Source organism: Thioalkalivibrio sp. ALE25, from assembly GCF_000377285.1.
Classification (GTDB): domain Bacteria; phylum Pseudomonadota; class Gammaproteobacteria; order Ectothiorhodospirales; family Ectothiorhodospiraceae; genus Thioalkalivibrio.
The window spans coordinates 1-57,040 of the sequence record NZ_KB897927.1 but is presented as its reverse complement, the minus strand read 5'-3'; the positions used below and the strand labels follow the sequence as shown (position 1 = coordinate 57,040).

At 68.3% G+C, this 57,040-nt stretch carries 51 protein-coding genes; 24 read left to right on the top strand and 27 right to left on the bottom strand.

What is annotated here, in order from left to right; genetic code table 11:
- Nucleotides 1-37: 37 nt before the first annotated feature.
- The 17 genes from C996_RS0103150 (at nt 38) to C996_RS0103070 (ending at nt 18,574) form a co-directional block, all read left to right on the top strand.
- Nucleotides 38-916 (top strand): decaprenyl-phosphate phosphoribosyltransferase, encoded by an 879-nt coding sequence (locus C996_RS0103150; protein ID WP_018866015.1) that lies wholly within the window; start codon nt 38-40, stop codon nt 914-916.
- Nucleotides 913-1,887, top strand: coding sequence for a lysylphosphatidylglycerol synthase transmembrane domain-containing protein (locus tag C996_RS0103145; protein WP_018866014.1), 975 nt, complete (start codon nt 913-915; stop codon nt 1,885-1,887). Before C996_RS0103150 ends, C996_RS0103145 begins: the two co-directional genes overlap by 4 nt.
- A gap of 375 nt (nt 1,888-2,262) precedes the next feature.
- A complete protein-coding gene (locus C996_RS0103140) occupies nt 2,263-3,564 on the top strand; it encodes an FAD-binding oxidoreductase (RefSeq protein WP_018866013.1) in 1,302 nt (433 codons plus the stop codon).
- Nucleotides 3,565-3,569: 5 nt separating this feature from the next.
- Nucleotides 3,570-4,322, top strand: coding sequence for an SDR family oxidoreductase (locus C996_RS0103135; RefSeq protein ID WP_369772439.1), 753 nt, complete (start codon nt 3,570-3,572; stop codon nt 4,320-4,322).
- Nucleotides 4,323-4,338: 16 nt separating this feature from the next.
- On the top strand, nt 4,339-5,007 hold the full coding sequence (locus C996_RS0103130) for an HAD-IB family hydrolase (RefSeq protein WP_018866011.1): 669 nt from the start codon (nt 4,339-4,341) through the stop codon (nt 5,005-5,007).
- Nucleotides 5,004-6,515, top strand: coding sequence for a glycosyltransferase family 39 protein (locus tag C996_RS0103125; RefSeq protein WP_018866010.1), 1,512 nt, complete (start codon nt 5,004-5,006; stop codon nt 6,513-6,515). Before C996_RS0103130 ends, C996_RS0103125 begins: the two co-directional genes overlap by 4 nt.
- 158 nt (nt 6,516-6,673) lie before the next feature.
- Nucleotides 6,674-7,633 (top strand): ABC transporter substrate-binding protein, encoded by a 960-nt coding sequence (locus tag C996_RS0103120; RefSeq protein ID WP_018866009.1) that lies wholly within the window; start codon nt 6,674-6,676, stop codon nt 7,631-7,633.
- The gene (locus C996_RS0103115) at nt 7,633-10,542 is read left to right on the top strand and encodes an EAL domain-containing protein (protein WP_018866008.1); all 2,910 of its coding nucleotides are present in this window, start codon (nt 7,633-7,635) and stop codon (nt 10,540-10,542) included. Before C996_RS0103120 ends, C996_RS0103115 begins: the two co-directional genes overlap by 1 nt.
- A 147-nt stretch (nt 10,543-10,689) precedes the next feature.
- Nucleotides 10,690-11,229 carry an invasion associated locus B family protein gene (locus C996_RS0103110; RefSeq protein ID WP_018866007.1) on the top strand — a complete coding sequence of 180 codons (540 nt, stop codon included), beginning with the start codon at nt 10,690-10,692 and terminating at the stop codon, nt 11,227-11,229.
- A gap of 39 nt (nt 11,230-11,268) precedes the next feature.
- A complete protein-coding gene (locus C996_RS0103105) occupies nt 11,269-11,832 on the top strand; it encodes a Na+/H+ antiporter subunit E (RefSeq protein ID WP_018866006.1) in 564 nt (187 codons plus the stop codon).
- Entirely contained in the window at nt 11,829-12,155 is a 327-nt protein-coding gene (locus tag C996_RS0103100) for a monovalent cation/H+ antiporter complex subunit F (protein WP_018866005.1), read from the top strand. Before C996_RS0103105 ends, C996_RS0103100 begins: the two co-directional genes overlap by 4 nt.
- On the top strand, nt 12,145-12,441 hold the full coding sequence (locus tag C996_RS0103095) for a monovalent cation/H(+) antiporter subunit G (RefSeq protein ID WP_018866004.1): 297 nt from the start codon (nt 12,145-12,147) through the stop codon (nt 12,439-12,441). Before C996_RS0103100 ends, C996_RS0103095 begins: the two co-directional genes overlap by 11 nt.
- Nucleotides 12,438-13,433: a hydrogenase subunit MbhD domain-containing protein gene (locus C996_RS0103090; protein ID WP_018866003.1), complete on the top strand. Its 996-nt coding sequence runs from the start codon at nt 12,438-12,440 to the stop codon at nt 13,431-13,433. Before C996_RS0103095 ends, C996_RS0103090 begins: the two co-directional genes overlap by 4 nt.
- The gene (locus C996_RS0103085; protein ID WP_018866002.1) at nt 13,430-13,858 is read left to right on the top strand and encodes an NADH-quinone oxidoreductase subunit K; all 429 of its coding nucleotides are present in this window, start codon (nt 13,430-13,432) and stop codon (nt 13,856-13,858) included. Before C996_RS0103090 ends, C996_RS0103085 begins: the two co-directional genes overlap by 4 nt.
- Entirely contained in the window at nt 13,855-15,339 is a 1,485-nt protein-coding gene (locus tag C996_RS0103080) for a complex I subunit 5 family protein (RefSeq protein WP_018866001.1), read from the top strand. The genes C996_RS0103085 and C996_RS0103080 overlap by 4 nt, the downstream gene beginning before the upstream one ends.
- On the top strand, nt 15,339-16,859 hold the full coding sequence (locus tag C996_RS0103075; RefSeq protein ID WP_018866000.1) for a complex I subunit 5 family protein: 1,521 nt from the start codon (nt 15,339-15,341) through the stop codon (nt 16,857-16,859). Before C996_RS0103080 ends, C996_RS0103075 begins: the two co-directional genes overlap by 1 nt.
- Nucleotides 16,856-18,574 (top strand): complex I subunit 5 family protein, encoded by a 1,719-nt coding sequence (locus tag C996_RS0103070; protein ID WP_018865999.1) that lies wholly within the window; start codon nt 16,856-16,858, stop codon nt 18,572-18,574. Before C996_RS0103075 ends, C996_RS0103070 begins: the two co-directional genes overlap by 4 nt.
- An 87-nt stretch (nt 18,575-18,661) precedes the next feature.
- Here the strand turns inward: C996_RS0103070 and C996_RS0103065 are convergent, their stop codons facing one another.
- Nucleotides 18,662-19,567, bottom strand: coding sequence for an alpha/beta hydrolase (locus C996_RS0103065; RefSeq protein WP_018865998.1), 906 nt, complete (start codon nt 19,565-19,567; stop codon nt 18,662-18,664).
- A gap of 152 nt (nt 19,568-19,719) precedes the next feature.
- Between C996_RS0103065 and C996_RS0103060 the strand changes: the two genes are divergently transcribed.
- Genes C996_RS0103060 through C996_RS0103050 form a run of 3 tightly spaced genes read left to right on the top strand, consistent with a single transcriptional unit; the run spans nt 19,720 to nt 24,803 of the window.
- Nucleotides 19,720-22,428: a cation-transporting P-type ATPase gene (locus C996_RS0103060; RefSeq protein ID WP_018865997.1), complete on the top strand. Its 2,709-nt coding sequence runs from the start codon at nt 19,720-19,722 to the stop codon at nt 22,426-22,428.
- Nucleotides 22,429-22,449: 21 nt separating this feature from the next.
- A complete protein-coding gene (locus C996_RS0103055; RefSeq protein WP_018865996.1) occupies nt 22,450-23,895 on the top strand; it encodes a sialidase family protein in 1,446 nt (481 codons plus the stop codon).
- On the top strand, nt 23,871-24,803 hold the full coding sequence (locus tag C996_RS0103050) for an isoaspartyl peptidase/L-asparaginase family protein (RefSeq protein ID WP_018865995.1): 933 nt from the start codon (nt 23,871-23,873) through the stop codon (nt 24,801-24,803). Before C996_RS0103055 ends, C996_RS0103050 begins: the two co-directional genes overlap by 25 nt.
- A gap of 77 nt (nt 24,804-24,880) precedes the next feature.
- Here C996_RS0103050 and C996_RS0103045 read toward each other — a convergent pair whose 3' ends face one another.
- Complete coding sequence (locus tag C996_RS0103045; RefSeq protein WP_018865994.1) at nt 24,881-25,297, bottom strand: CrcB family protein; 417 nt, start codon at nt 25,295-25,297, stop codon at nt 24,881-24,883.
- Nucleotides 25,294-25,692, bottom strand: coding sequence for a fluoride efflux transporter CrcB (gene crcB / locus C996_RS0103040; RefSeq protein WP_018865993.1), 399 nt, complete (start codon nt 25,690-25,692; stop codon nt 25,294-25,296). Before crcB ends, C996_RS0103045 begins: the two co-directional genes overlap by 4 nt.
- Before the next feature lie 179 nt (nt 25,693-25,871).
- On the opposite strand from crcB, the gene ettA reads away from it, so the two are divergent.
- Entirely contained in the window at nt 25,872-27,539 is a 1,668-nt protein-coding gene (gene ettA / locus C996_RS0103035) for an energy-dependent translational throttle protein EttA (protein WP_018865992.1), read from the top strand.
- Nucleotides 27,540-27,649: 110 nt separating this feature from the next.
- On the opposite strand, the gene C996_RS0103030 is transcribed toward ettA, so the two are convergent.
- Nucleotides 27,650-27,964 carry a hypothetical protein gene (locus C996_RS0103030; protein ID WP_018865991.1) on the bottom strand — a complete coding sequence of 105 codons (315 nt, stop codon included), beginning with the start codon at nt 27,962-27,964 and terminating at the stop codon, nt 27,650-27,652.
- A gap of 97 nt (nt 27,965-28,061) precedes the next feature.
- Entirely contained in the window at nt 28,062-28,538 is a 477-nt protein-coding gene (locus tag C996_RS0103025) for a hypothetical protein (RefSeq protein ID WP_018865990.1), read from the bottom strand.
- 226 nt (nt 28,539-28,764) lie between these two features.
- On the opposite strand from C996_RS0103025, the gene treY reads away from it, so the two are divergent.
- The 3 genes from treY to C996_RS0103010 are packed head-to-tail and all read left to right on the top strand — an operon-like array spanning nt 28,765 to nt 35,089.
- Entirely contained in the window at nt 28,765-31,488 is a 2,724-nt protein-coding gene (gene treY / locus C996_RS0103020; protein ID WP_018865989.1) for a malto-oligosyltrehalose synthase, read from the top strand.
- Nucleotides 31,485-33,263: a malto-oligosyltrehalose trehalohydrolase gene (gene treZ, locus C996_RS0103015; RefSeq protein ID WP_018865988.1), complete on the top strand. Its 1,779-nt coding sequence runs from the start codon at nt 31,485-31,487 to the stop codon at nt 33,261-33,263. The genes treY and treZ overlap by 4 nt, the downstream gene beginning before the upstream one ends.
- Entirely contained in the window at nt 33,260-35,089 is a 1,830-nt protein-coding gene (locus C996_RS0103010) for a glycoside hydrolase family 15 protein (RefSeq protein WP_018865987.1), read from the top strand. The genes treZ and C996_RS0103010 overlap by 4 nt, the downstream gene beginning before the upstream one ends.
- A 43-nt stretch (nt 35,090-35,132) precedes the next feature.
- Here C996_RS0103010 and C996_RS0103005 read toward each other — a convergent pair whose 3' ends face one another.
- The 22 genes from C996_RS0103005 to C996_RS0102900 all read right to left on the bottom strand — a co-directional run.
- Complete coding sequence (locus C996_RS0103005) at nt 35,133-35,699, bottom strand: SgcJ/EcaC family oxidoreductase (RefSeq protein WP_018865986.1); 567 nt, start codon at nt 35,697-35,699, stop codon at nt 35,133-35,135.
- A gap of 97 nt (nt 35,700-35,796) precedes the next feature.
- A complete protein-coding gene (locus C996_RS0103000) occupies nt 35,797-36,774 on the bottom strand; it encodes a LysR family transcriptional regulator (protein ID WP_018865985.1) in 978 nt (325 codons plus the stop codon).
- Nucleotides 36,775-36,849: 75 nt separating this feature from the next.
- Nucleotides 36,850-39,171 (bottom strand): nitric oxide reductase activation protein NorD, encoded by a 2,322-nt coding sequence (locus C996_RS0102995; protein ID WP_018865984.1) that lies wholly within the window; start codon nt 39,169-39,171, stop codon nt 36,850-36,852.
- Nucleotides 39,172-39,189: 18 nt separating this feature from the next.
- Nucleotides 39,190-39,993, bottom strand: coding sequence for a CbbQ/NirQ/NorQ/GpvN family protein (locus C996_RS0102990; protein ID WP_018865983.1), 804 nt, complete (start codon nt 39,991-39,993; stop codon nt 39,190-39,192).
- Nucleotides 39,994-40,051: 58 nt separating this feature from the next.
- Nucleotides 40,052-40,441, bottom strand: coding sequence for a hypothetical protein (locus tag C996_RS0102985; RefSeq protein WP_018865982.1), 390 nt, complete (start codon nt 40,439-40,441; stop codon nt 40,052-40,054).
- Nucleotides 40,438-41,073 (bottom strand): ParA family partition ATPase, encoded by a 636-nt coding sequence (gene parA / locus C996_RS0102980; protein ID WP_018865981.1) that lies wholly within the window; start codon nt 41,071-41,073, stop codon nt 40,438-40,440. The genes C996_RS0102985 and parA overlap by 4 nt, the downstream gene beginning before the upstream one ends.
- A 58-nt stretch (nt 41,074-41,131) precedes the next feature.
- Entirely contained in the window at nt 41,132-41,413 is a 282-nt protein-coding gene (locus tag C996_RS0102975) for a 4a-hydroxytetrahydrobiopterin dehydratase (protein ID WP_018865980.1), read from the bottom strand.
- A gap of 35 nt (nt 41,414-41,448) precedes the next feature.
- Entirely contained in the window at nt 41,449-41,871 is a 423-nt protein-coding gene (locus tag C996_RS0102970) for a bacterioferritin (RefSeq protein WP_018865979.1), read from the bottom strand.
- Between the two features lie 10 nt (nt 41,872-41,881).
- The gene (locus C996_RS0102965; protein ID WP_026181393.1) at nt 41,882-42,196 is read right to left on the bottom strand and encodes a BMC domain-containing protein; all 315 of its coding nucleotides are present in this window, start codon (nt 42,194-42,196) and stop codon (nt 41,882-41,884) included.
- Nucleotides 42,197-42,266: 70 nt separating this feature from the next.
- Nucleotides 42,267-42,560, bottom strand: a complete 294-nt coding sequence (locus tag C996_RS0102960) for a BMC domain-containing protein (RefSeq protein ID WP_012982276.1) — start codon at nt 42,558-42,560, stop codon at nt 42,267-42,269.
- Between the two features lie 31 nt (nt 42,561-42,591).
- Nucleotides 42,592-42,891: a BMC domain-containing protein gene (locus C996_RS0102955; RefSeq protein WP_012982275.1), complete on the bottom strand. Its 300-nt coding sequence runs from the start codon at nt 42,889-42,891 to the stop codon at nt 42,592-42,594.
- 41 nt (nt 42,892-42,932) lie between these two features.
- On the bottom strand, nt 42,933-43,265 hold the full coding sequence (locus C996_RS0102950) for a carboxysome peptide B (RefSeq protein WP_017940627.1): 333 nt from the start codon (nt 43,263-43,265) through the stop codon (nt 42,933-42,935).
- A gap of 4 nt (nt 43,266-43,269) precedes the next feature.
- The gene (locus tag C996_RS0102945) at nt 43,270-43,521 is read right to left on the bottom strand and encodes a carboxysome peptide A (protein ID WP_017940626.1); all 252 of its coding nucleotides are present in this window, start codon (nt 43,519-43,521) and stop codon (nt 43,270-43,272) included.
- A 17-nt stretch (nt 43,522-43,538) separates the two neighbouring features.
- A complete protein-coding gene (locus C996_RS0102940) occupies nt 43,539-45,095 on the bottom strand; it encodes a carboxysome shell carbonic anhydrase (RefSeq protein WP_051076891.1) in 1,557 nt (518 codons plus the stop codon).
- Nucleotides 45,096-45,119: 24 nt separating this feature from the next.
- Nucleotides 45,120-48,065 carry a CsoS2 family carboxysome shell protein gene (locus tag C996_RS0102935; RefSeq protein ID WP_018865977.1) on the bottom strand — a complete coding sequence of 982 codons (2,946 nt, stop codon included), beginning with the start codon at nt 48,063-48,065 and terminating at the stop codon, nt 45,120-45,122.
- Nucleotides 48,066-48,227: 162 nt separating this feature from the next.
- Complete coding sequence (locus C996_RS0102930) at nt 48,228-48,560, bottom strand: ribulose bisphosphate carboxylase small subunit (RefSeq protein ID WP_018865976.1); 333 nt, start codon at nt 48,558-48,560, stop codon at nt 48,228-48,230.
- 68 nt (nt 48,561-48,628) lie between these two features.
- The gene (locus C996_RS0102925; protein WP_018865975.1) at nt 48,629-50,050 is read right to left on the bottom strand and encodes a form I ribulose bisphosphate carboxylase large subunit; all 1,422 of its coding nucleotides are present in this window, start codon (nt 50,048-50,050) and stop codon (nt 48,629-48,631) included.
- 314 nt (nt 50,051-50,364) lie between these two features.
- Nucleotides 50,365-53,463 carry an efflux RND transporter permease subunit gene (locus tag C996_RS0102920; protein ID WP_018865974.1) on the bottom strand — a complete coding sequence of 1,033 codons (3,099 nt, stop codon included), beginning with the start codon at nt 53,461-53,463 and terminating at the stop codon, nt 50,365-50,367.
- 13 nt (nt 53,464-53,476) lie between these two features.
- A complete protein-coding gene (locus tag C996_RS0102915) occupies nt 53,477-54,586 on the bottom strand; it encodes an efflux RND transporter periplasmic adaptor subunit (RefSeq protein WP_018865973.1) in 1,110 nt (369 codons plus the stop codon).
- Between the two features lie 59 nt (nt 54,587-54,645).
- The gene (locus C996_RS0102910; RefSeq protein ID WP_018865972.1) at nt 54,646-55,419 is read right to left on the bottom strand and encodes a TetR/AcrR family transcriptional regulator; all 774 of its coding nucleotides are present in this window, start codon (nt 55,417-55,419) and stop codon (nt 54,646-54,648) included.
- A gap of 86 nt (nt 55,420-55,505) precedes the next feature.
- Nucleotides 55,506-56,180: a type 1 glutamine amidotransferase domain-containing protein gene (locus C996_RS0102905; RefSeq protein WP_026279176.1), complete on the bottom strand. Its 675-nt coding sequence runs from the start codon at nt 56,178-56,180 to the stop codon at nt 55,506-55,508.
- Nucleotides 56,181-56,335: 155 nt separating this feature from the next.
- The coding region (locus C996_RS0102900; protein ID WP_018865970.1) for an NAD-dependent epimerase/dehydratase family protein at nt 56,336-57,040 on the bottom strand (705 nt) is incomplete at its 5' end.

The window sequence follows — 57,040 nt, the reverse complement described above, 5'->3', positions numbered from 1 at the left end:
CAGTAGACTGCAACCACCTTCACGGACGACCGCCCGCATGCTGCATTCGCTGATCAAGCTGCTGCGCCCGCACCAGTACATCAAGAACGGTTTCGTGTTCCTCGGCGTGGTGTTCGCGCACGAGTGGGGCGAACCCGGGACGGTGCTCGCCGCCAGCGTCACGTTCCTCGCATTCTGCGCGATCGCCAGCGCGGTCTACGTGCTGAACGACATCGTCGACGTCGAGGCCGACCGCCGTCACCCGACCAAGCGCGAACGCCCGATCGCCAGCGGCGCGATCGCGATCTCCACCGCCTGGGCGATCTTCGCCACCGCGGTCATTGTCGCGCTGGTCCTCGCGGCACTGGTCAGCACCTGGGTGATCGCGCTGATCCTGACCTACCTGGTGCTGAACGTGGCCTATTCTTGGTCGCTCAAGCACATCGTGATCCTCGACGTGTTCAGCATCGCCGCCGGCTTCATGCTGCGCATCCTCGCCGGCACCCTTGGCCTGGGCATCGAACCCTCGCAATGGCTGCTGCTGTGCGGGCTGATGCTGACGCTGTTCCTGGGCTTCGCCAAGCGGCGCGCGGAGCTCGCCGATGGCGCCATCGAACACACCCCGGATCAGGACGGGACGCGGCGCGTGCTGCACGACTACAGCGTCAGTCTCCTGGATCAGTTCATCGCCATCAGCGCCGCCTGCACCGTGCTCGCCTACGGGCTCTACACGGTCAGCGCCGAGACCATCGCGCTGCATGGCACGGATGGGCTGATCTACACCCTGCCGTTCGTGATCTACGGCATCTTCCGCTACCTGTTCCTGCTGCACGCGCGCGGCGCCGGCAACGACACCTCGCGCGACCTGGTCACCGACCCGCACCTGCTGGCCACGGTCGCGGTATGGATGGGTGTGACCCTCGCCGTACTCGCATGAATGCGGTCCTGCTCTCCGGCTGGCGCCTGCGCGCGGTGATGCTCTCGATCATCGTTGCCGTCGCGCTGTACCTCGGGGTCATGCTGTGGGCGGGGGCAGACGAGGTCTGGCGTGCCCTGAAGCTGGTGGGCGTCGGCGGCGTCCTGCTGGCCCTGGGGCTGTCGCTGGTGAACTACAGCCTGCGCTTCACCCGCTGGCAGCTCTACCTGCGCACCCTGGGCCATGCCATCCCGACGCGCGCCAGCCTGCATATCTATGTGGCCGGCTTCGCCCTGACCACCACGCCCGGCAAGGCCGGCGAGGCCCTGCGCGGGGTGCTGCTGAAGCGCCGCCGGGTGCCCTACCCGGACAGCTTCGCCGCCTTCGTCTCCGAGCGCCTGTCCGACCTGATCGCGGTCGTGCTGCTGTCCCTGTTAGGCCTGACCCTGGTGGCCCAGGGCACCTGGCTGATCGCGGCCGGCGCAGCCTGCATCCTCGCGGCGCTGGTGATCCTGTCGTGGCGACGCCCGCTCGCCTGGATACAGACGATCAGCGACCGCCCGGGGCAGCGCGTCTGGCGCAGCCTGCACCATGTCGCCACGATCCTGCTGCAGGCACGGCGCTGCCACCGCCCGGCCCTGCTGGCCGCGGCCACTGCCCTCAGCGTCATCGCGTGGAGCGCCGAGGCCCTCGCCTTCTGGTGGATCCTCAACGCCATGGGCTTCGAGGCCGGCTTCGCCTTTGCCGCTTTCGTCTTCGCCCTGGCCATGCTGGCCGGCGCGCTGAGCTTCCTGCCTGGGGGACTGGGGGGTACCGAAGCGGTGATGGTCGCCCTGCTGCTGTGGGCCGACATGCCACCGGCCGACGCCATCGCGGCGACCATGCTGATCCGCTTCACCACCCTCTGGTTCGCGGTGATCCTGGGCCTGATCGCGCTGGCCACCAACCCCGAGGCGCGCGGCCACGAACACCCGGTGCAACCCCATGCGTAGGCGCCTCGCTCTCACCACGTCATGGCGAAGCCCTGTAGGAGGCCAGCCCCCTGGCCGATGGGGTACAACCAATGCCCCAATCGCCCGGAGGGCCGGGCTCCTACAGGTTCGAAGCCACAGAGCCGCAGGGTCCGCAAGATTCTCCTGGTGCCATCCCGACATCTTCGTGCGCAACCGACATTCCACGGCCCCGTCATTGCGAGGCCCCGCAGGGGCCGGGGCACAAAAGCGCGTAGCGCGTCGAACGGTCGCAGGCCGGCCCGAAGGGCGAGTGCAGCGAGTTATCCCCCGATGCCGGGAACAGCTTCGGAAGATTGCCACGGCCCCTGCGGGGCCTCGCAATGACGGGTACGGGATAGGCGCCGGAGGCCTTGCATGACCGTCAGCTGGAACCGCATCCCGCGGGTCGAACATGCCGCCGAAGTCGAGCTTGCTCACCGCGGCCGGCCGCTTCCCCCGGGCACGCCCCGCCCCCTGCTCGCCCACGGCCTCGGGCGCAGCTATGGCGACGTCTGCCTGAACCCCGGGGCCACCCTGCTGCATACGCCGGGGCTGGATCGCTTCGTGGCCTTCGACGCCGCCACGGGGCGGATCACCGCGGAGGCCGGACTGTCGCTGGATGCCCTGCTGCGCTTTGCGGTGCCGCGCGGCTGGTTCCCGCCGGTGGTGCCGGGTACCCGTTTTGTCACCCTCGGCGGCGCGGTGGCCAACGACGTGCACGGCAAGAACCATCACCAGGCTGGCAGCTTCGGCGACCACGTACTCGGGCTGACCCTGCGCCGTTCCAACGGCCAGGCCCTGGAGGTCACCCGCGAGGCCAGCCCCGACTGGTTCGCCGCAACCGTGGGGGGGCTGGGCCTGACCGGACTGATCGAGACCGTGACCCTGCAGTTGATGCCGGTGCGCTCCGGCTGGATGCGCGCCTGGTCGCAGCGCTTCGACTCGCTGGATGCGTTCTGGGACCTGAATGCGCAGGCCGAGCGCGAGTGGCCCTACACCGTCGCCTGGATCGACTGCCTGAACCCGGGCCCGGACGGGCGCGTCGGGCGCGGCATCTACGGCGCGGCGCGCCACGCGGCCACCGCGCCTGTGCGCGGGGATTACCGCGAACGCCGGCGCAGCATCCCGCTGGACCCGCCCGTCTCGCTGGTCAACCGCCTGACGCTGCGCGCCTTCAACCACATCTACTACCGCCAGCCGGTGCACGCGACACCCCGTGCCGTGCACCACCAGCCCTGGCTGTTCCCGCTGGATGCGATCCGCCACTGGAACCGCATCTACGGGCACCAGGGCTTCTACCAGTACCAGTGCGTCCTGCCCCCGCATGCCGCACGGGACGGCGTGCAGGCCCTGCTGGATGCGATCGCCGCCAGCGGCCAGGGCTCGTTTCTCGCGGTGCTCAAGACCTTCGGCGACCGGCCCGCGCCGGGCATGCTGTCCTTTCCCCGCCCGGGTGCCACCCTCGCGCTGGACTTCCCGGAAAAGGGTCGCGACACCGCGCGCCTGTTCGCGCGCCTGGACGCCATCGTGCAGGAGGCCGGCGGTGCCCTGTACCCTGCGAAGGACGCGCGCATGCCGGCCGAAGTCTTCCGCCAGGGGTTCCCCGGCTGGGAGGCCTTCGCCGAGTATGTGGACCCCGAATTCTCCTCCGGCTTCTGGCGCAGGGTGACCGCATGAACCCGATGAACAACGTTGTCCTCCTTGGTGCTACCTCGGCCATTGCCACCGCAGTGGCCCGGGAGCTGGTGGATACCGGCGCGCGGCTGTTCTGCGTGGCCCGCGACGGCGACGCCCTGGAGGCCCTGCTGGCCGACCTGCGGGTGCGCGCCGACGACCCGGAGGGCAACCGCATCCTCGGTGCCCGCGCCGATCTGGCCGATATCGACGGCCACGCGGCGCTGTGGCAGCAGGCGCAGGAGGCCCTGGGCGAGGTGGACAGCGTACTGCTGGCCTGGGGCACCCTGCCGGACCAGGCCGCGTGCAACGCCTCGGTGGACGCTACCCTGCAGGCGATCCACGTCAACGGCACCAGCGCCATCGCCCTGCTGGGCCGCATCGCCCCGGACTTCGAAGCCCGGGGCCGGGGCGTGATCGCCGCCATCGGCTCGGTCGCCGGGGATCGCGGGCGCCAGAGCAACTACGCCTACGGCACCGCCAAGGGCATGCTCGCGATCTACCTCCAGGGGCTGCGCAACCGCCTGTTCTTCAGCGGCGTGGACGTGGTCACGCTCAAGCCCGGCTTCGTGCGCACCCCGATGACCGAGGGCCTCAACCGCGCCGGCGCCCTGTGGGCCGAACCGGAAACGGTGGCCCGCGGCATCGTCCGTGCCATGCGCCGCGGCCGCGACGTCGCCTACCTGCCTGCCAAGTGGTGGGTGATCATGACCATCATCCGCCTGATCCCCGAATACCTGTTCAAGCGCCTGAAGCTATAACCCTGAAGCCATAACGATGAACCGGAATGACACGCGGCAGATCGTGCTGTTCGACTTCGACGGCACCCTGACCCGGCGCGACAGCCTGTTCCCCTTCCTGCGCCACGCGCTGGGGACACCGGCCTTCCTCCGCCGCCTGCCGGACTGCCTCCCGGCGCTGACCGGCCTGGCGCTGAAGCGCCTGTCCAATCAGGATGCCAAGGAGGCAGTGTTGACCCATATGCTCGCCGGCGAGACCCTCGCCCACCTGCAGGCCAGGGGCCGTGAATTCGCCGACCGCGGCCTGGACCGCCTGCTGCGCCCGACCGGGATGCGCGCCCTGCGGGCCCATCGCGACGCAGGCCATGACTGCGTACTGGTCTCCGCCTCGCTGGATGTGTGGCTGCAGCCGTGGGCCGAGCGCCACGGGCTGACCGGCGTGGTCAGCTCGCGCCTCGCGGTGGATGACGCCGGTCGCGTCACCGGGCGCCTGGACGGCACCAACTGCCGGGGCGCCGCCAAGCCGGCGGCGGTCGCCGCCTGGCTGGCCACCCTGCCCCCGGACGAGCCGGTCGATCTGGTCGCGGCCTACGGCGACAGCGCAGCTGACCAGCCGCTGCTGGAGATGGCCGGCAGCGGTTACCGCCTGCGCCGGGGCCGCTTCCGGCATGTCCACGGGGCGGCGGTAGAGGGGGCCCCCGAGTGAACCCGACAACCGCCTCCTGGCCCTGGCTCGCCCGTCACTACGGCGCGATCCTGCTGGCCGTGCTGCTGGTCAAGATCGGCATGGCCTGGGCCCTGCCAATCACCGGCGACGAGGCCTATTTCCTGATCTGGGGACAGAACCCGGATCTCGGCTACTACGACCACCCGCCGATGATCGGCTGGTGGCTGGGCGCCATCCTGCCCCTGTCGGAGCACCCGCTGGCGATTCGTGCCCTGGGTATTTTCGTCTCCATGGCACCGGCGCTCGCGATCTTCCTCTGGTGGAGGCAGACCGACCCGCTCCGCGCGCGCCTGGTCTCGCTGCTGGCGCTGTTCATGCCGCTGTTCTTCATCGCGGTGATCACCGCGACGGACACCCCGCTGATCCTGTTCAGCCTGCTGGCCACAGCCCTTGCCTGGCAGGCCCTGCGCACCGGCGCGGCGCACTGGTTCCTGCTCGCCGGCCTGGCCCTGGGGCTGGCGTTCCTGTCCAAGTACTTCGCGGTCCTGCTGGGGATTGCGCTGGGGCTGCATATCCTGCTGTTCGCGCGGCAGCACTGGCGCGGGCTTTTGCTGATCCTCCTCGGCGTGGTGCCGGCGGTGGCGCTCAATCTGTACTGGAACTGGGGCAACTGCTGGTACAACGTGATGTTCAACATCGTGAACCGGCACGGCGACGGCGGCTTCGACCCCGGCAACTGGCTGACCTACGCGATCCTGCTGGTCTACCTGTTCACGCCCTGGCTGCTGTGGTTCTACGCGCGTCAGTGGCGGGCCCTGGCCGCCGGCATCCGCGCGCACCGACTGGGCGTGTTCCTGTCCGCCGGACTGATCCCGCTGCTCCTGTTTGCCCTGCTCGCCCCGTTCAAGAGCATCGGCCTGCACTGGCTGGCCGCCTTCGCCCCCTTCCTGCTGCTGCCCGCGCTGTTCCTGGCGCGACGTTCGCTGACGCTCGGCGTATGGCTCTCCGGGGCCCTGGCAGCACTGCACGCGATCGCGATCCTGACGATCGCGCTGATGCCGGTGGAATGGCTGAAGGGCCAGGATCGCTACGCCGACGCGGTGTTCTACCTGGCGCCGGAATCGGTGGCCGCGGTGGTCAACGAATACGACGCCGACTGGCACGTCTTCACCCGCAGCTATTCGCGCTCGGCGGTGCTGGGTTACTACGCCGGGCGCGAGGTGGGCGTGTTCGGCCCCGGTTCCCACTATGGCCGCCAGGACGACCTGCTTACCGACTTCCGCGCCCTTGACGGCGCCAACCTGCTCTACGTGCCCACCCGGGGCGAGCTGGACCCGGCGCACGTGGAGCCCTTCTTCGACGAGCTGCGCCTGCGCAAGGTCACCATCCGCGGCGTCGAATGGACCCTCGCCGAAGGCCGCGGCTTCGACTACGCCGCCTACCACGACCAGATCCTGGAACCGGTGCTCGCTCGCTACTACGACTTCCCGCCTTGGCTGCCGGAGGGCCGCTGCGCCTTCACCGACCGCTACACGAACCGGGAATAAGACCCTGCGTTGACCAGGGAATCGTCCCCCCGGATACTGTTGTCCGTGAGCCATCGACTTCATCCAGGGAGGGGCGAGCGATGATCGCACCCGGAGCGGCGATCCCTGCCCGCCAACGTAGAGCGAGCGCACGCACCCGCTGGCGCTGTGGTCTCGCCGTGCTCGTTCTGCTGCTGCCGCTGTTGCTGCTCGGCTGTGGTGGCTCCCAGGAGACCCCGCTGCGGGTGGCCACCATCGAGTGGATCGGCTACCACCCTCTCCACCTGGCCGCCTCCGAGGGCAGGCTTCCCATCGACGAAATTCGCCTCGCCCGCTTCAGCTCGAACGTGGAGTCCCTGCGCGCCTTTCGCAACGGCAATGTCGACGCCGCCGCCCTGACCCTGGACGAGGCTTTTCTGCTGCGCGCCGACGGCCACGATATCCGCGTCATCCTGCTGCTGGACTATTCCCATGGCGGCGACACCATCCTGGCGCAGCCGGGCATCACCCGCATGGCCGATCTGGAGGGCCGCCGCATCGGGGTCGAGAATGATGCCGCCACCGCCTACCTGCTCGCTCGCGGCCTGGAACACGGCGGCCTCGACCGCGAGAGAGTCGATATCGTGCGCGTAGATGCGGGGCGCCACGAGGAGGCCTTCCACGGCGGGGAGGTCGACGCCCTGGCGACCTTCGAGCCGATCCGCACCCGGCTGCTGAATGCCGGTGCCGAGGAGCTGTTCGACAGCACCCGGATCCCGGGCGAGATTATCGATGTCCTGGTGGTCCAGCGCCAAGCGCTCGACGACCACCCGCGACATCTCCGGCAGCTGGTGGATGCCTGGTTTGGAACGCTCGAATATCTGGATACCGACCCGGAACCCGCAAAGGCCGCCATGGCCCGGTATAGCGACCTCAGCGCGGAGGAACTGGCGGGTGCACTGGCTGGGGTCCACTTTCCCTCGCGGGCGGAAAACTGCACAGCCCTGGCCTCCGGTGGCGAATCCCTGCGCGCCAGCAGCGAGCGCCTGGCCACCCTGATGCAGCAGCAGGGCCTGCTGGAGCGCGAGGTGAACCTCGATCGTCTGTTCGATGACCGCGTCCTGCAGGCGGCGGGCTGCCCGCCATCGGAAGACGGCTGATGTGGCAGGGCCTGTTCCGCTATCCGATCAACACCACGCTGCCGCTTTTCCTGCTGGTGGTAGCACTCATTCTCGGCACCCTCTACACCCTGACCCTGATCCACAACCAGCAGCGCAGCATCCTCGCGAACGCCGAACGCGAACTGGCGACCGAGATCAGCCGCATGCAGCGCATCGTCCAGAACCACCTGGCAAACAACGGCACGCAGGCCATTCAGGACGAGATCGCGGCGCTCAATGTCGATATCCGGGTCCGCCTGGCCGGGGTGGTCGATGAACGCCAGCACTACGTTGCCGCCCTGAACCGCGGCATGCGCGAACGCCCGCTCGCGGAGACCCTAGACGCCGAACCCATGGCCGCGCTGGCCGACCCGCTGCGCACGCTGCTGACCGACGCCCGCGACCGCCGCGCCGCCAAGGTGCGCCATGTCGCGGGCGAGAACACCCTGATCGCGGTGGCGCCGCTGCAGTTCACCGGGCCTCTGGTGGACCTGGGGCGCAGCCCCTCGGGCGCGGTCATCCTCGCATGGGATCTGTCGCTGCCTTTCCGGCAGGCGCGCACCGCGGCCCTGAACTCGGCGCTGCTGCTCGCGCCGATCCTTATCGCAGCACTCGCCGCGCTGTGGTGGCTGATCTACCAGGCACTGGGGCGGCGCCTGAGCCGCCTGACCCGGACCGCGGAGCAGATCGCCGGTGGCGAGCACCACCAGCGTGCCGGGGTCACCGGGCGCGACGAGATCGGCCGACTTGCACGCGCCTTCGACCGTATGGCCGATGGCCTGGTGCAGGAACAGGCGCGCCTGCGCGAAAGCGAGCAGCGGCTGTATCTGGCCCAGGCCTTCTCCGGCGTTGGCACCTGGGAATGGGAAATCGCCAGCGGCGACCTGGTCTGGACCCGTCCGACCTACCAGCTGTTCGACCTGCCGGAGGACACCACCGAGGTCACTTTCGAGCATTACCTGGAGCGGGTCCATCCCGACGACCGTGCGCGGGTCCAGGCCGCGGTGGAGCAGTCCCTCGAGCAGGGTACCGCCTACAGCATCGAGCACCGCGTACTCACGCGAGATGGCGACGAACGCTGGCTGCTCGGGAGCGGCGACGTGCTGCGCGACGCGGACGGCCAGCCCCGGCGCATGTACGGCATCGTGCAGGACATCACCGCGACCAAGCGCGCCGAGGCGGCCCTGTTCCGCGAAAAGGAATATGCCCAGGTCACGCTCGCCTCCATCGGCGACGGCGTCATCACCACCGATACCCGGGGCCGAGTCACGTTCCTGAACCCGATCGCGGAGTACCTGACCGGCTGGACCACCGATGCCGCCACCGGTGAACCGCTGACGCGAGTATTCAACATCCTCAACGAGATCACCCGCAAACCGGCGGTCAACCCGGTCGAGCGTTGCCTCAAGGAAGGTCGGATCGTCGGACTGGCCAACCACACCATGCTGCTGCGCCGGGACGGGCAGGAATTCGCGATCGAGGACTCGGCCGCGCCGATCCGCGACCGGGACGGCGAGATCGTGGGTGTGGTGCTGGTGTTCCATGACGTGACCCAGGCGCGCGAGCTGGCCAACCAGCTCAGCTGGCAGGCCACCCACGATGCCCTGACCGGGCTGCCCAACCGCCACGCCTTCGAGCAGCGCCTGGAACAGCTGGCGCGCTACCCGGAAAGCCAGAAGGGGCACGAAAACCATACCCTGCTGTACATCGACCTCGACCAGTTCAAGGTCGTGAACGATGTCGCCGGCCACGTCGCCGGGGATCAGATGATCCGCCAGGTCGGCGAACTGATGCTGGATCAGGTGCGCGAAACCGACCTGCTCGCCCGCCTTGGCGGCGACGAGTTCGGCATCATCCTCACGCACTGCGACATCGCCCACGCCGACCGCATCGCCAACGCCATCCATACGGTCCTGGACGAACTGCGCTTTGCCTGGGAAGACCGCGTGTTCCGCATCAGCGCCTCCATCGGCATCATCGAGTTCCAACCCGGCGAGCGCAGCATGAACCAGCTGCTCGCCGATGCCGACATCGCGGTCTACGCGGCCAAGAACGCCGGCCGACGGCGCTCGCATATCTTCCGCCCGGAGGACCAGGACCTGCAGCAGCACCGGCGCGAGATGGACTGGGCCACACAGATCTCCGACGCCGTCGAACAGGGGCGCCTGGTGCTGTTTGCCCAGATGATTCACCCACTGGCCGAGCCCGACTCCGGCGCACCGCCCGCGGGACTCTCCTTCGAGGTGCTCGTACGCCTGCGGAGCCAGGACGACGAGTTGATCCCCCCCGGGGTCTTCCTGCCGGCCGCCGAACGCTTTGACCTGATCTCCATCGTCGACCGCTGGATCATCACCCGGACCTTCTCCATGGTGGCTGACCACATCCGCCTGCACGGCCCGGCGAGCATCGAGCATTGCGCGGTCAACCTCTCCGGCGCGACCCTGAGTGACGAGACCCTGCTGCCATTCATCCGCAACCAGCTGAGCCTGCACCAGCTGCCTGGCGAGATTTTCTGCTTCGAGGTCACCGAAACCGCGGCGATCTCCAACCTGCAGGCGGCAATGCGCTTCATCCGCGAGTTGCGCGGCATGGGCTGTCGCTTCGCGCTGGACGACTTCGGCTCCGGGCTGTCGTCGTTCGCCTATCTGAAGACCCTGCCGGTGGACTACCTGAAGATCGACGGCAGCTTCGTGCGCAACATCGCCACCGACCCGGTCAATGACGCCCTGGTCGGCAACATCAACAACATCGGTCACCTGCTCGACAAGAAAACGATCGCCGAGTTTGCCGAAGACGAATCGACCATCGCCCGCCTGCGCGAGCTGAACGTGGACTTCGCCCAGGGCTACGGGCTGCACCGCCCGCAGCCCCTGGAGGAACTGTTTGCAATGCACAACCCACCGCGCTGACAGCGAGGCCTGCGAGACGCTCATCGGGCCCCTGTGCGGGGAACATGCATCAGTCAGGACGGTCTGTAGTTCTCCCGGCCACGGTTGCGACCGAGGGCCGCCATTGGCCATTCTGTACGGCTGAATACAAGTTCCGGAGCACACCGAATGACTATCCGCCCCCTGCGCGCGGGCCTGATCCCGGCCCTGTTTCTTCTCCTGCCCGGCCTGGCGCTGGCCCAGCAGGCCGACCCGCAGATGCAACAACAGATGCAGCAGCAGGAGCCGGAGACCACGATCCACCAGGACTGGGAGGTCGCCTGTATCGAGACGCCACAGGGCGAGCGTTGCCGGATGCAGCAGACGCTGGAGATCCAGGACGAGCAGGCGCAGGGGCTGTTCCTGCAGGCGACCGTACGCCGCGAGGGCGACCAGCACATCATCGAGATCCTGGTACCGCTGGGCGTCGACCTGCGCCCCGGCATCCGTATGCAGGTGGACGATGCGGGCGAAGAGATGGATGCGGGCTACGTGACCTGCGTGCAGCAGGGCTGCGTCGCCGGGCGCGAACTGAACAGCGAACAGATGAGCGCGCTGCGCGGCGGACAGGCCCTGACCGTCGCCTTCCGTGCCCTGCACCAGGAACAGCCGTTCGTGTTTGACGTATCCCTGATGGGCTTCACTGACGCCAGCAACCAGCTGCAATAACCGGCGGCGTCACCAGCGACCCCACCCAGCGATCACGCGATGGCGCGCGCCTCGGTCCCGTCCCATTCCGGCCGCAGATTTGCCGGTCGCGGCCGGTCGCGGGCACGGCGGGCACTGGCCACCGCCGCGGCCGCCGCACTGCTCTGGTGGGTCCTGGCCGGCAGCGCCGCCCTGCTGGAACCCCTGGCCCTGCTCGCAATCATCCTGGCCGCGGTCGCGAGCCTGCTGCTGCCGGCCGGGCGGCCGCTGCCGTTGCGACCCGGCGCGCTTCCGGGCCTGCTGGGGTTCTTCCTGCGCAGCTCGTTCCTCGGCGGGCTGGACGTCGCCCGCCGCGCCCTGCACCCGCGCCTGCCGATCCGCCCGGACTTCCTGAGCTACCGCACGGAGCTGGCCCACGGCCCGCCCCTGACCCTGTTCATGGCGGTCGTCAGTCTGCTGCCCGGCACGCTCAGCGTACGCCTGGAGGGGCGCCTGCTGACCCTGCATGTGCTGGACCGTGACGCCGATACACGGGCGGCACTGATCGCCCTGGAACAACGAATCCGCAAGGCATTCCACGACCCGCGTGACCGCCGCGCCAGTGACGACGGAGCCGCTCCATGAGCCTCTTCTATTTGGCCGCCGCCCTGTTCCTGCTCGGCACCATACTGCTCGGACTGGTCCGCGTGCTGCGCGGTCCGGGTTCCGGCGACCGCATGCTGGCTGCACAACTGTTCGGCACCACCGGGGTCACGATCCTGCTGCTCCTGTCGCTGGCACTGGAGGCATCCGCCCTGGTGGACGTGGCACTGGTCTTCGCCCTGCTGGCCGTCGTGGCCGCAGTGGCCTTCGTCCGCCAGCACGGCCTGCCGGAACCACCGGATACCCCGATCCACCGCCAGCCGCCGGACACCCCCGGCCCCGAGAGGCCCCACGATGATCGCTAATGCACTGACCGTGATCCTGATCCTCGCCGGACTGGTGTTCTTCGCGGCCGGCACCGCCGGGCTGCTGCGTTTTCCCGATGTCTATTCGCGCCTGCACGCCCTGACCAAGGCCGACAACGTCGGGCTCGGGCTGGTGATACTCGGACTGATGTTCCAGGCCGGCGGACCGGCGGACATCCTGAAGCTGCTGCTGATCTGGGTGCTGGTACTGGCGGCGGGGACCACGGCCGCGCACATGGTCGCGCAACGCACCTGGACCCACGGGGAGTTCGAGTCGGACCGATGAACGCCCTGCTGGTCCTCTTCGATCTGGTCCTGCTGGCCGGCATCGTCGGGGTGGCCTGGCGCTGCCTGGCGAGCACCGACCTGTTCCGGGCCGTCGTGCTGTTCATCACCTTCGGGCTGCTGCTCGCGCTGGCCTGGGTGCGGCTGGAGGCGCCGGACATCGCGCTGGCCGAGGCGGCCATCGGCGCAGGCATCACCGGCGCCCTGCTGCTGGTGACGCTGGAGCGCCTGCGCAGCATCATGGCCGAGCGCCGCAGCGGGCGGCCGCATACGCCACCGCCCGACCCCACCGGGCCCCATGCCCTGCTGCGCGCCCTGCATGACCCGCCGCCCGAACGTCGGACCTTCCTCCCCGCGCTGACCTTTGCCCTGGTGGTCGGCGGCCTGCTGGTGACCGCGCTGTGGCACCAGCCGCAGTCCGTCGGGCTGGAGCCGGTGGTGGATGCGCACATGGACGTCTCCGGGGTCGATCATCCGATCACCGCGGTGCTGCTGAACTTCCGCGCGTACGACACCTTCCTGGAACTGGCGATCGTGCTGATCGCGCTGCTGGGCGCGTGGTCCCTGGGGCGGCACGACCTGATCCCGGCCCGCCCGGCCCCGGGCCCGATCCTGCCCGGCACCCTGCGGCTGCTGGTACCGGTCGCGATCGTCACCGGGGTGTACGTGCTGTGGGCCGGGAGCCACGCCCCCGGCGGAGCCTTCCAGGCCGGGGCGATCCTCGGGGCAGCCGGCATACTGCTGGTGCTGGCCCGACCACGACAACTGCCGATGGCCCCCGGGGCGCCGCTGCGTCTGGGGATCACCGCGGGTGTCGCGCTGTTCCTGCTGGTGGGGACCTATGGGCTCGTCGCCGGGCACGGCTTTCTCGGCTACGCCGACGCGTGGGCCTATCCGCTCATCATCCTGATCGAGGTGGCGGCGACGCTGTCCATTGCCCTGACCCTGGTGGCCCTGTTCGTGGCCGGCCGCCCGGCCGGAGACGACACATGAACGGGCTGGCGGAGACCGTCGCGCACACCCTGGCCCCGGGCCTGCTGTATCCAACCGGGGGTGCGATCCTGTTCGCCCTGGGCCTGTACGGGCTGATCCGCCGCCACCACCTGGTACTGCGCATCCTGGCCCTGAACATCATGGGCTCGGGCGTATTCATGGTGCTGCTGGGTGTCGCCGCCCGCGGCGAGGGCCCGCCGGATCCGGTGGCGCAGGCCCTGACGCTAACGGGCATCGTGGTGGCGGTCAGCGCAACCGCCTTCGCCCTGGCCCTGGTGGTGCACCTGACGCGGCTGACCGGCCACGCAGTGATGCTGCCCGGGCCGCCCGATGACGACGCCCCGGTGGAGGACATCTCGCGCGAGGAGCACCACGCGGATGGGGGTCCGGCCGAATCGTCCGCCGGCGAGGACCGGTCGGCGTGATCCCGGCAAACCCCGAATGGCTCCCGGCGGGGAGCGCCGGACTGGTCGCGCTGTCACTGGGAGTGGCCGTGCTGGCAACGGCATGGCCGCGCCAGGCCCACCGGATCGGCCTGCTGGGCGCGCTCGCGGTGACGGCCTGGGTGCTGGGTCTGAGCGCGACCTTCCTGCACGCCGGGCCGGACCCGGAGACCGCCGCGACGCGGGTGGCCCTGGGCGGCTGGGAGGCCCCGCTGGGGCTCATGCTGCAGCTGGACGGATTGTCCATGACCCTGCTGGTGCTTACCGCCGTAGTGGCCCTGGCCACCAGCCTCTACAGCCTCGGCTACGTGCACGACCGCATCGAGCGTCGCCAGTTCTGGCCCCTGTGGCTGTGGCTATGGGCCGGGCTCAACATGCTGTTTCTCTCCGGCGATGCCTTCAACCTGTACATCACCCTGGAGGTGGTGTCGCTCTCGGCCGTCGCCCTGGTGGCCTTCACCGGCACGGCCGCCGCGGTCTCCGGCGCGGTGCGCTACCTGCTGGTCAACATCCTCGGCTCGCTCAGCTTCCTGATGGGCGTGGTCCTGCTGTTCGGGGAACACGGGGTACTCGATCTGGTGCTGCTGGAGGCCCGTACCGAAGCGGGCCCGACGGAACGCATGGCGGCGGTGCTGATGACCGCGGGCCTGATGCTCAAGGCCGCCCTGTTCCCGCTGCATGTCTGGCTGGCGCCGGCCCATGGGTCAGCCCCGGCACCGGTCAGCGCGGTCCTCTCCGGGCTGGTGGTCACGGGATCGTTCTACCTGATCCTGCGGCTGTGGATGGGGGTGTTTGCCCCGCTGGCGACCCCGGCCTTCGGCATCCTGGTCGGGCTGCTCGGGGTGGGGGCGCTGATCTGGGGCTCGCTGCAGGCGCTGCGCGCGGGGCGGCTCAAATCCATCGTGGCCTATTCCACGGTCGCCCAGTTCGGCTATCTGCTGGTCGCCTTCCCCTTGATGCTGGTGGACCCGGGCGCCTGGCGGGTGGTGGTGTTCTTCGCGGTGGTCCATGCCCTGGCCAAGGCCTCGGTGTTCCTGGCCGCGGGCACCCTGCAACACGCCGCCGGGCATGACCGCCTGGCCGAGCTGGGCGCGGTACTCCGGGCCCGGCCGCGCACGGTGTTCGCCCTGGGACTGGCCGGGGTCAGCCTGATGGGGCTGCCGTTCACCGGTGGCTTCATCGCCAAGTACCTGCTGCTGGAGGCCGGCCTGGGCACGGTCCTCGCCGGCAGCCTGATCGGCGTGCTGTGGGTGCTGGCGATCGCCGGCGGCGGGCTGCTGGCGGCGGCCTACGTGCTGCGCATGGTGGCCCCGGCATTTCATCGCGGCCGCCGCGACGCCGGCGAGGCAGTGTCACCGTGGATGGACTGGGTCCCGCTGGCTCTGGCCACGGTCGCGGCGCTGGCCGGGCTGGCCGGCGTGCTGACGCTGAACACCCTTGCCCTGACCCCGGGGGCCCCGTGATGGACGGTGGCTGGCTGCTGCTCGCGATCCTGTTCAGCTCGCTGGGACCCGGCATCGCGATCTTCTTCCTGCCGGAGCACCGACAGGGCCTGCGCACCGCGCTGAACCTGGGCGGCGCCGGCACCAAGCTGGCGCTGGTCGGGGTGCTGCTGGCGGGTGTACTGCGCGGTGACGAATACCACTTCAGTCTGCCGCTGATGCCCGGCATCGACCTGGTGCTCGCGGCCGATGCGCTGTCGCTCCTGTTCGCCAGCCTTTCGGCCGTGCTGTGGTTCGTAACCACGGTCTACGCCATCGGCTACCTCGAGGGCTCACCGCGACGCAGCCGCTTCTTCGGCTTCTTCTCCCTGTGCGTCAGCGCGACGGTGGGGATTGCCCTGTCCGGCAACCTGATCACCTTCCTGATCTTCTACGAGATCCTGACCCTCGCGACCTGGCCCCTGGTGGTTCACCGCGGCACGCCGGCGGCCCTGCGGGCCGGACGCCTCTATCTCGGCTACACCCTGACCAGCGGGCTGGTGCTGTTCACGGCCATCGTCTGGCTCACGCTGCTGGCCGGGGCCGAGGGCTTTACCCCGGGCGGCTACCTCGAAGGCCTCGCGGAGACTCACTCGGTGACGCTGCAGGTCCTGTTCGTGCTGCTGATGGTCGGCTTCGGGGTCAAGGCCGCGCTGGTGCCGCTGCACTCCTGGCTGCCCATCGCCATGGTCGCGCCGGCGCCGGTCAGCGCGCTGCTGCACGCGGTGGCGGTGGTCAAGGCCGGAGCCTTCGGCATCATCCGCGTGGTCAACGATGTCTACGGGGCGGAACTGGCGATCGAGCTGGGCCTGACGGCCGGGCTGCTGGTGATCGCGGCGGTCACGATCATCTATGGCTCCATTCAGGCCCTGCGCACCGACGACCTGAAGCAGCGCCTGGCATTCTCCACCGTGAGTCAGGTCTCCTACATCATCCTGGGCGTCGCGCTGGCCGGGCCCCTGGGGGTCATCGGCGGGCTGGTACACCTGGTGCACCAGGGCATTACCAAGATCACACTGTTCTTCTGCGCCGGCAATTTCGCCGAGACCCTGGGCATCCATCGCATCAGCGAGCTCGACGGCGTGGGCCGGCGCATGCCGCTGACCATGCTGGCGTTTACCGCGGGCGCGCTGGGCATGATCGGCCTGCCGCCCCTGGCCGGTTTCGTGACCAAGTGGCACCTGGGGCTGGGGGCGCTGGAGGCCGGCATGCCCTGGATCCTCGGAGTGCTGGTCCTGTCGAGCCTGCTGAACGCGGCCTATTTCCTGCCCCCGGTGATCCGGGGCTGGCTGGGCGAGCGCCGCGAGCCGTGGCATGAACCCCTGCAGGCCCATGCCGGCCCGACCCGCTTCGAGACCCACTGGATGCTGCTGTTCCCGGTGGTCTTTACCGCCGCGCTGGGGCTCCTGGTCGGGCTGTTTGCCGGGCTGGGGCTGAGCCCGCTCGGCTGGGTCAGCCTGATCGTCCAGCGTGACTATGCGCTGCCGGAGTTCGGGCTGTGAGCGGGGCCGCGCTGCTGACCGTCCCGCTCGTGCCGCTGCTGCTGGCGGTGTTCATTGGCCTGCGTCCGGGGCGGGCGCGGCTGAACCGCCTGGTGCCCTGGGCGGCGCTCCCCGGCCTGGCGCTGGCCGCCCTGGCCCCGCCCGGGCTGGAGGCGACCCTCTCCGGCCTGCTGATGGGCACCCACCTGGCGGTCGACCCGACCGGCCGGGCCTTCCTGGGCCTGACCGCGGGCCTGTGGCTGGCCGCCGGGCTGTTCGCGCTCTCCGATCGGCGCGACGATCCCCGGCGGCATCGCTTCTATGTGTTCTGGTTGCTGGCCCTGGCCGGCAACCTGGGCCTGATCCTGGCGCAGGACGCGATCGCCTTCTATTTGTTCTTTTCCCTGATGAGCCTGTCGGCCTACGGACTGGTGATCCATTCCGGCAAGCCGGAGGCCTGGCGGGCCGGACGGGTGTATCTGATCCTCGCGGTAATGGGCGAGGTGTTGCTGTTCGCGGGTCTGGTACTGGCTGTCCATGCGGCGGGGCAGTCCAGCCTGGCGGCCGTGGCCGCGGCGCGCCCCGAGGGCTGGGCATTGGTCCTACTGGTCCTGGGGCTCGGCATCAAGGCCGGCATGCTACCGCTGCATTTCTGGCTGCCGCTGGCCCACCCGGCCGCACCGGTACCCGCGAGCGCCGTGCTGTCCGGGGCGATGATCAAGGCCGGCCTGCTGGGCTGGATGCGCCTGCTGCCAATCGACGCCGCCGGCCACGCCGTGCTGGGCGAGGCGCTGGTCCTGCTGGGCCTGGCGGCGGCCTTCCTCGGCGTACTGGTCGGGGTGCTGCAGGTACGGCCGAAGACCCTGCTCGCCTACTCCAGCATCTCGCAGATGGGGCTGATGACCACGGGTATCGGCCTCGCCCTGCTGCTGCCGGAGGCGCGCGGCTGGCTGCTGGCAGCGGTCACGCTGTACGCCGTGCATCATGGCCTGGCCAAGGGGGCGTTGTTCCTGACCGCCGGCATGCAGCGGCAGTGGCCGGTCACCCGCCCGGCGCGGACCGCCTTTGCACTGTTCACGCTGTTGCCGGCGCTGGCCCTGGCGGGCCTGCCCTTCACCAGTGGCGCGCTGGCCAAGAACGCGTTGAAGGAGCCGCTGGCGGCGGAGGCCCTGTCGGGCTGGCTGGCCCATACCGAGTGGCTGCTGACCCTCGCGGCGGCCGGCACCACGGTGCTGCTACTGCGCTTCCTGTGGCGCTGGCGGGCGGATCTCGAGACCGCGGCCGACGGCCTCGACCGACCGCGCTGGTGGGCCTGGGGCGGCCTTTCGCTGATGGCACTCCTGCTCCCGCTCGCAACCTTGCTGGCCGGCCCCACGGCCCTGCCCCTGAGCGTCCATGACCTGTACGGCTCGTCCCTGCTGTGGCCGGTCATGCTGGGGCTGGGCCTAGCCCTTCTGGCCTGGCGCGGGGTTCGCGACCGCGAGACCCCGCGCGTGCCGGAGGGGGATCTGGCCGTGCTGGCCGAGGCCGCCTGGGACGGCGCCCGCCGCACTCGACGCCGCCTGGCATTGCCGGGGCCCTGGCCACCCCGGATACCGGCCCGCATGCGTGCGCTGCGCCTGGGCGCGCGCCGTCGCCTGGAGGCCGCCGAGCGCATGTTGACCCGCTGGGAGACCATCGGGCTGCTGTTTTCCGCAGCGATGCTCGGGCTCTACCTGACGCTGCTCGCCGGATAAGGCCGCCCTCGAGCGAGGCACGAAAAAGGCCGGCCCGGGACTGCCCCGGGCCGGCCTTCAGGCGCCGTTCCTATTGCGGGCTGGAGCTCAGTTCTGATCGATGAAGTCCGCGGTGAAGTCGGCCACGTCGTCCGCGAAGAAGTCACGGAAGAAGTGCCCCGCGCCGTCCACGGTCATCAGGGTGATGTCACCGCTGTCCTTCACCGCCTCGACCTTCTCCGGCAGGTCCGGCACCACGTCGTCCTCGGAACCCGTGATCACCAGCGTCGGGATCTGCATCCCGCGGATCACCGTCGGGGTGTCGTTCTGGCGGGTCGGCTCGTAGTAGCCGAGGAAAGCGCGCGGGGTCACGTCCAGCTCCTCGCAGTAGAGGAAACGCACGTCCTCCATCAGGGTCTCTTCCTGGCCCATGCGCTGGAGCTCGCGGGCCTGATCCAGGAGCACCTGAAGCGGCATACCGCTTTGTTCCTCGTACTCGCTCGCAGCCTCGTCCTCGTCGAAGGTGGACGCGGCCACCAGCACCAGGGCGCGGATGCCGTCCGGGTCATGCTCGGTCAGGTAGCGGGCCACCTGGTTGCCACCGCGCGAGTGGCCGAACAGGGTGACCGGACCATAGCCCTCGTCCTGCAGCCATTGATGCCACAGGCTCAACTCCTGCAGATGGTCATCGACGCCGTGACGCACCGGGGCATCGCATTCGAACATCCCCTCGCGCGCGTCGATGCCGTAGCTCAGATTGACGGACAGGGTATTCAGACCATGGTCCGCCAGCAGATCCTGCACCGCGGCCATCACCTCCATGCGCCCGTGCGCCAGGGTGCCGTGCAGCATCAAGACCACCCCGTCGGAGGGGCTCGCCCCCATGCCCTCCTTCATATGACCGATCAGGGTTCGGTCATCGTGTTCCAGCGTAACCTTCTCCGCCGCCATCACGTTCGAGGCCGCGACCAATCCGGCCACTGTCAGGGCAGCCGTGGCAATCCAGCGAGACATGGGAACCTCCTGTTATTGAGTCGTCCGGAAATAGACTCGTTCGCGCTGGGAAAATTCCACCCCGGCTGCGCGCCATGGCCTGACAGCGCGGGCCGCGCCGGCGCATGATAAGCAGGTCCGGATCCACTGGGTGATACATCTCCGGGAGACCCATGAGCGATCGCGACCCGTCACGCGACTGGCATGCCCTGAAGACCGACGAAGTGCTCCGGCGTCTGGAGACGGACGCGCACGGACTCGCCTCGTCCGCCGCGGAACGGCGGCTTCAGGATGTCGGCCCCAACCGCCTGCCGGAGGCCGCGCGCACCGGCCCCGTCCGGCGCTTCCTGCTGCAGTTCCACAATGTGCTGATCTACGTGCTGATCGCCGCGGCGGTGGGTACCGCGTTCCTTGGTCACTGGCTGGATACCGGCGTCATCCTGGGGGTGGTGCTGATCAACGCCATCATCGGCTTCATCCAGGAGGGCAAGGCGGAGAAGGCGCTGGACGCGATCCGCGGGATGCTCTCGCCCCGCGCCCAGGTCCTGCGTGACGGCCAGCGCCACAGTATTCCCGCAGAGACGCTGGTCCCCGGCGACATCGTGTATCTGCAGGCCGGGGACCGCGTCCCGGCGGACCTGCGCCTGACCGGGGCGCACAACATGCGCATCGACGAGGCCGCGCTGACCGGCGAATCGGTCGCCAGCGACAAGCAGAGCGAGCCGGTGGCGGCCGCATCCGACCTCGGCGATCGCCGCTCGATGGCCTATTCCGGCACGCTGGTGGCCTTTGGCCAGGGCCGCGGGGTGGTGGTCGGCACCGGGGCCGATACCGAGATCGGCCGCATCTCCACCCTGATCGGCGAGGTGGAGACCCTGACCACCCCGCTGCTGCGCCAGATCGCCCAGTTCGGCCGCTGGCTGTCGGTGGCCATCGGCGTCCTGGCGGCGGCGACCTTCGCCTTCGGCTACTGGGTGCGCGACTACGACCTGGTGGAGACCTTCCTCGCCGCGGTCAGCCTGGCGGTGGCGGCGATCCCCGAGGGCCTGCCGGCGATCATGACCATCACCCTGGCGATCGGGGTGCAGCGCATGGCCACGCGCAACGCGATCATCCGCCGCCTGCCGGCGGTCGAGACCCTGGGCTCCGTCACCACCATCTGCTCGGACAAGACCGGCACCCTCACCCGCAACGAAATGACGCTGAAGAGCATCATCACCACGCAGGCGGAGTACGAGCTGGGCGGGGTCGGCTACGAGCCGCACGGCGGCATTACCCGCGACGGCCAGGAGGCGGACCCGGAGGCCGATCCCCTGCTGGCCGAGGTCCTGCGCGGCCTCCTGCTGTGCAACGATGCCGAGGTCTATCTGAAGGACGACCGGTGGACCATGGAGGGCGACCCGACCGAGGGGGCCCTGATCGTCGCCGCGATGAAGGGCGGACTGGAGCCGAAGGCAATCAACGAGCGCTTCGTGCGGGACGACGTGATCCCGTTCGAGTCGTCCTACAAGTTCATGGCCACCCTGCACCATGACCATGAAGGCGGCGCCTTCGTCTTTCTCAAGGGGGCGCCGGAACGCGTGCTGGCCGTATGCAGCCAGCAGCGTACCGCCGATGGCGAGGCGCCCCTGGACGCCGAGCACTGGCAGCAATGGATGGACGGCGTCGCCGCGCGCGGCCAGCGCCTGCTCGCCCTGGCCACCCGGCGCATGGAGGATCACCGCCAGGAACTGGAGTTCTCCGACATCGAGGATGGCGGGCTCACCCTGGTGGCGGTCTGCGGGATCATCGACCCGCCACGCGAGGAGGCAATCGAGGCGGTGGCCCACTGCCAGGAGGCCGGCATCCGCGTGAAGATGATCACCGGCGATCACGGCGTGACCGCGCGCGCGATCGCCGACGAGCTGGGCATCAGCACCGAGGGCGGCGTGGTGGTCGGGCACGAGCTGGAAGGCGCCAGCGACGCGGAGCTCGCGGAGCAGGTCCGGCATGTGGACGTGTTCGCCCGCGCCACGCCGGAGCACAAGCTGCGCCTGGTGCGCGCGATCCAGAGCCACGGCGACGTGGTCGCGATGACCGGCGACGGCGTCAACGATGCCCCCGCGCTCAAGCGCGCCGACGTCGGCGTGGCCATGGGCGTAAAGGGCACCGAGGCCGCGCGCGAGGCCTCGGAGATGGTGCTGGCCGACGACAACTTCGCCTCCATCGCCAACGCGGTGGAGGAAGGCCGCACCGTCTACGACAACCTGAAGAAGGCCATCCTGTTCCTGCTGCCCACCAACGGCGGCCAGGCCTTCACCATCGTCGCCGCGATCCTGCTCGGCCTCACCCTGCCGCTGACGCCGGTACAGGTGCTGTGGGTCAACATGGTCACCGCGGTCACCCTGGCCCTGGCCCTGGCTTTCGAGCCCACCGAACCCGGCACCATGCAGCGCCCGCCGCGGCCACCCAACACGCCGCTACTGTCCGGCTTCCTGCTCTGGCGCATCGGCTTCGTCTCCGCGCTGCTGGTGGCCGGCACCTTCGGCCACTTCCTGTGGCTGGAGCAGCAGGGCGTGGCGGAGGAATTCGCACGCACCGTGGCCATCAACACTCTGGTCATGGGCCAGCTGTTCTTCCTGTTCAACAGCCGCTACATCCTGGAGCCGGCACTGAACCGGGCGGGCCTGTTCGGTAGCCGCCCCGTACTGATCGCGGTCGGCGTGCTGATCGTGCTGCAGGGCCTGTTCACCTACGCCCCGCCGCTGCAGCTGCTGTTCGGCACCACCGCCATCGGGCCGGAGGAATGGCTGCGCATCCTCGCCTTCGGCCTGATCCTGTTCACCCTGGTCGAACTCGAAAAGACGCTGCTGCGCCGGCGCGACTTCAACCCCCACCAGTAGGGTATTCCCGGGAGGCTGCCCATGGCCGCGACAGACACGCCCGTAACTCGATACCCCGCCCCCAACGCCAGCGTTCATACGCCCCCTGCGCTGCACCCGACCGGGGCCTCGCTGGCCCCCCTGTGCGCGCTCGCCCTTGCCCTGTGGGGGCCAGCGGCCCTGGCGGGAGACGCACCCGAATCCCGGGTCGCCTGGGAGGAGCCGGTCGAGGTCGCGCGCGGCGAGGCCTTCCGCGGCCCCTGGCGCATGAACGCCTCGGATTTTCGCTATGTCGACGATGCCTCGGTGGCGATCAATGACCATGGCGACGCGCTGGTCGTCTGGGCCGACCAGGCGCAGCAGGCCCTGTTCCTGCAGCGCTACGACCGCGACGGCCGGGCGGTCTTCGAGCGACCGACCCGGATCAGTGGTGAGCCGGGCACCTTTTCCTGGCTGCCGCGGATCGCGGTCGAACCGACGCCGGACGACGCCGACGTCTTCGACGTGCACCTGCTGTGGCAGGAGATCCTGTTTACCGGCGGCGACCACGGCGGCGAGATCCTGTACGCCCGCTCCCGCGACGGGGGGCGCTCGTTCGAGGAGCACCAGAACCTGTCCCGTTCGCGCGACGGCGCCGGCAAGGGCCGCATCACCGCACAGCGCTGGGACAACGGCAGCCTGGACCTGCTGCTGACGACCGCCGGCGAGGTGGTCGCGGCCTGGACCGAGTACCAGGGTCCGCTGCGTGTCACCTATTCCGCGGATCATGGCGCCTCCTTCGCCGAACCCGTGACCGTCAACCCGGACCCCGCGGTGCCGGCCCGCGCCCCGACCCTGGCACAGGCGCCATCCGGTCGCGTGCTGCTGGCCTGGTCGGAGGGTGACAGTCCGTACGCAGACATCCGGATCGCCCACTCGAACAACCTGGACGCCGGCTTTTCCGAACCGGCCACCGCGCTGGAGCACCCGGGCCATGCCGACGCCCCGACGCTGGTGGTGGACGCGGAGGGCGTTGTTCACCTGGCCTTCGGGGCGATCCCGGCCAACGACCTGGAGGATTACCGGCAGCCCCATTTCCGCCGCGTGCACGTCAGTCGCGCAGATGCCGACAGCCTGGACTTTGCAGCGCCTACCCGGCTCGACGCCGAGGACTGGCCGGGCGGCTTCCCGACCCTGGCCCGGGACGACCGGTGTCTGTATCTGGTCTGGCAGCGCTATCCCCACCCGACCGATCGGCCCTGGGGCCTGGCATTCACCCACGCGCCGCTGAAGTCCGCGCGGTTCGGGCCTGTCGAGGCGGTCCCGGGCACACTCGACACCCCCTACAGCGGGGGCCTGCAGGGGCAGTTGAAACGGCGCATGGCGGTCAACCGCCACGGGGCTATCGCGATTGCTCAGAGCCGCTTCATCCCGGCAAGCCACAGCGACATCCTGCTGATCCGCGGCCAGATCGAGGAGGGCGGATGCCATCCGAACCCTTCTCGCTGATGATTCACGGCGGCGCCGGGCAGATCCGCGAGGCCGGGGATCCACAGACCGCCGGCCGCTACCACGCCGCGCTGCACGCGTTACTGGAGGCCGGTCGCGAGCGGCTGGCGCGGGGCGATACCGCCCTGGATACCGTGGAGTACTGCGCGGCGCGGCTCGAGGACAACCCGCTGTTCAACGCCGGCACCGGGGCCGCCCTGACCCGGGACGGGAGCGTGGAACTGGATGCCGCGATCATGGATGGCGCGGCTCTCGCTGCGGGGGCCGTCGCCGCGGTTCGCGGCATTGCCAACCCGATCCGCCTGGCGCGGGCGATCCTCGACGACGGGGAACATGTGCTGCTGGTCGCGGACGGCGCCGCCAGCTTCGCCCGCGAGATCGGGATGCCGCAGGTGGACGAGGAGACCCTGATCACCCCGCAGCGGCGGGAACAGCTGGAGCGCGCCCTGTGCCAGGGCCGGGTCACACTGGATCATGACGAACCCGCGCCCGGGACTATCGGCGCGGTCGCGCGCGATCGCCACGGCCATCTGGCCGCGGCAACCTCCACCGGCGGGATGACCGGCCAGCGCCCCGGTCGTGTCGGGGACTCGCCGATCCCGGGTGCCGGCGTCTATGCGGACGATCACAGCGCCGCCATCTCCGCGACCGGGCATGGCGAGCATTTCCTGCGCAGTGTGTTTGCCCGGGAACTGGCCGACCGTGTCGAATATCTTGGACTGAGCGCCGCCGAGGCCCTGAACGCGAGCCTGCAGCGCCTGCGGGAGCGGCTCGCGGGCTACGGCGGGGCCATCGTGATCGACCGCAACGGGCGCTGCGCGGCCGGCACCACCACCCCGCGCATGCTCCACGGCTGGATCGAACACGCGGGCCCGAGCCGGACGCGCATCGAACCGCCGGCCCGTTGACCGGGCCACGCCAGCGACCGCGGAATCACCCGACGCGCGGGTCGTGAAACGGCACTTAGTCTCACGCCCCGCGGGGTTCAACCCTGCGCCGCAGTGGCGTTCCAGCGCCGCCCCATGCGGCTGCCCACCCACACGCCGGCGATCCACAGCACCAGTGACACGGCCACATAAAGCCCAGCGCGGCCTGCAGCACCCGACTGCATCAGCCACAGGCTTTCGAGACTGAACACCGAGAAGGTCGTGAAACCGCCGCAAACCCCCGCCAGCATGAAGTGACGAAACACCGGGTCGGCCGGGCGGCAACCGCCCGGCGCGCTGATCACCGCATACAGCCCGATCAGCCACGACCCGGCCACGTTCACGGCCAGCGTGTCCCAGGGAAAGCCGGTTCCGGCCAGGTGCAGCCCGGTCCAGGAGACGCCGTAGCGCGCCATGCTGCCGAGCGCGGCCCCCAGCGCGACGAACAGCGAGAGCCGCAGCGAAAACCCGGTCACGCCGCACCCCCTGCCAGGCGGCCCAGCGCGTGCCCGATGGCCACCAGCGCCAGCCCCCCGCCCAGGGTCAGCAGGACGTAGACCAGCGCCGGGCGCAGGCCGTCCTGCTCCGCGACCCCGACCACCTGCAGGCTGAACGAGGAGACCGTGGTGAAGCTGCCGAGCACACCCACCACCAGCAGCAGCCAGAGCCCGGAGGCCAGCGCCGGCCCCGATGCCCATCCCAGCGCCAGCCCGATCAGCAGCGCACCGGAGGCATTCACCGCCAATGTCCCCCACGGGAAGCGGCCGCCCCCGGTGCGGTTGTCGATCCACTGCGACAGCCAGAAGCGCGCCAGCCCCCCCAGCGCACCCCCGGCTCCCACCAGCAACAGGCCCTCCCACCACGCGATCATGGCGCCATTGTCAGCGGCACCGCCCAACCTGTCGAGCGCCCTGGCCGGCCAGCGCGCGGGCAGGCGTCGAAATCCGGCGGCATTCGGGCTTCACCCTCGTCAGAATGGTAAAGTGCGGGCGCAGTGCGGGCCGTCAGTGGCCCGCCCCTCATTCAAACCGCTTAGGTCGCAGGAGCATCATGGCGCAGTACATCTTTACGATGAACGGCGTGGGCAAGATCGTCCCGCCGAAGAAGTACATCCTCAAGGACATCAACCTGAACTTCTTCCCGGGCGCCAAGATCGGCGTGCTGGGCTACAACGGTGCGGGGAAATCCACCCTGCTGCGCATCATGGCGGGCGTGGACACCGAGATCGTCGGCGAGGCGCGGCCGCAGCCGGGCATCAACATCGGCTACCTGCCGCAGGAGCCGCAGCTCGACGAGAGCAAGGACGTGCGCGGCAACGTCGAGGAGGCCGTAGCCCCGATCAAGGAGGCGCTGGCCGAGCTGGATCAGGTGTATGCCGCCTACGCCGAGGCGGATGCGGACTTCGACGCCCTGGCCGCCAAGCAGGGCGAGCTGGAGGCGAAGATCGAGGCCGCCGATGGCCACAACCTCGAGCGCAAGCTGGAGGTGGCCGCGGACGCCCTGCGCCTGCCGCCGTGGGATGCCGACGTGAAGACCCTGTCCGGGGGGGAACGCCGCCGCGTGGCGCTGTGCCGCCTGCTGCTGTCCAGCCCGGACATGCTGATCCTCGACGAGCCGACCAACCACCTGGACGCCGAGTCCGTGGCCTGGCTGGAGCGCTTCCTGCAGGAGTTCCAGGGCACCGTGGTCGCCGTCACCCATGACCGCTACTTCCTCGACAACGTGGCCGGCTGGATCCTCGAGCTGGACCGCGGCCAGGGCATCCCGTTCCAGGGCAACTACTCGCAGTGGCTGGAACAGAAGGAAAAGCGCCTGAAGCAGGAAGAAAAGGCCGAGGCCGCCCGCGTGAAGGCGATGGAATCCGAGCTCGAGTGGGTGCGCTCCAACCCGAAGGGCCGGGGTGCCAAGAGCAAGGCGCGGCTGAAGCGCTTCGAGGAGATCGCCTCCACCGACTACCAGAAGCGCTCCGAGACCAAGGAGATCTACATCCCGCCGGGCCCGCGCCTGGGCGACAAGGTGCTGGAGGTGGAGAACCTGTCCAAGCACTTTGGCGACCGTGTGCTCTACCAGGGCCTGTCGTTCTCCGTGCCGCGCGGCGCGCTGATCGGTGTAATCGGCCCGAACGGCGTCGGCAAGACCACCCTGTTCCGCATGATTGCCGGGCAGGACCAGCCGGACGACGGCTCGATCGAGCTGGGCGAGACCGTGCAGCTGGCCTACGTGGACCAAAGCCGCGACGCGCTACAGGACGAGAAGACCGTCTGGGAGGAAATCTCCAACGGCCAGGACATCATCCAGGTCGGCAACTTCCAGATGCCGTCACGCGCCTACGTCGGCCGCTTCAACTTCAAGGGCACCGACCAGCAGAAGCGCATGAAGGAACTGTCCGGGGGGGAACGCAACCGCGTGCATCTCGCCAAGCTGCTGCAAAGCGGCGGCAACTTCCTGCTGCTCGACGAACCGACCAACGACCTGGACGTGGAGACCCTGCGCGCGCTGGAAGAGGCCCTGCTGGACTTCCCCGGCTCCGCGATCGTGATCTCGCATGACCGCTGGTTCCTGGACCGCATCGCCACCCACATCCTCGCGTTCGAGGAGGACGGCAACGTGGTGTTCTTCGACGGCAACTACCAGGAATACGAGGAAGACCGCCACAAGCGCCTGGGCGCCGAGGCCGACCAGCCGCACCGGGTCAAATACAAGCGACTCGCCTCCTGACCTACCCCCCGAAGGCCCGGCACCCGCCGGGCCTTCGTCTTTCCGCCCCCGGAACATTGGCCATATGGTCATCGCCAATGCCTGCTGCATCGGGCCGGCCTGCGCCGAGGCTACGGGCGAATCGGCCGGGTCTGCTCCAGAAATGCCTCCGTAAAGCCTTCCAGCTCTGCATCTTCGATCAGCCCTTCGCGCCGCATACACAGGAACTGATCCAGCGCCTTCGAGCGGGCATGGCCATCGAAGATGAATGCAAGCCGCTCGTTCGCTTCGTTCAGCTGCTGATAGAGATCCAGAAAGCGTTCGTGATTCGAGCGGTCTTCCTGTTCCATTGCCGCCCGGCAATCGGCCAGGGCGCGCTCGCAGTAGCGATCCAGCGCGGTCTTCTTCAACTGGCTGAACCGTTTCCAGTCCGATTCCTTGATCATCCCGGAGGCCTCCTGAAATTCGACACGTCAGGGGGTCAGGCGGATGCACGCCCAACAGCTGGGAAATGATGCAGCGGCCGCAGCCGCTCCGCCAACCTTATCGGCGATCGCAGCTCGCGGTCAGGCGCCCGTCCACTGGCTCGGTGGTCATCCCGGTATCGACGAACCGGCCTTCGGCATGCAGTTCACCGCCATCAATCCGGATCAGCGGCTCCGACGCACCGCCGGCGGCGCTGATCCACTGCCCGCCCATGCGCGTCCGATTGGCCTCCAGCACCTCGCCCCCCGCACGAAAATCGCCAAACTGGGCCGAAATCGAATGCGTCAGCATCCCGGCGACCTCGTTGCGCGAAGCAAACACCCGCAGCGGACCGCGGTCAGTATCGGCGCGCGCCACCAGCGTCTGGTAGCGATCATCCGCATCACCGGAGAAATCGCAGACCTCCATCTCCAGCACGTATTCCTCGCCATCCAGGATCAGGGTCGCGGCCTCGGCCGCTTGCGCATTCACGGAAACCAGAGAAACGGCCAACACCGACAGCAAACCGCCAGGCAATACCAGCGCACGACGCATGCGGGAACTCCTTTGCAGGGATGGGTACGGAATGGAAGCTTACCCCATTCCACTGCGCACCCCCCGAGGCCCGGCAGGGGGTCGCTCTCAACCGCTGGCGCTGCGCCGATGGCTGCTTGCGGTCGGGCATGCATTCCCTTCCCCCGGAATCTGGTCCATATTCACATGACGCAGTCGCTGAGCAGGGCCCCGTTCGCGGGCCGGTCGGGCGTCGGGGCGGAGGGCGATGCAGGAATCCTTCGGCAGCACAGCAAGCGCGGACGCCGCCGAGTGCCGCGAAGGGCAGCGCCTGCCGCCCGAACGCATCGCGACCTGCCGCCTGCAGCTGCACCCGGGCTTCACGCTGGACGACGCCGCCGAGGTCGTCCCCTATCTGGCGCGGCTGGGCATCTCGCACGTGTATCTCTCGCCGATCCTGCAGGCGGTGCGCGGCAGCACCCATGGCTACGATGTCGTCGACCCCTCCCGGGTCAACGACGAACTCGGCGGCGAGGCGGCGCGCCAGCGCCTGTGCGCGGCGCTGGAGGCCGCCGGGATGGGGCTGGTTCTGGACATCGTACCCAACCATATGGCGGTGGCCGGAGACCAGAACCCGTGGTGGTGGGATGTGCTGGAGAACGGCCCGTCCAGCCGGTTCGCGATGCATTTCGACGTGGACTGGGAGTCTTCCGAGGAGCGCTGGCCCAACAAGGTCCTGCTCCCGGTGCTGGGCGATCATTACGGCCGCGTCCTCGAGGCTGGCGAGATCCGGCTGCAATACGAGGGCGGACTGTTCGACCTGGCCTATTACGAGCACCGCTTCCCGCTGGATCCATCCTCGCTCAATGACCTGCTCGACCGCGCCGGTCGCGCCACGGGCATCGATTTTCTGGGCTTTCTCGCGGAATCCTGTGCCCGCCTCCCGCAGCCCTGGCTCACCGGGCCCGATTCCGCAGAACGCCGGCACCGCGACCAGGGCGTCATTCGCCAGTTGCTGGACGAAATCACCCGCGACGACCCGGCGGCCGGCGAGGCCATCGCGGCCGAGGTGGCCCGGATCAACGCCGACCCCGATGCCCTGGACGCGCTGATCGAGAAGCAGAACTACCGGCTGGCTTGGTGGCGCACCGCCGGGCGCGACCTCGGCTACCGCCGGTTCTTCGACATCAATGACCTGGCGGGGCTGCGCCAGGAGCGGGAGGACGTCTTCCAGGCCGTGCATGCACTGCCGGTGCGCTGGGTGGCGGAAGGTTCGGTGCACGGCCTGCGGGTCGACCATCCGGATGGCCTGCGCGACCCCGGGCAGTACTTCAGCCAGTTGCGCCGCGCCTGTCCAGGCACCTGGATCGTCGCCGAAAAGATCCTCGAGCCCGACGAGCCGTTGCCGCGCGACTGGCCAATCGCCGGCACCACGGGCTACGACTTCCTCAACCGCGTGCAAGGGCTGTTCGTGGACCCGACCGGCGAGGCCCCGCTGACGCGGCTGTTCGAGGAGATCACGGGCGAAGACGCCGACTACCCGGGGCTGATCTACGAATGCAAGCGCCAGGTGCTGAAGGACCTGCTCGGCAGCGAGCTGAACCGCCTGAGCTCGCTGTTCGTGGCGATCTGCGAGCAACACCGGCGCCACCGCGACTACACCCGCCACGAGCTGTACCTCGCCCTGCTGGAGGTGGCCGCCTGCTTCCCGGTCTACCGCACCTACCTCGCCCCGCGCGAAGGTGGCGTGATGGCAGCCGACATCGCCCATGTCGAGATGGCGATCGAGCAGGCCGCCACGCGCCGCCCGGAACTGGACAGCGAACTGCTGCAGTTCCTGCGCGACCTGCTCCTGCTGCGCATCCCCGGCGAGCGCGAGACCGAGCTCGCCCTGCGCTTCCAGCAGCTGACCGGCCCGGCGATGGCCAAGGGCGTGGAGGACACCGCGCTGTACCGCTTCCACCGCCTGACGGCCCTCAACGAGGTCGGCGGTAACCCCGGCCGCTTCGGGCTATCGGTGGACGAATTCCACGCGGCCAGCGCCCGCGCCCGGGCCCAACACCCCGAGGCCATGCTGACCACTTCGACCCATGACACCAAGCGCAGCGAGGACATGCGCGCCCGGCTGCTGCTGCTTTCGGAGATCCCGGAGGCATGGGCCACAGGCGTGCGCGGCTGGATGCACCAGAACGCACGCCACCGCACCGGTGAATGGCCGGACCCGGCGATCGAGTATCTCTACTATCAGACCCTGGTAGGCGCCTGGCCGATCGACGCCGAGCGCATGACGGCCTACCTGGAAAAGGCCGCACGCGAGGCCAAGCAGCAAACCAGCTGGACCCAGCCCCAGGAGGACTACGAACAGGCCCTGCGCGCGTTCGTGGCCGGGACCCTGGAAGACCCCGGGTTTCGCGAGGCGCTGGAGTCATTCCTGCGGCCGCTGGTCGCCCCCGGCCGCACCAACAGCCTGGCGCAGACGCTGATCAAGCTCACCGCCCCCGGGGTCCCGGACCTCTACCAGGGCAGCGAACTGTGGGACCTGAGCCTGGTCGATCCGGACAACCGCCACCCGGTGGACTTCGCCACGCGTGCCCGGCTGCTGGAAGAACTTGAGCACCTGAGCCCGGCACAGATTCAGGCGCGCGCGGACGCGGGCCTGCCCAAGCAGTGGGTGGTGCAGCAGGCGCTGGCCCTGCGCCGACGTCACCCGGAATGGTTCGGCCCGGATGCCGCGTACACCCCACTGCGCGCCAGCGGCGAACGCGCCAGTCACGTGATCGCCTACCTGCGCGGCGAAGGGGCGCTGGTGCTGGTACCGCGTCTGGTGCTCGGGCTGGGGGGCGACTGGCGCGACACTCGGATGACGGTACCCTCCGGCATCTGGCGCAACCGCCTGTCCGGCATGACGCTGCAAGGCGGCGAACACCCGGTCGCGGAGATCCTGGCAACGTTTCCGGTGGCCCTCCTCGAACGCGAGCAGGCCACGCCATGACGACCGTGCGCGTGTGGGCCCCGGAGGCGAATCGGGTCGAGTTGGAATGCGGGGGCAATTACATGCCGATGGACCGCCAGGCGGATGGCTGGTGGTCGCTGGAGACAGAACACGTGGTGCACGGCAGCGACTACGCCTTTCGCGTCGACGGCAACGGCCCGTTCCCCGATCCGCGCTCCGCCTGGCAGCCGCAGGGCGTGCACGGCCCGTCGCGCTGGCTGGACCATGCCCGCTTCGTCTGGCACGACGCCGGATGGCAGGCGCCGCCGCTGGCCGCGGCGGTGATCCAGGAGATCCACGTCGGCACCTACAGCCCGGCCGGCAGCTTCGACGGCGTGACCGAGCGGCTGGACCATCTGGCCGCGCTCGGCGTGACCCATCTGGAACTGATGCCAGTGGCGGAATTCCCCGGCGCGCGCGGCTGGGGCTACGACGGGGTGAACCTGTATGCCCCGCATCACGCCTACGGGGGCCCCGAAGGTCTGAAACGTCTGGTCGATGCCTGCCACCGCCGGGGCATCGCGGTGCTGCTGGACGTGGTCTACAACCACCTCGGCCCGGACGGCAACTACCTGGCGCAGTTCGGCCCGTACTTCACCGACCGCTACCAGACCCCCTGGGGCGAAGCCATCAATCTCGATGGCCCGGACAGCGATGCCGTGCGCCGCTTCTTCATCGACAACGCCCGGATGTGGCTGCGCGACTACCACCTCGACGGCCTGCGCCTCGACGCGGTGCACGCGATCGTGGATACCTCGGCCACCCATTTCCTCGAACAACTCGCCGCCGAGGTGCAGCACCTGGGGCGTGAGCTCGGACGACACCTGGTGATCATCGCGGAGAACGACCGCAACGACCCGCGCGTGACCCGGCCGGTGGAGGTCGGCGGCTACGGCCTGGACGCGCAGTGGAACGAGGACTTCCACCACGCCCTGCATGCCCTGCTGACCGGCGAGTCCGACGGCTACTACGCGGATTTCGGGGACCTCGCGGATCTCGCCCGGGTGCTGACCCGGGGCCTCGCCTACGACGGCCGCTACTCGCCCTACCGTCGGCGAACCCACGGTCGCCCGGCGTCCGACCTGCCCGGGCGGCGCTTCATCGGCTGCCTGCAAAACCATGACCAGATCGGCAACCGGGCGCGCGGCGACCGCATCGGTGCGCAACTCGCCCCCGGCCTGCTGGAGATCGGGGCCGCCCTGGTGCTGACCAGTCCCTTCGTGCCCCTGCTGTTCCAGGGCGAGGAATGGGCGGCCACCGCCCCGTTTTTGTATTTCACCGATCATGTCGATGCCGAGCTCGGACGGGCGATCCGCGAAGGCCGCCAGCGCGAGTTCGCGGCCTTCCTGCGCGATCCCCGCGACATCCCCGATCCACAATCCCGCGAGACCTTCGTACGCTCCCGGCTGGACTGGGACGAGCGGGAACGCGCACCCCATGCCCGGATCCTGCGGTGGTATCGCGCGCTGATCGCCCTGCGCCACACCCACTGGACCTTCGCCGCTGACCGCCTGGAGTCGATCGAGGTGCGCTTCGACGAAGCGGCGCGCTGGCTGCAGATGCAGCGACCGGGCCTGCTGCTGGCCTGCAATCTGACCCCGGCCCCGCAACGCCTGGACTGCCCGGGGGCCCGGAGGCTGCACAGCCTGTTGTGTTCCGATGCGGGTATCGTGGTGGAGGCGGAGCGTCTGAGCCTGCCCGGCGAATCCGTGGTGATCCTGGGGACTGACCGATCCACGTGGGCCACCTTGCGTGGCGAGGGAGTGATGCAGTGACGCTGTCCGACCGCCCCGTACAACGCATCGACGGCTACCTGCCCATCGAGGATCACGGCCTGATCGGGAATTGCACCACCGCCGCGCTGGTTGGGCGCGACGGCGCCATCCCCTGGATGTGCGTGCCCCGCTTCGACTCCGAGCCCCTGTTCTGCGCCTTGCTGGACCATCAGCGCGGTGGTGCCTTCCGCGTGGCCCCGGAACCGCTGCTCGCCTCGCACCAGCGCTACATCCCGGACACCGCCGTGCTGATTACCGAGATGACCGGCCCGGAAGGCCGGGTTCGCATCACCGACTGCCTCCCCCTGCGCGCGGGGGCGGACCTTTCCGAGGACGCCCCCGCCGGGCGCAACGAACTCCTGCGCCGGATCGAGGTGCTGGAGGGCCGGGTACGCCTGCGGGTGCAGATCGCGCCCCGCGGTGGCGCGAGCGTTGCGCCGCATGGCGCCGGCCTGCGCCTGGCCCTGCACCACCAGCCGGATCTGGACCTGGCGCTGAGTGCCTCCTTGCCACTGGCGGCGCTGGACAGCCTGCATGAGCTCGAGGCCGGCGAGCAGCATCACCTGCTGCTCGGTTGGGGGCCGCATACGCACCGGTTCCAGGCCCGCACCCCGCAGGAACTGCTCGAGGCCACGCTGCTGGTCTGGAGACGATGGATGCGGCACTTCGATTATGAAGGTCCGCGGGAAGTCCTCGTCCGCCGCTCGGCGGTCACCCTCAAGCTGATGGACTACACCGCCACCGGGGCGATGATCGCGGCCCCCACATCTTCCCTGCCGGAGGCGATCGGCGGCCCCCGCAACTGGGATTACCGCTACGCGTGGATCCGTGATGCGGCGTTTTCGGTCTATGCGATGAGCGATATCGGCATGACCCACGAGGCCGCCGGTTTCATCGGCTGGGCCCTGGACGCGGTGGATCGCGCAGGCTGGCCACGCGTGCTGTACGACGTGGACGGCCACCTCCCTCAACCCGAGCGCAGCGACCCCGAACTGGAGGGCTACCGCGGCTCGGGTCCCGTACGCTGGGGGAATGGCGCAGTGGAGCAGCGTCAGCATGACGTGTTCGGCGAGATCCTCGACTGCGCCTGGCGCTGGGTACGCTGGGGCGGCACGCTGGACGATCACCTGTGGGGGCGCCTGAGACGCCTGGTCGAATCCGCCAACACGGAGTGGAAAAATCCCGACCACGGGATCTGGGAAGTGCGCACGGCCGGACGCCCCTTTACCTACTCCGCCGCCCTCTGCGCGGTCGCGCTGGAACGCGGGGCCGCGCTGGCCGAAGCCAATGGCATGGAAGGAAGCAGTGCCCTCTGGCGGGCCGAGGCGCAGCAGATCCGTGAAGCGATCCTGGAGCAGGCCTGGGATCCCGAACTCCAGAGCCTCACCGAGCATCTGGGTGGCGGTGGCATTGACGCGAGCCTGCTGGCCCTGCCGGGGCGCGGTGTCATTCCCGCGGATCACCCGAAGATGATCGCCACCACCGAGGCCGTCGTGCGACGCCTGGGTGCCGGAAATGGCCTGCTCTACCGCTATCTGCCGGAGGAGTCCCCGGACGGCCTGCCCGGACACGAGGGTGCGTTCGTGCTGTGCAGCTTCTGGCTGGTGGACAACCTGCTGGGACAGGGTCGCCTGGACGAGGCCCAGGCACTCTACGACTCGCTGTGCGAACGCACCAACCACCTGGGCCTGCTGCCGGAACAGATCGACCCGACCAGCGGCACCTTCCTCGGCAACTTCCCGCAGGCCTTCAGCCACGTCGGCCTGATCGCGACCGGCATCAAGCTTGCACGGGCGTTAAAGAACGCCAGTACCAACGGGCCCTGAAGGCCCGAGCCACAGCCGGATGCAGAACGGCCCCGGGCCCGGTTCACTCGGTCGGCATCATCGAGGAGTGGTGGTGGACGATCTTCCACTCGCCGTCGCGGTTTTCGTAGACGAAGGTGTAGCGCGCGGGGACGTCCTTGGTCTCGCCGCCGTCGGTGACGCGGAAGGTATAGGTGCCGGCGTCGGTCAGCTTGTTGCAGCCGAGCTTCACGTTGCGGGTGTTGATCGTCCCGAAGGGCTTCTTCTCGAGGAAGTGCTCGAAGTAGTCCTGGATCTCGGCGTGCGTGGTTCGCGGGACGTTGGAAACCGTCGGCAGCAGGACCGCGTCCTCGGCATAGCGCTCGGTGACCTTGCGCGCATCCCCGGTCTGCAGGGCGTCGTTCCACCCCTCGAACAGTTCCTCGGCCAGGCGGCGGGTCGCGGGGGCGCAGACCACGCAGCTCTCGTTCGGCGGGGTGTCGATGGCGCCGAACGCCGGATCGCCACCCGTCCCGGTCACCGGGTGGTGCTGGTCGCGATGCGAGGCGCTCAGGCTCAGGCGCGCACGGGGCGACTCGTCGGCATTGATGAACTGGGTGCCGCTGATACGCGGCCGGCTGCTCGTGGTCACTGACTGATCTCCGCATACGGCCATTGCCGGCCGGATAAAACGTGAATTATAAGGGACCCTGGAGGGGCTGTCAGGGCGCCGGTCGCGGGCCGCCTGGTCAGCTCGCCTGCGCCTTGAACGCGGCCAGCAGGTCCTCGACCTGACCGCGCACCCGCGCCTCGTCCTGGATGGCAAAATCCAGGAAGGTCTGGGCCACGACCGACAGGACCTTCTGTCTGGGGTGGACGATGTGCCACTGGCGGTGGATCGGGAAATGCTCCACATCCAGCAGCGCGACCGGCCCCCCGGCCCCTTCCGCGCTGAGGGTATGCAGCGACAGCACGGCAATCCCCAGGCCCCCGATGACCGCCTGCTTGATCGCCTCGTTGGAGCCGAGCTCCATGCGCACGGTGGGGTTGATGCCGTGCTCCTGGAACAGCTTCAGGGTCGCCTCGCGGATGCCGGAACCCGGCTCGCGCATCAGGAAGGTCTCCTGCTCCAGGCGTTCGATCGGGATGTTGCGCTGCCCCGCCAGCGGGTGGTCGCGGCTGGCCATCACCACCAGCGGGTTCGGCGCGAACGGGTAGACGGCGATATCGGTCAGCCGCTCGGGTACGTGCCCGATGATGTACAGGTCATCGTCGTTGCTGGCCAGGCGATCCAGCACCCGGTCGAAGTTGCTGACCTCCAGCGACAGCTCGATATCCGGATAGCGCTTGGCGAACTGCCCGAGGATCGTGGGCGCGAAATACTGCGCCGTGGTGATCACCGCCAGACGCAGGCGCCCGCGCTTCAGCCCGTGCATCTCCGCGAGCTTCATCTCGAGATTGGTCAGCGCCCCCAGCATCTCGCGGCAGGTGTCGTACAGCAGCAGCCCGACCTCGGTCGGGAAGGCCTTGCGTCCGACGTATTCGAACAGCGGCAGGCCGAGCGCACCGGAGAGCTTCTTGATCTGGATGGAGACGGTCGGCTGGGTCAGATAGAGCTCTTCCGCCGCCCGGGTGAAACTGCCCAGGCGCACGATCGCCTCGAACACCTGCAACTGGCGCAGGGTCGCATGCCGGATCAGATGCGCGGGCAGCTCGGACTTCAACATCACCTGCGGAAGGCTGGACTCCTTCGGCGGTGTCGAGCTGCCCCCCGTCTTGGCCATGCGAGTACCGTGTGCGCCCTAACGGGTCAGGCCGGCGTACAGCATCGGCAGCTTTTCCGGGAGCCGCTCGATGTGGTCCAGCACCATGAAGTGCTGCGCACCGAAGATGCGTTCCACGTACTCGTCGGCCTGCGGATCCAGGCTGATGCAGAAGCTGTAGACGCCGTTCTTGCCCACCTCTTCCACCGCACGCTTGGCATCCTGGCGCAGGTACTGCGGGTCGCGCACATCCGTATCCGCCGGCTCGCCGTCGGTGACGATCAGCAACAGCTTTTTCTGCGTGCCCTGCTGGTGCAGCAGGTGGCCGGCGTGCCGGATCGCCGCGCCCATGCGCGTGGACAACTGCCCCTTCATCCCGGCCAGCCGCGCCCGGGCGTGATCATCGTAGGGGGCATCGAAATCCTTGAAGCGGTAATACTCGACATCGTGGCGGCCATCGGAGGCGAAGCCGTGGATCGCGAAGGGGTCGCCGATCTTGGAGATGGCCCCGCCCAGCAGCGCGGTGGCCTCGCGCGCCAGCTGGACCACGGTCGTCTCGCCATCGGCGAGGGGCTCGTTGGTGGACTCGGACAGATCCAGTAGCACCAGCACGGACAGGTCGCGCACCTGACGGATATTGCGGACGTAGATCCGCTCGTCCGGCTGGCGGCGCATGCGCAGATCGATCTGCGCCTCGACGAGGGCGTTCACGTCCAGTTCGTCGCCCTCGGCCTGCTTGCGCATGCGCTGCACACCCTGCGGCTGCATTGCCTCGATCAGGAACTTCAAACGCGAGATCAGCGGCTTGTGCTTTTCGTTGATGGCGTCGATCTCTTCCACGTCGCCCTTCTTCGGACGCCGCTCCAACAGGGTGACCCAGTGCGGCCGTTCCAGCTGCATCTGGTAGTCCCACTCGTGGTAGTGGTAGGGCAGCGAGATCGGCTCCTTGCCCTCCTGCTGGTTGATGCTTTCGTCTTCACCGTCGCGGAACCACTCGGTCGCCAGCACCATGATCATCTGGGCATCATCCCCGGCCCCGGGGACATCCAGGGTGTTGATCATCTCCATGGGTGTGACGTAGACGCGCTCCTGGTTCGAGCCACTGGCCATCAGCGTCTCGAAGTCGTCTTCCTCGCGGCCGAAGGCCCAGACATAGCGGTTGTCATCGCGGTAGAGCACATCCGGGGCCACCTGCCGCGGATTCATGTAGCCCTTTTCCGGGAACTCCGGCGCCAGGGCCTCGGCCAGTTCGTGCGCCAGACCCGCAGCCTCGAGGTCCTCCGCCCGATCGGCCAGCGCCGCGCGCGCCTTGCCCACAAACGGGTGGTCGTCGCGGTAGTCGGGGTCCAGCAGGGCCCGCGCGGTGCGGGCCAGCAGCGCCTGCGGGGCGTCACCGTCATCCGGCGTCGCGGTGTGCAGGGGGATCCACAAGTTGCGCAGGCCGGGGAAGCCGCGCGTCGCCAGGCCCTCGACGCGCGCATCCTCGAACAATTCGGTCAGCACCCCGATGACGCCCCGCGGGGCCTCCTCCGGCTGCATCTCGCGGGTAAAGACCACGTGCGCCGCCGCATGCGCCGCCGTAGCACGATAGAGATCCAGACCGGTCAGACCCTCCCAGTCGTCGAAGGCGTCCGGCAGGAAGATCGTGAAGCCCTCGATGTAGGGCTTGTAGCCCTCGCGCGACTCGAAGTCGCCACTGGTGGGGCGCATGAAGAAGTCGCGCGCCCACAGCGAGCGCAGATAGAGGTTGATGCGGCGCTGGACATCCACGAACAGTGTCCCGCGGCGTTCCTTCTGGAACACCGAACGGGACTCCGGCGACTCCAGGCCGAAATAGGCGATCTGAGCCTCCAGGTCCGTGCGGTGGGCCTGCGCCCCCCAGCTCGCCCAGCGACGCAGCCCCCCCAGCGTGAGGTGGGTGAGGAGTTCGTCGAGGTGTTCCAGCATCGGGCGTACGCCGCGCGGCGCCTGCCCCAGCAGGTTGTCCACCAGGCGCAGATAGCCCGAGAACAGACCCTGGTCCCCCAGTCGCCGCGCGGCGATGGGGCTGGTGGAGATCAGCAGGGTGATTACCGCGGCACTGGTTTTGGAGTACATCTTGATCGCCGAGCTGACCAGCTCGCCGACCGCGTCCTCGCCCAGTTCCTGCGCCACATCCGGCGTCTCCTGGACGAAGGCGATCACCATCTCCGAGCCACGCCCGAGAGAATGCAGGCTGCGAGCCCCTTCCAGGTAGTAGCGCTTGAGGCCCGCGGCACTGAACGCACGCGAGGCCTCCTGCCACGAGGCCTCGAGCACCTCGGCTGCCTGTCCCCCGAGGTCTTCGAGGAGGTCCTGGTAGTCCTCCAGATGGATGCTCATCGTATCCCGCGCGGGTGTCTAGAAGAACGTCGTGACGGCGGAGTCGAGGGCGTCGCGCATGTCCGGGTCATCCGTGATCGGGCGCACCAGCGCCATACGGCAGGCGGCCAGCGGGGCCACCCCGTTGGCAATCAGCGATGCCGCGTACACCAGCATGCGGGTCGAGATGCCCTCGTCCAGACCGTGCCCCTTCAGGTTGCGGGCGCGCTCGGCAACGCTGACCAGTTTCCCGGCCATGTCCTCGTTGATCCCGCCCTCATGCGCCACGATGCGCGCCTCGGTCTCGTGATCGGGGTAGTTGAAGTCCAGCGCGCCGAAGCGCTGCTTGGTGGACTCCTTCAGATCCTTCATCAGGCTCTGGTACCCGGGGTTATAGGAGATCACCACCTGAAAGTCCGGGTGCGCCTCCACCATCTCGCCCTTCTTCTCCAGCGGCAGGACGCGGCGGTTGTCCGTCAACGGGTGGATCACCACGGTCGTGTCCTGACGCGCCTCGACAATCTCGTCGAGATAGCAGATCGCACCATGCCGTGCGGCCTGGGTCAGCGGCCCGTCCTGCCAGCGCGTTCCGTCGGCGTCCAGCAGGTAGCGCCCCACCAGATCCGACGCGGTCATGTCCTCGTTGCAGGCCACGGTGATCAGGGGCTTGCCCAGCTTCCACGCCATGTGTTCGACAAAGCGCGTCTTGCCGCAGCCGGTCGGTCCCTTGAGCATCATGGGCATGCGCACCGAATAGGCCGCCTCGTACAGCTCCACCTCGTCCGCGGTCGGCTGGTAGTACGGCTCTTCGGTGATAAGGTGATCGCGTAGTTCGTCCTGCATCTTTTCGACTCCTCAATCAGAAAGGCCGGGGCAAGCCCCGGCCGCCGGAACGCAGCCCTCAGTCGGGCCAGATCCGCTCGGGATGCAGTTCGGTTCCGGTGTTGTCCGCCTTGGGCGTCTTCTTTGCCGCCGGCTTTTTCGCTGCGGCCGACTTCCGGCTGGTGGACGTGGACTGCGCCGATGCGCCGGACTTGGGCGTGGCGGCCGGCTTCTTCCGCGTGGTCGTGCGCTTGCGCGCCGGTGCCTTGCGGGTTGTGGTGGCCGCCTTCTTGGTGGCAGCGGTCTTGGTGCTGGCCGCGGCCCGCGGCTGGCTGCTCGCCGGCTCCTGGCTGGTGTCCTTCTGGGCCGAGGCTTCGGGCTTGGCGGCCGCGTCCTGGCTCTTATCCTTGTCCTGATCCTCGCGTGCACTGCGCACGCCGGCTGCCAGCTTGTCTTGCAGATTGCTCATTGCGACACCTCCTCGATGATGGCTTCGATCTCCGCCGCCGCGGCCTCGCCGGGCTTGCCCAGATCAAAGACGGAACAGCCCTCGAGCGCCGAGCGCCGATAGATGGCCCGCCGGCGCAGCGTCTGCTCCAGGGCGGGGATATCGATCTCCATCAGTGCATGCTTCATCGCGCGCGACAGCGCACTGCGGACCTCGAGCTGATTGACCACGATAAACGGGCGCAGGCTGGGGTTCTTGAGGCGCGCCTCTTCCAGCCCCCGGCCCATCCGCACACTGCCCCACAAATCGACCGGAGACGGCAGCACGGGGATCAGCACCTCGTCGGAGGCTGCAAGCGCGCCATTGACCGCACCGCCCTCCAGGGTCGGCGGGCAGTCCACCACGATGTGCTCGTAGTCCTTGCGCAGCGCTTTCAGCTCCCGATCCAGGGGCCCGGCTACCGCGAAGACCGATGCGGGGAACGGCCGTTCATCCGAGGCCATGCGGGCCCACTGTGCGGCCGAGCCCTGCGGGTCGGCATCGACCACCAGGGTGCGACCCCGGCGCGCCAGCCCGGCGGCCAGATTCATGGTCAGGGTGGTCTTGCCGGTACCGCCCTTCTGATTGACTACCGCGATTACCCTCGAACCCACGCAACAGCCTCCTGCGGAAGGGGCCGGGACGGCCCGGCCCGTCAAGTATGCCCCCGGCTCAGCCGGTGGTGGCAGCAGCCAGGCGATCGACCTCCAGGGCAAAGGCCTTGTCGCCCTCTCCCAGTTGCTCGCCGTCTCGGGCGTCAATCGTGATGTTCACGTACGTGGTTCCGAAGCTGATGTTCGGATGATACCCGTCCTGTTCGGACAGCTCGGCCACGCGGTCGAGAAACTCCCGGGTGATGCCGTAGCGCTCGAACGTGAACTGCTTGCTCATGGACGCCGAGGTCCCCTTGCCGGGCTCCCACCCGGCCGGAACCACCAGATCGGTATCCGCCATTGCCTACTCCGCTCGTCTTGCCGCGTCCGCGTGCATCACGCGGGACTGCCCTGGGCGTCGATCTCGCGCACGTGTTCCAGCTCATCCTCAAGGATGCTCTCGAACAACGCGGCATCGTCCACCGCGCCCACGCGCCGGCAGTAGACAGCGGCCTCGTCGTACAGCCGTACCGCCTCCATCTCCAGCTCGCGGTTGCGGGCCATCAGCTCGGCCATGGAGCGGCCAAGCCGGACCGGCGCCAGCTGGCTGCCGTTCGGGGCGACCCCGTAGTGAAACATGCGGGTCATGAAGCGATCCGCATGATCCAGCTCTTCCTGGGCATCGCGACGCAGGCAGTCGCTCACGTCATTCATGCCCCACATCGCGGTCAGCCGCGCCTGGGCCAGGTACTGCTGAACCGCCGACAGCTCGTGTGCGACCGCGCGGTTCAGGTATCCCACGATCCGTGGATCGGACATGGATGTCGCCTCAGCTGGCCGAACCGCTGGCGGTCGGGGCCGTCGGCAGGATGCCTTCCACTTCGGAATGCACACGCGCAATGATGTGCGCGGCCACCAGGCCGTCACCCACGCGTTCGCAGGAATCCGCACCGGCACGCACGGCGGCGTTCACGGCACCGGTCTCGCCACGGACCAGCACGGTCACGTAGCCACCGCCGACAAACTGACGACCGATCAGGCGCACTTCGGAGGCCTTGGTCATCGCATCCGCGGCCTCGATCGCCGGAACCAGACCGCGGGTCTCGATCATGCCAAGGGCCACACCAGAAATTTCGCTAGCCATCATCTACCTCTTCTTGAAAAAAGCCGCCGGGACCCCCAACCGGGACCCGACGGCGTTCGACTACCGCGAGTTACGGCTTTTCCGGGAGGATGTTTTCCACCTCGGAATGGACGCGAGCAATGATGTGCGCGGCCACCAGGCCGTCACCCACGCGCTCGCAGGAATCCGCGCCGGCACGCACCGCGGCGTTCACGGCGCCGGTTTCGCCACGGACCAGCACGGTCACGTAACCACCGCCCACGAACTGACGACCAATCAGGCGCACCTCGGAGGCCTTGGTCATCGCGTCGGCGGCTTCGATCGCCGGCACCAGACCACGGGTCTCGATCATGCCGAGGGCCACACCAAAGTTTTCGCTAGCCATTACTCAACTCCTATCAAGCGTTACAGATGAATTACTTTTCAACCTGCTCGGGCAGGATGCTTTCCACTTCGGAATGCACGCGGGCGATGATGTGCGCGGCCACCAGGCCGTCACCCACACGCTCGCAGGAATCCGCACCGGCGCGCACGGCGGCGTTCACGGCACCGGTTTCGCCACGCACCAGCACGGTCACGTAGCCACCGCCCACGAACTGACGACCGATCAGGCGCACTTCGGAGGCCTTGGTCATCGCATCCGCGGCTTCAATCGCCGGCACCAGACCACGGGTCTCGATCATGCCCAGCGCCACACCAAAACGTTCAGTTGCCATTGTCTTCTCTCCTGGAGTTACAGTTTTTCAAAAAATGACGCTCACGCCGCCTTGCGGGAACCAGCAGAGCGCTGTGCATCGGTCTGGTCTCGTCCTGCCTCGTCCTTCGACCCTTCCGTCTTCTTTCCACCATCGTCCCAGTGGTCGATGATGCCGCCGATCGTCAGATCGGTCTGAATACTGTTGTCGTCCAGCGCGTAGCGCGCGGCCGAGCCACTGATGGTGAACACCCAGTTGCCCGGATGCGCCCCGACGGTGTCCACCGCCACGTTCAGGGCCCCTTTCTGGTCCACCAGCACGCGCAGCGACATGGTCTTGAGCCCGTCCACGCGACGGGTCACCACCAGTTCGTCCTGCACCTGCATGATTTCCATGGAGCTACTGCTCCTCCCAGTAATCGATGATCCCGACGATCGTCGCGTCACTGGGATAGGACTTGTCACCGGCCGCCTCACGTGCCGCCGAGCTACCGACTACGATCACCCAGTCACCCGGTACGCAGCCGACCGCGTCCACCGCGACGGTGCGCGGACCACCGGCCTTCTCCTGGACCACCAGCAACGGCCGGTGCCCCAGATCGCGGATGCGGTTGGTCGAAACCAGCGTCTTCTCAACCTTGCAGATCTTCATTCCCGTTCCCGTGTGCGTCAGGCGGCCAGCGGTTCCAGACGGCTTCCGCTACGCTTGTCGCGGATCACCATGTGGCAGCCAATCAGGCCCTTCTCGGCGAGGTCGCGATAGCGATCCATGATCTGGTCGCGGATGCGACGGCAGCGTGCCTCCACCCGCTCCCGCGATCCCGGCACCTTGCGGTCATAGCGGTAATGAATCACCACCGGCACCGGCAGGCCGCGCTCGACATTCAACTTCCGAAAAATCTTGTTCACCCCGACGTCCGTACCTTCGGAGCCCTCTTCCATCGTCTCCAGGTGCGCGAAGTATGCGAAGTTCCGCACCTGCATCTCCTCGATCTCCTGGCCGACGATGATCACCCGTTCCCGGTGGCCCACGTCGGCGTAGTGCCCCCCGTGGTAACGCGCCACATAGTCGAGCTGCGAAATATTGTTCAGCAGCAGCCGCGAGATCAGCCGCAGCATGCCCTCGTGCGGGGCGCCGTTCCCGCGTCCCCAGCCCTGCTGGTGGATCGCATCCTGGATCGCCTGGTACACCCGCAGCGACGCCGCCTGTTCGTCCAGTCCCTGCGTCTCGCGGTACAGCTGCGCGCTGTCCACGAAGCGGTACAGGCTCATCCGCGTGTCGGCGTCCGGGATGTGGATCTTCACCGCATCCGTGTCCGTATCCACGCCGATCAGCAGCGTGTCCACCGAGGCCCCACAGCAGTAGGTGTTCTCGATCGCCTGGCGAAACGCGCGCAGCTGGTGCAGCGCGCCATCGGCCGCGTCGCGTTCGCTGTTTCCGTGCGCCGCGCAACCCTGATGCAGCGGATCCGCGCCACTGTAGTGGTAGGCCGCGATCTTCAGATAGCGGCTGGGGACATCGGCCGTCGTCGGCCGCCCCTCGCGGAAGCGCAGCAACTCGCGCTTAGTCCAGTGGCGCACATCCTCTTCGATGTCGAACTGCGCGCCGGCATAGCTCTTCACCCGTACCGCCAGATCCGGAAGGCGCAGGATGAAGCGCCGCAAGCCCAGCAGACGGCCATCGGAACAGGGCGAGATGTCCACCTCGTGAAAGTCGCAGTCGAGGAAATACGCGATCGCGCTTTCCGCCTCCGCGACCAGGTCATCCCGACCCGCCCAGTACTCGTTCACCACCTGGTCAAACAGCTCGAACGTCCCGTGCAGGTACAGCTCCCGCGTGTCCAGGTCGTTGATCCAGGCATCTTCCAGCGCCTTCTCCGGCAGGCGGTAACCCAGCTGCTCCTGCACAATCGCCTGGGCCCGTTCCTCGAAGTCGCGCTCGTGTTGCAGCGCGTGCACTTCCCTCAGGACCGGCACCAGCTGCGCAAAGCGCTCGCGGAACCCCCGCTCGAAGGCATGCAGGCGCTCGTTCATCGCCACATCCGCCAGCGGATGGCCCGGCCGCAGCTCCCGGGTCGCCTCCATACCGGACGAGCCGGTAGGGGCCGCCGGTGGCACCGCGGAAACCGGTGCCGCCGGGGCCGGGGCCGCCGCGCGCGCAGCCACCGCCCGGGACTTCGCGAACCGCGAGCCCGGGGTGCTGTTCTTGCGACGACCTCGCACCATGGCGTCCTGTGCCCTCGCCCGGCCTTAGCCGCGCGCCCCGCCGGACAGCGTCACCAGGGAACCGGCGTCGCTGTTCCCGGAGGAACCCGTGATCTTGCTCGGCGGCACGTCCTTGCGTTCGAGTTCGCGATTCACGTAGGCACTGCGGCCTTCGCCGCGCGGATTGCCCTTCTGGGTCGCGTTACGGCGCGTGGAAAAGCCCTCGGTGCCGGTCACCCGGTCGCCGCGCTGCCAGTCATCGCCGGTAATGGAGACTCCATTGCTGCTGCCGTTCACGGTCACTCGGTCGGCACCGACCTTCTGGCCTTCCTCGACCGGGGCCGCCGCGACGGCCTGCTGGCCCCCGTTGTAGCGGAACTCCTCGGTACCGGACACCAGCCCCATGGCCTTGTTGATCGAGCCGGTCAGGCGTCCGCTCGTGCCATAGGCAGTGCCGGTCACACGCTCGCGGCGTTCCGCTGCCGACCGTGCCGGCGTCGCCACGCTGAACCCGGCATTCGGCATCGGACGCTCGGCAACCTGCGGTGCCGATTGCGCCGGAGCCGCAGCCTGCATCCCTTCCGGGCGAAGACGCGGGTGCAGACTGCCGGCCACGCTGGCGCAGGTCTGGGCGAACTCGTTGGCACCCACATACGGGGCACCGGAGACGTCCTGACAGGCACCGCGCTCGGTTCCGGTCACGCGTTCGTCGTATCCCGGCTGGCTGCCGGAGACCGGATGGGCCGGCGTCGAATGACGCTCCGCCACGCGGGTCTCGGCGACCCGTGCATCCTGCGTCTCGCAGAACTGGTCGTACTGGTCGGGCCCGATGTACGCCGTGCCGCTGACCGGCTTGCAGGCGCCGTATTCGTCACCCGTCACGCGAGCGGAACGACCCACCGCAGTGCCGGACACCGCCTGCTGATTCCAGGTGCGGCCGACCGTCACCTTTTCCGGCGCCGCATCCGGACGCTGGCCGCCGCAGAAGGCGTCATAATGCTCGGAGCCGGCGTACTCGGTGCCGGTGATCGGCTTGCAGCCGCCGTACTCGTCACCCGTCACGTGGATGGAATGATCCACCTGGGTACCGGACACCTCGCGACCGCGCAGGGTATGCATCACGCCGACCTTGGGCACGCCTCCGGCTGCCGGACGATCACAAAGATCCCCGAAGTCGGACTTGTTGTAGTACGGCGTACCGGTCAGCGAGGCACAGGAGCCGCTCTCGTCGCCGGTGACCTTGGGGCTGCGGCCCACGGCCACCCCGGTCACGCTCTGGTCTTCCATGGTGTGCGACTCCTGGACCTTGGCCGGCGCCGGTTCCGGGCGGGTACCACAAAACCCCTGGAACTGTTCGGTGCCGAGATATTCCGTTCCGGTAACCGGCTTGCAGCTGCCGTATTCGTCACCCGTGACCTTGACGGAGCGCCCGACTTCGGTACCGGTCAGTTCACGACCGCGAAGGGTATGCATGACGCCGACCTTCATCGGCGCTCCGTTCGGCTTTCCCGTGTTGCAAGGGACCTCGCTGGCGGCGGTGTTCAGGTACTCGGTACCGGTGACATCGCGGCAGGACCCGGACTCGTCGCCGGTCACCTTGGGGCTGCGCCCGACCGACGTGCCCGACACGCCTTCACCATTCCGCGTCACCATCACACTGGTGCGCGCCGGACCCGCCTGCGGACGGGTGCAGCAGAAGCCTTCGTACTGCTCGGTACTGAGGTATTCGGTACCGGTGATCGTCTCGCAGGAACCCCGCTCGTCACCCGTTACGCGGGTCGAACGCCCGACCTCGGTCCCACTCACGGACTGGCCATGGGAGGTATGCGAGGTGCCGACCTTGGGCGGATTGCCCGCCGGGCGCACGCCGCAGTAGCGCTCGTAGTGCTCCAGGCCCAGGTACTCGGTACCGGTGATCGACGAGCAGCTGCCCGCCTCGGTGCCGGTCACATGGGAGGTACGCTCCACCTGGGTGCCACTCACGTGGCTGCCGGCCAGCGTGGTGCCTTCCTCGACCTTCGGGGGCGCGTCGCCCTCCGCCGGACGCGGACGTCCGCAGGGGCGGCCCGGCTCGGAGGAGCCACGACCCAGCTTGCAGAGTTCCTCGCGCCGCTGGCGCGCCACTTCGCGCGTGGACATGCCCTTGCGCTTGGCGGCCTTCCAGGCACCTTCCTGCGGCAGCGCGCCACGGGCCTGGCCACTCTTGAAGCGGCGGCGCAGGGCCTGTTTGCCGTTCTGCGCCATGGCATCGCGGCGGGCCATGCAGATCGCACGGACCTCGGAGATCATCGGGTGCGGACCGGCGGCCTCGCCTCCGGACTCGACCTTTTCGCACAGCTGATCGAGACCGCTCTCGACCACGGCATTCTCCTGGGACGGGGCCGTGTCGCGGGCCTCTTCACGCCCGGACTTCTCGCCCTTGCAACCGCAGCCGCAGTCTTTCTTCACATCGCTGCGCTCGGACGCGGTCGGCTCGGTGCCCTTGATGCGGTCTTCCCGCCGGGGCTCCGGCGCCACGGCCTTCTTGCCGTCGGTCGACAGGGCCTGGCGGCGCAGGCGGCAAATCTCGCGACCGCTCATGTTCGAGCAGTCGACCTCGACGTTCTGCGACTGGGCCAGTGCTTCGAGCTGGCGCGAACGCTCGGCGCCGGCGCGGGCCATGCCGCCGGATACCTGCGCTCGCGTGTTGGTGCGGCCTACGGCCTTCTTGCCCTGGCGCGCCATCTTCTGGCGACGCTCGAGGGCGGCCTGGCGGCCGTTGGAGGCACCCGCGTGCGCGCCCGGCTCGGGGCGGCGCTCGGGGGTGGTGTCGCGGGTCTCGAAGGAGACCGGCGACGACGATTCGCTGGAGTGCGTCTCCGGCTCCCGCGCCTGGGGTGCCGGGGCGGGTTCCGCTTTCGCCTGGCGCGCCTGCTGCGCAGCCGCGGCGGAACGGCTGTTCCCCTTGTTTTGGCCGGTCGACTTCACGGCAGCCTTGCCATTACGAGACATGGCCTTGCGCCGTTCCAGGGCACGTTCGCGCCCCGAGAGACCTTCAGACGCAGATGTCGGATTACTCATGGCACTTCCTTACAGTTGGCGGCAGCAACGGTAAATAACGCTGAACTGAACTGCCGGGCCCGCAACCGGGCCCGGCAGGCACCGGGGCCTCTCTTAACGACCGCGGTCGACCACGAAGGCCATGCCCTGACTCTGGGCGTAGTTATCGTAGGCGATGAAGCGAACCATCATGCCCGGGTTGGAGCGGCGGCATTCTTCGATTTCCTGAAGGACCGCTTCCACGGACTGTTCGCCGAAAAACGGCAGTTTCCACATGTACCAGTAATGGGACATGGCGTTTTCCTTCTCGGAATATTCCACCGCCGGGTTCCAGCCCTGGGCGAGGCAGTATTCAATCTGCTTGCGCACCTGATCGGCGTTCATCTCGGGCAGGTAGGAGAAGGTCTCGTACTTCTGTACCGGCTTGAAGTTCTGAATATCGGACATGTCGGTAATCCTATGCTCTTGTTCTGTCAGGGTGCGGGCGACCCGTCAGGCCGCCCGCACTCGGGCGATCACTTGTGCTGGGTATCCAGCTTGTCGACGGTATCGAACTCGAACTTGATCTCCTTCCAGGTCTCCATCGCCACCTTCAGCTCGGGGCTGTGCTGGGCGGCCTGGGTGAGGATCTCCTTGCCTTCCTTTTCGATCTCGCGACCTTCGTTACGCGCCTGCACACAGGCTTCCAGCGCAACGCGGTTGGCCGTCGCACCCGGGGCGTTGCCCCACGGGTGACCCAGCGTACCGCCACCGAACTGCAGCACGGAGTCGTCGCCGAAGATGGAGACCAGGGCCGGCATGTGCCAGACGTGGATACCACCGGAGGCCACGGCGAACACGCCCGGCATGGAGCCCCAGTCCTGATCGAAGAAGATGCCGCGCGAGCGGTCTTCCGGCACGAAGGATTCGCGCAGCAGGTCGATCCAGCCCAGAGTCGCGGCGCGGTCACCTTCCAACTTGCCGACCACGGTACCGGTGTGCAGGTGGTCACCACCGGACAGACGCAGGATCTTGGCCAGCACACGGAAGTGGATACCGTGCTTGGGATGGCGGTCGAGCACCGCGTGCATGGCACGGTGGATGTGCAGCAGCATGCCGTTGTCGCGGCACCAGTTGGCCAGGCCGGTGTTGGCGCAGAAGCCGCCGGTGATGTAGTCGTGCATGATGATCGGCGCGCCAATCTCCTTGGCGAACTCGGCACGCTTGTACATCTCTTCCGGGGTCGGCGCGGTGACGTTCAGGTAGTGACCCTTGCGCTCGCCGGTTTCGGCTTCGGCCTTTTCGGTCGCTTCCTGCACGAACTCGAAACGATCACGCCAGCGCATGAACGGCTGCGAGTTGATGTTCTCGTCGTCCTTGGTGAAGTCGAGGCCGCCACGCAGGCACTCGTACACGGCACGGCCGTAGTTCTTCGCGGACAGACCCAGCTTCGGCTTGATGGTGCAGCCCAGCAGCGGACGACCGTACTTGTTCATCTTGTCGCGCTCGACCTGGATACCGGAAGGCGGACCACCACAGGTCTTCACGTAGGCCATCGGGAAGCGCACGTCTTCCAGGCGCAGGGCACGAATGGCCTTGAAGCCGAACACGTTGCCGACCAGCGAGGTGAACACGTTCACCATCGAGCCTTCTTCGAAGAGGTCGATCGGGTAGGCGATGAACGCGTAGAAGGACTCGTCGTCACCCGGGACGTCCTCGATCATGTACGCCCGACCCTTGTAGTAATCCATGTCGGTCAGGAGGTCGGTCCACACCGTGGTCCAGGTACCGGTGGACGACTCGGCCGCCACAGCGGCTGCCGCTTCTTCGCGGTCGATGCCCGGCTGCGGGGTGATCTTGAAACATGCCAGCAGATCGGTATCCAGCGGCATGTATTCCGGCATCCAGTATGTTTCGCGGTAATCCTTGACACCCGCGGAGTACTTCTTGGCGGCCATGTGGCTTTCTCCTACGCGTTGGTTAATCGTGACGGTCGACTAGATTAGGGAGGGCAATCACTAATAACAAATAAATAATCTAGATACGACCAATAGACTATCGTTTATATAAAAGCCGGGCAGCGGGAGGGCCGCTGACCGGCAGGGGTTCGGTTCGCAGCGGCGCGGCCAGACCGGAATCCGTCGCTCGCGCCGCAATGCGGATTGCGATTGTAGTCCAAGACCGTAGTCCGTGCATGCCTTTGTGGCGACGGATTGCACAGACGGCTTCACCGGCGGCCCGAACCCCGGCGCGCGGGCCGGACCGGGCGGCTTCAGGAAGCGGCATCCGCGGCAAGCTCGGCGCGGCTGGCCGCCTGGTGATCACGCGCCAGGTAGAGGTAGATGGCCGGCACCACGAACAGCGTGAACAGCGTGCCGATCGCCATGCCGCTGGCGATCACCAGCCCCATGGCGAAACGCGAGCCGGCGCCGGCCCCGGCGGCCATCAGCAGCGGCACCATGGCCACCACCGTCGCCGTGGTGGTCATCAGGATCGGGCGCAGACGCAGGGACGCGGCCTCCTCGATGGCCTCGCGCAGGGTCCGGCCCTGGCGCTGCAGCTGGTTGGCGAACTCCACGATCAGGATGCCGTGCTTGGCGATCAGGCCGATCAGCGTCAGCAGGCCGACCTGGGTGTAGATGTTCAGCGAGGTCACCCCGAGGCTGATGAAGATCAATGCCCCCGCGATCGACATCGGCACCGTGGTCAGGATGATCAGCGGGTCGCGGAACGACTCGAACTGCGCCGCCAGGACCAGGAAGATCACCAGCAGGGCGAAAAAGAAGGTGACCACCAGGTCCCCGCCCTCGGCCTTCAGCTGCCGCGACTGGCCGGCGTAGTCGACACTGACGTCCGGCGGCAGGACCTCCGCGGCGATCTCGTCGATGATGTCCAGCGCCTCGCCCAGGGTTACGCCCGGGCGCGGCACGCCGGACAGCGTCACGGCGTTGAGCTGCTGAAAGCGTTTCAGCGAGCGCGGGGTCACCGTCTCCTCCAGCGTCACGATGCTGGACAGCGGCACCGGTTCGCCTTCGCGGGTGCGGGTGAACAGCTCCTCCAGCTGCTCCGGGTTCAGGCGCTCGCTGCGCTGCACCTGCGGGATCACGCGGTAACTGCGGTTCTCCATCGCGAAGCGCCCGGCAAAGCCGCCGGACAGCATGGTCGCGAGATCGGCATTCAGCGTGGCCATGTCGATGCCGAGCTGTGCGGCGCGCTCGCGGTCGATCTTCAGGTCCACCTGGGGCTGGTCGAAGTCGAGATCGGTATCCATGAAGATGAAGCGCCCGGTCTCCATCGCCCGACCCACGATCTCGTCGGCAAACTGCTCCAGCTCCTCGAACGAACCGGTGGACCCGAGCACGACGCTCACCGGCGCGCCATCGCCCGGGGTGGGCAACTGCGGCGGCTGGATGGCGAACACCTCCAGCGCCGGGATCCGGTCCAGACGCGGCTGCAGCTCTTCCTCGAGGATGGTCTCGGTATCCCGCTCGCGCTGATCCCAGGGCGCGAGCACGAAGCCGCCCAGGGCCTGGTTGCTGGCACCGGCGATGCCCGGACCCCCACCGAACCCGTTCACGATGAAGATGTTCTCGAGTTCGGGGATCTCGTCAAAGAAGCGATCGGTCAGCGCGGTGTTGCGCTCCAGCCAGTCCAGGCCCATGTAGGCATCGCCCTCCATGATGGAGAACGCGAAGCCCTGGTCCTCCGGCGGCTCCAGCTCGCTCTGCGAGGTCACGAACAGGAAGTAGCAGGACACCAGCACGATGGCCCCGAACACCGCAATGGTGAAGCGGTCGTTCAGCGCCCCGTGCAGGCGCCGGCGATAGCGGCCCTGCAGGGACTCGAAGCGCGCATCCAGCCAGCTCTCGATGCGCCCGCGCCTCTCCACGGCCCCATCGCGCAGGATCTTGGAGCACATCATGGGCGACAGCGTGATCGCGACGATCCCGGAGATGACCACGGTCGCCGCCAGGGTGAAGGCGAACTCGATGAACAGGGTCCCGGTCAACCCGCCAATGAAGCCCAAGGGCAGGAACACGGCCACCAGCGTGGTCGACATCGCGACAATCGGCCAGGCCAGCTCGCGCGCGCCCTGGATCGCCGCGTCCATACGCGACATCCCCTCCTCGATATGCCGCGAGATGTTCTCCAGCATGATGATCGCGTCATCCACCACGATGCCGATCGCCAGCACCATCGCCAGCAGCGTCAGCAGGTTCAGCGAGAACCCCATCAGCAGCATCAGCATGAAGGTGCCCACCAGGGACAGCGGCACCGCGACCGCGGGAATCAGCACACTGCGCAGCGAGCCGAGGAACAGGTAGATCACCACCAGGACGATGGCCAGGGCGAGCCCGATAGTGAGCAGCACCTCGTCGATCGCGCTCTGGATGTAGTCGGTCGAGTCATAGACGATCTCGCCTTCCAGCCCCGACGGCAGGCGCGGCAGGATGCGCTCGTCGAAGACGTCTCGCACCTCGGCGATCACGTCCAGCGCGTTGGCGTCCGGCGCCAGCTCGATGCCCACGAAGGTCGCCGCCTGGCCATTGAAACGCACCGAGGTGTCGTAGCTCTCCGAGCCCAGCTCCACCTCGGCGACATCGCCCAGACGGACCAGGTCGCCGTCGGCCTCGAACAGGATCAGCTGCTCGAACTCCTCCGGGCGCTGCAGGTCGGTGTCCGCGGTCAGGTCCAGCCCGACCATGGAGCCGCGGGTCTGCCCCACGGCGGAGAGCACGTTGTTGCGCTCCAGGGCCTCGCGCACGTCGCGCCCGGTTACGCCGAAGGAGGCCATGCGGTCGGCATCCAGCCAGGCACGCATGGCGAAGCTCTGGGCGCCCAGGATCTCGGCGCGCTGCACCCCGTTGACCGTGGCCAGCTCCGGCTGCACCTCGCGGATCAGGTAGTCCGTGGTCTGGTTGTTCGATAGCCGTTCGGAGTAGAACGACATGTACATCGCCGCCACGTCCTGCCCGACCGAGAGATCCACGACGGGGTCCTCGGCCTCGGCCGGCAGGTCGCTGCGGATCTTGTCGACCTGCGCCGAGATCTGGGTGAGCGCCTCGTTGGGGTCGTAGTCCAGCTCCAGGTGGGCCTCGACGATACTGATGCCGGCGCGGCTGGTGGAGACCAGATAGTCGATCCCCTCGGCCTCGGCCACCTCGCGCTCCATCGGCGTGGTGATGAACCCCTGCACCAGATCGGCATCGGCGCCGATGTACGCGGTGCTGATGGTCACCACCGCGTTCTGCACCTCGGGGAACTGGCGCACGTTCAGATCGAATACCGCACGCACCCCGAACAGCAGGATGAACAGGCTGACCACCGTGGCCAGCACCGGCTTCTGGATAAAGATGTCGGTAAAGCGCATGGCCGGGCCCCGCTCAGCGATTCGCCGGGCGCGGATCGCGCTCGGCGTCGGGCTGGGCGTCCTCGGTGATCTCCACCGGCGTGTCGTTCTGCAGCTTCAGCAGCCCGCTGGCGGCAATGCGCTCGCCCGGCTCCAGTCCGTCCAGCACGCGCACCAGGTCACCCCGGCGCTCGCCGGTCTCGATCAGACGCTGCTCCACCCGCAGCTGGCCCTCGTCATCCTCCTCGATCACGAACACCGACTGCCCCCAGGGGGCGAAGCGGATCGCGGTCTGCGGCGCCACCACGGCCTCCTCCGCCTCGCCGCGATCCAGCGTGACGCGGGCGAACTGGCCAGAACGCAGACGCCCCTCCTCGTTCGCGAGTACGGCCTGCACGCGGAACATGCGCGAGGCCGCGCGCACCCGCGGCTCGATGGCCGTCACCTCGCCGGTGAAGGCATCACCGAAGGCATCCACCTCCACCTCGACCTGCTGCCCCAGGGCGACCTCGCCCAGACGCCGCTCGGGCAGGGTGAAATTCACGTACAGCGGCTGCAGGGCCTCCAGCACCACGATCGGCTCACCCGGCCCAACGAACTGGCCGACGTTCACCTCGCGAATGCCCAGCTCCCCGGCAAAGGGCGCGCGCAGGCTCTTCTGGCGAATGCGGGCCTCCTGGGCCTTCACCGAGGCGGCGGCCTGCTCGGCCTCCGCCACGCGCCGCTGGAACTCGGAGTCCGAGATGTCGTTGCGCTCGATCAATCCGCGCGCTCGCTGCAGCTCGCGCTGCGCCAGGCGCTCGGCCGCGCGCAGATTTTCCAGCTCGGCCTCGTCCAGGGTGGTGTCCAGATCCACCAGGGGATCGCCAGCCTCGACGCGGGCACCGTTCTCGAAATGGATGGCCTGCACGATGCCCTGCGCCTCGAAGCTCAGGGTCGCGCCCTGGACCGCCTCCAGGCTGCCGATCGCGCGCACCCGCGGGGTCCAGGTATCGGTCGCGACCTCGGCGGCATTGATGGTGACCACCGGCTCCGGCATATCCTCGAAGTACTCCGCGATCTGCTGATCCACGAAGGCCTTGAAGCCGAAGATACCGCCCAGCACGATGGCGACCGCCACCAGCATCAAGATGAAACGCTTCATCGAAGTCTCCCGGGCCGGCGGGTCAATCCCCACCGGCGTCATGAATATGCGCGGTCGGGTCAGTCCGCCGCGTTCAAGCCGTCATCGGCGATCTGCTCGCCGATCCCGGCCGCGCGCAGCGACGCCCGCACACGGTCGGTCTCGGCGCGCACCACCGCGGGCTCGTCCGGATCCAGTCGCGGCTCCCAGCGCCAGCCGGTCATCAGGGCGTGGAAATGGCGGATCAGGTGGTCATAAGGCCGATGGATGTCATAGGCATCCAGCAGGCCCCGGGCATTGGCCAGGCTTTGCATCCCCACGTTCAGCGCCCAGGGCCCCAGCCCCATCTCCTCCTCGGAGATCTCGCGTGCCGGCGGCAGGTCGCCGCGCTCGCGGGCCTCGGCCACTACCGCGTGGACCGCCTCGCTGATCGGACGCCCCGCCTCCAGCAACGCCTCGCGCCGGGCCACCGAGACATTCGCCCACACCACCTCGGTCACCAGGTACTGGGTAAGCCGGTAGTAGTCCGGATTCTGCGCGGCGAAATCGATATCGGTCAGAACGATCGCCAGCATCCGCGACCGCGTGCCCAGGGTCAGCCCCGGGATGGCCCGGAATCGCCCCGCCCGCTCGCGGGTCGTGCGCGCCGCCACCGCCGCCAGCAGGTCCTCGCGGGACTCGAAGTGCTGGTACAGGGTCCCGGTGGCGTACTCGCAATCCGCCGCCAGCTTCGACATCTGCAGGCCCAGCAGCCCGTCCTCGCGGATCCGTTCGTGGGCCCGTTCGATAAACAGCGCCTCGCGCGCCTCACGCTCGCGCCTTCTGCGATCCTCGGTGCTCATGGCGGGCAGCATATCGAACCCAATCCGATTTTTGAACCGGATTCACAAATCGGCCCAATAAAGGCCGGGGACCTGGCCCCGGCCCCATTGGCGGGCGCTCAGCCCGCCTCGCGCAGCAGGCGTACGATCGCGTCGGCCACACTCTTGCTGGACTGCGGGTTCTGGCCCGTCACCAGCTTACCGTCGACCACCACGTGATCCGCCCAGTCATCGGCGGTCTCGACCTCGCCACCCAGCTCCTGGAGCTTGTCCTGCAGCAGGAACGGCATCGCGCTGTCCAGCTGCACCGCCTTCTCCTCGCTATTGGTAAAGGCAGCCACCTTGCGCCCCTTCACCGCCGAGCTCCCGTCGGCCAGCATCGCGCCGACCAGGCAGGCCGGGCCGTGGCAGACCGCACCCACGACCTTGTCGTTCTCCAGGAACTCCGCGACCAGGCGCTGCACATGCGGGTTGTCCGGCAGATCGAACATGGTCCCGTGCCCGCCAGGGAAGAAGATCGCGGCATAGGCCCCGTGATGCATATCCGCATCGAGTGCGATCGTGTCGTCCAGGGCTTCCTGGGCGGCCACGGCGGCCGCCCCCGGATGGCTGGCCTCCAGGCTCTTCGGATCCAGCGGCACCGGCCCGCCCTTCGGGCTCGCCACCTTGACCTCAAAACCGGCCTTGCGAAAGCGATCATAGGGCTCGGCGAACTCGTCGAACCACACGCCGGTCGCCTGGCCCGGGCCGATCTCGCCGTGGCTGGTGACGACCATCAGTATTGTCTGGCTCATCCCGATACCTCCTTTGCGTCCATGTCTGTGGTGGACTCACCGGAAGGTCACAGGTTCCTGGCACCCACCCGCTGCATGGCTGCGCGAAGGCAAGGAAAGGTCCGGCGCAGGAAGGCCCTGGCGGGGCTCGCCATCCGGCAGGCCCCGCCCGGGAATCAGACCCGGTAGTACTCGCGATACCAGTCCACGAACCGGGCGATGCCGTCTTCCACGCGGGTGGCCGGGGCATAGCCCACATCCTCGCGCAGGGCCTCGACATCGGCATAGGTGTCCGGCACATCCCCCGGCTGCAGCGGCAGGAGGTTCTTTTCGGCCTTCCGGCCCAGACAGTCCTCCAGCACCTCGATGTAGCGCATCAGCTCCACCGGCTCGTGGTTGCCGATGTTGTAGAGCCGATAGGGCGCGGCACTGGTGGCGGAATCCGGCTCGGCCCCGCTCCACTCGGGGTTGCGCGGCGCCACGTGATCCAGGGTGCGGATCACGCCCTCGACGATGTCGTCGATATAGGTGAAGTCGCGCCGGTGGTGCCCGTAGTTGAAGACGTCGATCGGCTCGCCCGCCAGGATCTTCTTCGTGAACAGGAACAGCGCCATGTCCGGGCGGCCCCAGGGGCCGTAGACGGTGAAGAAGCGCAGGCCCGTCACCGGCAGGTCGTAGAGGTGGCTGTAGGTGTGCGCCATCAGCTCGTTGGCCTTCTTGCTCGCGGCGTAGAGGCTCAGCGGGTGATCGACGTTGTCGTGCACCGAGAACGGCATGGTGGTGTTGGCGCCATAGACCGAACTGGAGCTGGCGTAGACCAGGTGCTCCACGCCGTTGTGGCGGCAGCCCTCCAGGATGTTGCCGAAGCCGACCAGGTTGGT

What these genes read in the sequence shown, in the direction of transcription:
- C996_RS0102920 (WP_018865974.1), bottom strand. Translation starts at nt 53,463, where the DNA reads ATGCGCTTTACCGACATCTTTATCCAGAAGCCGGTGCTGGCCACGGTG.
- C996_RS0103110 (WP_018866007.1), top strand. Translation starts at nt 10,690, where the DNA reads ATGACTATCCGCCCCCTGCGCGCGGGCCTGATCCCGGCCCTGTTTCTT.
- C996_RS0102985 (WP_018865982.1), bottom strand. Translation starts at nt 40,441, where the DNA reads ATGAGCAATCTGCAAGACAAGCTGGCAGCCGGCGTGCGCAGTGCACGC.
- C996_RS0103140 (WP_018866013.1), top strand. Translation starts at nt 2,263, where the DNA reads ATGACCGTCAGCTGGAACCGCATCCCGCGGGTCGAACATGCCGCCGAA.
- C996_RS0102910 (WP_018865972.1), bottom strand. Translation starts at nt 55,419, where the DNA reads ATGCTGCCCGCCATGAGCACCGAGGATCGCAGAAGGCGCGAGCGTGAG.
- C996_RS0102950 (WP_017940627.1), bottom strand. Translation starts at nt 43,265, where the DNA reads ATGGAAATCATGCAGGTGCAGGACGAACTGGTGGTGACCCGTCGCGTG.
- C996_RS0102905 (WP_026279176.1), bottom strand. Translation starts at nt 56,180, where the DNA reads ATGAGCCAGACAATACTGATGGTCGTCACCAGCCACGGCGAGATCGGC.
- C996_RS0103100 (WP_018866005.1), top strand. Translation starts at nt 11,829, where the DNA reads ATGAGCCTCTTCTATTTGGCCGCCGCCCTGTTCCTGCTCGGCACCATA.
- C996_RS0103075 (WP_018866000.1), top strand. Translation starts at nt 15,339, where the DNA reads ATGGACGGTGGCTGGCTGCTGCTCGCGATCCTGTTCAGCTCGCTGGGA.
- C996_RS0103150 (WP_018866015.1), top strand. Translation starts at nt 38, where the DNA reads ATGCTGCATTCGCTGATCAAGCTGCTGCGCCCGCACCAGTACATCAAG.
- C996_RS0102940 (WP_051076891.1), bottom strand. Translation starts at nt 45,095, where the DNA reads ATGGTGCGAGGTCGTCGCAAGAACAGCACCCCGGGCTCGCGGTTCGCG.
- C996_RS0103145 (WP_018866014.1), top strand. Translation starts at nt 913, where the DNA reads ATGAATGCGGTCCTGCTCTCCGGCTGGCGCCTGCGCGCGGTGATGCTC.
- C996_RS0102925 (WP_018865975.1), bottom strand. Translation starts at nt 50,050, where the DNA reads ATGGCCGCCAAGAAGTACTCCGCGGGTGTCAAGGATTACCGCGAAACA.
- treY (WP_018865989.1), top strand. Translation starts at nt 28,765, where the DNA reads ATGCAGGAATCCTTCGGCAGCACAGCAAGCGCGGACGCCGCCGAGTGC.
- C996_RS0103025 (WP_018865990.1), bottom strand. Translation starts at nt 28,538, where the DNA reads ATGCGTCGTGCGCTGGTATTGCCTGGCGGTTTGCTGTCGGTGTTGGCC.
- C996_RS0102915 (WP_018865973.1), bottom strand. Translation starts at nt 54,586, where the DNA reads ATGAAGCGTTTCATCTTGATGCTGGTGGCGGTCGCCATCGTGCTGGGC.
- C996_RS0103085 (WP_018866002.1), top strand. Translation starts at nt 13,430, where the DNA reads ATGAACGGGCTGGCGGAGACCGTCGCGCACACCCTGGCCCCGGGCCTG.
- C996_RS0102975 (WP_018865980.1), bottom strand. Translation starts at nt 41,413, where the DNA reads ATGGCGGATACCGATCTGGTGGTTCCGGCCGGGTGGGAGCCCGGCAAG.
- C996_RS0102970 (WP_018865979.1), bottom strand. Translation starts at nt 41,871, where the DNA reads ATGTCCGATCCACGGATCGTGGGATACCTGAACCGCGCGGTCGCACAC.
- ettA (WP_018865992.1), top strand. Translation starts at nt 25,872, where the DNA reads ATGGCGCAGTACATCTTTACGATGAACGGCGTGGGCAAGATCGTCCCG.
- C996_RS0103130 (WP_018866011.1), top strand. Translation starts at nt 4,339, where the DNA reads ATGAACCGGAATGACACGCGGCAGATCGTGCTGTTCGACTTCGACGGC.
- C996_RS0103050 (WP_018865995.1), top strand. Translation starts at nt 23,871, where the DNA reads ATGCCATCCGAACCCTTCTCGCTGATGATTCACGGCGGCGCCGGGCAG.
- C996_RS0103030 (WP_018865991.1), bottom strand. Translation starts at nt 27,964, where the DNA reads ATGATCAAGGAATCGGACTGGAAACGGTTCAGCCAGTTGAAGAAGACC.
- C996_RS0102960 (WP_012982276.1), bottom strand. Translation starts at nt 42,560, where the DNA reads ATGGCTAGCGAAAACTTTGGTGTGGCCCTCGGCATGATCGAGACCCGT.
- C996_RS0102995 (WP_018865984.1), bottom strand. Translation starts at nt 39,171, where the DNA reads ATGAGCATCCATCTGGAGGACTACCAGGACCTCCTCGAAGACCTCGGG.
- C996_RS0102945 (WP_017940626.1), bottom strand. Translation starts at nt 43,521, where the DNA reads ATGAAGATCTGCAAGGTTGAGAAGACGCTGGTTTCGACCAACCGCATC.
- C996_RS0103105 (WP_018866006.1), top strand. Translation starts at nt 11,269, where the DNA reads ATGGCGCGCGCCTCGGTCCCGTCCCATTCCGGCCGCAGATTTGCCGGT.
- C996_RS0103090 (WP_018866003.1), top strand. Translation starts at nt 12,438, where the DNA reads ATGAACGCCCTGCTGGTCCTCTTCGATCTGGTCCTGCTGGCCGGCATC.
- C996_RS0103135 (WP_369772439.1), top strand. Translation starts at nt 3,570, where the DNA reads ATGAACAACGTTGTCCTCCTTGGTGCTACCTCGGCCATTGCCACCGCA.
- C996_RS0102930 (WP_018865976.1), bottom strand. Translation starts at nt 48,560, where the DNA reads ATGTCCGATATTCAGAACTTCAAGCCGGTACAGAAGTACGAGACCTTC.
- C996_RS0103115 (WP_018866008.1), top strand. Translation starts at nt 7,633, where the DNA reads ATGTGGCAGGGCCTGTTCCGCTATCCGATCAACACCACGCTGCCGCTT.
- C996_RS0102990 (WP_018865983.1), bottom strand. Translation starts at nt 39,993, where the DNA reads ATGCAGGACGAACTACGCGATCACCTTATCACCGAAGAGCCGTACTAC.
- C996_RS0103055 (WP_018865996.1), top strand. Translation starts at nt 22,450, where the DNA reads ATGGCCGCGACAGACACGCCCGTAACTCGATACCCCGCCCCCAACGCC.
- C996_RS0102935 (WP_018865977.1), bottom strand. Translation starts at nt 48,065, where the DNA reads ATGTCTCGTAATGGCAAGGCTGCCGTGAAGTCGACCGGCCAAAACAAG.
- crcB (WP_018865993.1), bottom strand. Translation starts at nt 25,692, where the DNA reads ATGATCGCGTGGTGGGAGGGCCTGTTGCTGGTGGGAGCCGGGGGTGCG.
- C996_RS0102955 (WP_012982275.1), bottom strand. Translation starts at nt 42,891, where the DNA reads ATGGCAACTGAACGTTTTGGTGTGGCGCTGGGCATGATCGAGACCCGT.
- C996_RS0103065 (WP_018865998.1), bottom strand. Translation starts at nt 19,567, where the DNA reads ATGTCTCGCTGGATTGCCACGGCTGCCCTGACAGTGGCCGGATTGGTC.
- C996_RS0103095 (WP_018866004.1), top strand. Translation starts at nt 12,145, where the DNA reads ATGATCGCTAATGCACTGACCGTGATCCTGATCCTCGCCGGACTGGTG.
- C996_RS0102965 (WP_026181393.1), bottom strand. Translation starts at nt 42,196, where the DNA reads ATGGCTAGCGAAATTTCTGGTGTGGCCCTTGGCATGATCGAGACCCGC.
- C996_RS0103060 (WP_018865997.1), top strand. Translation starts at nt 19,720, where the DNA reads ATGAGCGATCGCGACCCGTCACGCGACTGGCATGCCCTGAAGACCGAC.
- treZ (WP_018865988.1), top strand. Translation starts at nt 31,485, where the DNA reads ATGACGACCGTGCGCGTGTGGGCCCCGGAGGCGAATCGGGTCGAGTTG.
- C996_RS0103000 (WP_018865985.1), bottom strand. Translation starts at nt 36,774, where the DNA reads ATGTTGAAGTCCGAGCTGCCCGCGCATCTGATCCGGCATGCGACCCTG.